The organism is Streptomyces sp. NPDC039736, assembly GCF_055596485.1.
Genome location: NZ_JBVIUQ010000001.1, coordinates 230,687 through 288,357, shown reverse-complemented (window position 1 = coordinate 288,357; position 57,671 = coordinate 230,687). Strand labels below are relative to the sequence as shown.

Sequence of the window (57,671 nt, the reverse complement as noted above, 5' to 3'; positions counted from 1 at the left end):
AACTCCAGGTCCAGCGCCCGGAGATCGACCGTGGCGAGGCCTGGGACGCGGCGGTCGCCCGCGGCCGCTTCATCGCGGACTCCAAGGTGCACGGCGCGGCCCCGGCCGCCTACCGCGCGCTGGACATCATCGCCGCCGCCAAGTCCGGCGACCTCTCGGCCGGCTTCGACGCCGAGGACCAGGCCCTCGCGGACCTGATCATGGGCGGCGAGCTCCGCTCCGGCATCTACGCCTTCAACCTGGTCCAGAAGCGCGCCAAGCGCCCGGCCGGCGCCCCGGACAAGAACCTGGCCCGCCCGGTCACCAAGGTCGGCGTCGTCGGCGCGGGCCTGATGGCCTCGCAGCTCGCGCTGCTCTTCCTGCGCCGCCTCGAAGTGCCGGTCGTGCTGACCGACATCGACCAGGAGCGCATCGACAAGGGCGTGGGCTACGTCCACACCGAGATCGAGAAGCTGCGCGGCAAGGGCCGCATCAACCAGGACAAGGCCAACCGCCTCAAGGCCCTGGTCACCGGCGTCCTGGACAAGGCCGACGGCTTCGCCGACGCCGACTTCGTCATCGAAGCGGTCTTCGAGGAGATGTCGGTCAAGCAGCAGGTGTTCGCCGAGGTGGAGGCGGTCGCCCCCGCCCACGCGATCCTGGCCACCAACACCTCCTCCCTCTCCATCTCGGAGATGGCCTCGAAGCTCCGGCACCCCGAGCGGGTCGTCGGCTTCCACTTCTTCAACCCGGTCGCGATCCTCCCCCTGCTGGAGATCGTCCGTGGCGAGCAGACGGACGACGCGTCGCTGGCCACCGCCTTCGGCGTGGCCCGCAAGCTGAAGAAGACCGCCGTCCTGGTCAAGGACGCCCCGGCCTTCGTGGTCAACCGCATCCTGACCCGCTTCATGGGCGAGATCCAGAACGTCATCGACGAGGGCACCCCGGTCGCCGTCGCCGAGAAGGGCGTCGAGCCCCTCGGCCTGCCGATGTCGCCGCTGGTCCTGCTGGAGCTGGTCGGCCCGGCCATCGGCCTGCACGTCTCGGAGACGCTCCACCGCGCCTTCCCGGACCGCTTCACGGTCTCCCCGAACCTGGCCGCCGTGGTCAAGGCCGGCAAGCGCGGCTTCTACGTCTACGACTCGGGCGCCCCGGTCCTGGACCCCGAGGTCGCCGCCCTCCTGAAGCAGGGCGACACCGTCCTCACCGAGGAGCAGGTCCGCGACCGCGTGATGCTCGCCGTCGCCGAGGAGATCGGCCTGATGCTCGCCGAGGGCGTCGTCGCCGAGCCGCAGGACATCGACCTGTGCCTGATCACGGGCGCCGGCTGGCCCTTCCACTTGGGCGGCATCACGCCGTACCTGGACCGCGAGGGCTACGCGGAGCGCGCGACCGGCAGGAAGTTCCTGGCGCCGGGCGTGGCGAGCGTGCCCGCGTAGTGCGCTGAAGTGCCGTGGGGCCGTGCGGAGCTGGTTTCCGCACGGCCCCTTCGTCATGACCGTTCGCCGTGACCGGCAGGCCCCGGAACGGGAGGCAGCCGCCCCTCTTCGCGCGGACGGGTCAGACGCGCGTCCAGGCCGCCAGGGACAGGCCCTTCTCGTCGGTGCGCCGACGGGCGATGTGCAGGCTGCCGTCCGGGGCGATCGCGGAGACGACCACCCGGCCCGCCGCGTCCACGGCCAGGGCGGGCGGGCCCACGCACTCCGGGCCCGTCGGGGTCCACCACAGGCCCTCGTCCTCCGCGAGGGTGCGGCAGGCGGCCACGGCCGGGCGGCCGTCGGCGGCGCGGTGGGCCAGGACCGTGCAGTCGTGGCCGTCGAGGGGCGTGCGCAGGACCGCGAGCGGTGCCGCGTGGGTGGTGGCGGGCTCGCTGCCGTGCAGGAGGGCCGCGGGACGGCCCGGGTGGTGGGCGGAGAAGGCCGTCGCCGGGGGCCGCCGGCTCGCCGTGCCGGACTCCGTGTCGGCGTCCGTCGCCGTACCGGGCTCCGTATCGGCGTCCGTCCCGGAGCGCGGGGGCGTGAGCGCGTAGTACGTGAGCTCGTCCTCCGTCGTCTCCAGGCCGGTCAGCGTGCCCGGCGACGCGGTGAAGGGCAGCGGGACCGGCGCGGAGAACGCGGCGCCCGGGGCGGGCTGGGTCCAGTGCAGGATGGTGTTCTTCGTGGTCACCGCCAGCAGGTCCACCCGGCCGGACGCGGTCGGGGTCGCGGTCAGCGGGATCTCGCAGCCGGCCCCCTTCAGGTCCCGCCAGCCCTCCCACTTGCCGTTCGCCGCCTGCCGCCGCATGAGGACGCCGCCGAAGCCGTTCCGTACGAACACGTGCACCGCGCCCGCCGCGCCGACCGCGACCGCGGGCAGGCCCATCCGGGCCACCCGGGCCGGGTCCTCGTACGGATGGCTGCCGAGCGAGTACCACGCGGCCAGCGGGCGGCCCGACTGGTACTGCGTCGCGTGCACGTACTCCACGGAGCCGTTCGCGAGCCGTCGCCGCCCCACCACGTGCACGAAGCCGTCCGGGCCCTGCGCCACGGCCAGACCCTCCGTGTCCGGTGCCGCGAAGACCTCCGGGCCCCGCCAGTCAGGACCGCCGGGCCGGGTCTCGGTCCAGCGCAGCAGCGCGCCGTCCGCCGCCACCGCGTACGCGGTGAGCCTGCCGTCCTTGCCGCTCAGCAGCCAGCTCCGCCCCGCCACCGGGCCGGACGCCGGTCTCCCGGCCCCCTCCGCGCTCTCCAGCCCCATCGTCGCCCGCCCTGCCTTCCCCGCCGTCCGTTCAATTATTCGAACCAAGGATAGGCGGCCGGTCCGGCACTTCCCGCCGTGGGACGCTGGGCCCATGACCTCCACCCCGCCCGCGTCCCCCGCCCCGCTGCCGCTGCTCGTCGTCGACGCGGCCAACGTCGTGGGGTCCGTCCCCGACGGGTGGTGGAAGGACCGGCACGGAGCCGCCGAACGTCTGCGGGACCGCCTGCCGGTGTACGCGGCGGAAGGCGTCGCCGGGCGGCCGGGGCCGGTCGAGGTCGTGCTCGTGGTCGAGGGCGCGGCCAGGAAGGTGGAGCCGGTGCCCGGGGTGCGGGTCGTGGCGGCCGCCGGCAGCGGGGACGACCGCATCGTCGAGGTCGTGGCCACGCGTGAGCCCGCCGGGCGGGACTGCGTCGTGGTCACCGCCGACCGCGAGCTGCGGCGCCGGGTCGAGGCGTACGGCGCGGAGTGCGTGGGGCCCCGTACCGTACGGGGCTGAGCGCACCCTGCTCGGGCGGGCGCCCGTGGTCAGCGGGCGCGGGCGTACAGGACCGCCCCGTCCACCGTCGCCACCCGTACGTACTCCTCGGCCAGGATCGACCGGAGCGTCGGCATCCGGTCCGGGCCGTACGGCTTGCCGCGGGAGTCGTCGACGATCAGGGGCGGGCGCCGCTCGGCGAGTTCGCGGCGCAGGACGGGCCAGCTCCCCTCGACGCCGTACCGCTCCCCCACCAGCGAGCCGTCGCGGCCGCCGCTGAAGTTCGTCAGCAGGCCCGCGGTCAGGTAGCGGCTCGCGGGGGCGCGGTCGGCCAGCCAGTACGTCTCAGGGTGCATGCCCCAGATCAGTACGGGGTCGGCGGCCGACGTACGGGAACGGACGGCGTCGGCGAGGCGCTGGGCGTGCGCGAGTTCGGGCCGGGGGGCGAGGAGGCCCCAGGCCAGGAAGGCCGCGCAGGCGCAAGCGAGCGCGGTCAGCGCGCCGGTGGTCCAGCGGCGGGGCAGGGTCCGCAGGGCCGCCGTGCCGAGCAGGGCGAGCGGCGGCATCAGTTGGAGGTAGTAGTGGCCGAAGAAGTGGAATCCGGTCATGACGGCGACGGCGGACGCCGCGAGCCACAGCCACAGGTCCGCGCCGGGTGCCCGCCACCGGCGTACCAGCGGGACCAGCAGGCCGAGACAGGCGGCGGCCAGGATGCCCGCGTTGCCGAGGCCCCGGCCGAGCGCGTGCAGCCCCGACCCGGTCAGGTCCGCATACGAACCGGAACCCGTGACCACCCAGAAGAGGAAGCGCGAGGGGCCGGTGAGGAGGGCCACGGCGGCGACGGGCACGACGAAACCGGCGAGGGCGCGGGTCAGGGCCCGTGCCCGCCGTGACGCGCCCCAGGCGAGCCAGAGCACCGGGAGGAGCACCGCGCCGCCGGTCTGCTTGGCCAGGAACGCCCCGGCGGTGGCCGCACCGGCCCAGACCCAGAGGCGGCGGTCGGCGCACCACACGGCGAGCGCGGTGAAGGGCAGCGTGAAGAGGCCGAAGGAGGCGGCCTGGGTGTCCTCGGGGTGCAGCCCGACGGAGATCAGCAGGAAGGCGGTGCCCGCCACCGCCCCCGCGCGGTCGCCCCATCTGCGGCGGGCCAGCGAAGCGAGGAGGGCGGCGGTCGCGAACAGGGCCAGGATCGCGAGGACCTTGAGCGGGAGGAGGGAACGGTCGCCGAAGAGGCCGAGGGCGGCTTGGTACAGCCAGGGGACGAGGGGGGGCTTGCGGTCGACGACGGTGTCGTACAGGACTCCTCCGGCGGCGAGCCGGCCCGCCTGCACCGCGAGGAAGCCCTCGTCGGGGTTCCAGAGGGGGTGGCGGAAGGAGGGGATGCGGGTGAGCGCCGCGAGGAGGAGGAGCGCCGGAAGGAGCCTCCACCAGTAGGTGTGCGGGGTCGGGGGTGCGGGCGCGGTCGCGGGCTCGGCGAGCATGGGCCCAAGTTATCCGCCCCCGGGAGCGGGACGCCCGGGAGGGTGCCGGGGCGTCCCGGCCGGGGGCGGGGAACGGCGCGTCGGGCGGGGGCCGGGGGGCTGCTCGCGCCGGGTTACCCGGGCAGCGTGCCCTTGCCCAGTTTGCTGTTCCGCTTCCCGTACAGGAAGTACACCGCGATCCCGATCAGCATCCACACCCCGAACCGCAGCCAGGTCTCCGCCGGCAGGTTCAGCATCAGCCACAGCGAGGCCAGGACCGACAGGGCGGGGATCAGCGGCACCAGCGGGGTCTTGAAGGACCGGGGCAGGTCGGGGCGCTTGCGGCGCAGGATGACGACGCCCAGCGCGACCACGACGAAGGCGAAGAGCGTGCCGATGTTGACCAGTTCGGCGAGCTCGTCGATGGAGGTGAAGCCCGCGACGACGGCGACCAGCACGCCGAGCAGGATGGTGGAGCGGTACGGGGTGCCGAACTTCGGGTGGACCTGCGAGAAGGCCCTCGGGAGCAGTCCGTCGCGGCTCATCGCGAAGAAGACCCGGGACTGGCCGAGGAGCAGGATCATGCAGACGGAGGTCAGTCCGACCGCGGCGCCGAAGCTGATCAGACCTGCCCAGAAGGGGTGGCCGACGGATTTGAAGGCGTCGGCGAGCGGTGCGTCCGTGGAGAGGTCGCTGTACTTCTGCATGCCGGTGACGACGACGGAGACCGCCACGTACAGCAGCGTGCAGATGATGAGGGAGCCGAGGATGCCGCGCGGGACGTCGCGCTGCGGGAGTTTGGTCTCCTCGGCGGCGGTGGCGACGATGTCGAAGCCGATGAAGGCGAAGAAGACGACGGCCGCGGCGGTGAAGACGCCCATGACGCCGAAGCTGGTCGGGGTGAAGCCGAAGATCAGTTGGACCAGCGGGGCGGTCAGGCCCTCGCCGCCCTCGGTGGCCTTGGACGGCGGGACGAAGGGCTGGTAGTTGGCGCCGGTGACGAAGAAGGCGCCGACGATGATGACCAGCAGGACGACGGTCACCTTGATGGCGACGACGATGCCGGTGACACGCGAGGAGAGCTTCATTCCGGCGACCAGGATCGCGGTGATGACCAGCACCAGGATGCAGGCCAGCAGGTCGAAGCCGAACTTTCCGTCGTGGGTGCCGGAGAGGAAGTCCGGGAGGTGGACGCCCGCCGTGTCGAGAAGCGAGCGCATGTAACCGGACCAGCCGACGGCCACCACCGCACAGCCCAGCGCCAGCTCCAGGACCAGGTCCCAGCCGATGATCCAGGCGGGCAGCTCCCCGAGGGAGGCGTAGGAGAAGGTGTACGCCGATCCCGCGACCGGCACGGTCGAGGCGAACTCGGCGTAGCAGAGGGCGGCCAGCCCGCAGACCACGCCCGCGACGACGAAGGCGAGGGCGACCGAGGGCCCGGCCGTCTCCTTCGCGATCTTGCCGGTGAGGACGAAGATGCCGGTGCCGATGATGACGCCGACGCCGAAGACGGTGAGGTCCAGGGCGGAGAGGGACTTCTTGAGGGCGTGCTCCGGCTCCTCGGTGTCCCGGATGGACTGCTCGACGGTCTTCGTGCGGAAGACGCCGTGCTGCCGCGCAGTCGGTGACGCCGATGATGTACCCGTTGAACTGTGGTCTTCCGTGCTCACCGCAGCACCTCCGCCGCTCGGGCCGTCCCACCTCTGAGTGGAGGGTCACCCGCAATCATCGTGATCATTCGCGTGGATTCGCGACTGCGCGAACAGGTTTTCACCCGATAGGGCGAATGTACGAAAAAGTCCGGGCCGGAGGCTTCCCTCCGGCCCGGACTCAGACGGCGCGAGCCCCGTCAACGGGCTGCCCGGTCGTGCGGCGTACGGCAGTCGTCGCGTACGACTCAGTCGCACACGGCTCAGTCGTCGCGTACGGCTCAGTCGCACACGGCTCAGTCGCGTACGGCCGCCTTCGCCGCCACCTCGCGCTCCAGCCGCCCGTCGATCTTCGCGACCAGGCCGGTGACCTGACGGGCGATGTCCGGCGCGGTCAGCCCGATCTCGGCCAGCACCTCCTTGCGGGAGGCGTGGTCCAGGAAGACCGGCGGAATGCCGAAGTCGCGCAGCGGCACGTCCACGTCCGCGTCCCGCAGCGCCTGGGCGACGGCGGAACCGACGCCGCCGGCGCGGGAGTTGTCCTCGACGGTGACGACGACCCGGTGCTGCTCGGCCAGCGGCGCCATCGCCGCGTCGACCGGCTTGACCCAGCGGGGGTCGACGACGGTGGAGGAGATGCCCTGCGCGTCGAGCAGCTCGGCGATCTCCAGGCACATCGGGGCGAGCGCGCCGATGGACACCAGAAGGACGTCCGGGCGGTCCACGTCGGTGGTGGGCCTGCGCAGCACGTCCATGCCGCCGGCCCTGCCGACCGCCTTGACCGCCGGGCCGACCGCGCCCTTGGAGAAGCGGACCACGGTGGGGGCGTCCTCGACCTGGACGGCCTCGCGCAGTTGGGCGCGGACCTGGTCGGCGTCGCGCGGGGCGGCGATCCGCAGGGTCGGGACGACCTGGAGGATCGACATGTCCCACATGCCGTTGTGCGAGGCGCCGTCGGTTCCGGTGACGCCCGCGCGGTCCAGTACGAAGGTCACACCGCACTTGTGGAGGGCCACGTCCATCAGGACCTGGTCGAAGGCACGGTTGAGGAAGGTCGCGTACACCGCGAAGACGGGGTGCAGGCCGCCGGTCGCCAGGCCCGCCGCCGACACCGCGCCGTGCTGTTCGGCGATGCCCACGTCGTAGACGCGGTGGGGGAAGGCCTTGGCGAACTTGTCCAGGCCGACCGGCTGGAGCATGGCCGCGGTGATCGCGACGATGTCCTCGCGCTCCTTGCCGAGCTTGACCATCTCCTCGCCGAAGACGGAGGTCCAGTCGACGCCGGAGGAGGCGATCGGCAGGCCCGTGTCCGGGTGGATCTTGCCGACGGCGTGGAAGCGGTCGGCCTCGTCGGCGAGGGCGGGCTGGTAGCCGCGGCCCTTCTCGGTGAGGCAGTGCACGATGACCGGGCCGCCGAAGCGCTTGGCGCGCTGGAGCGCGGACTCCAGGGCCTCGATGTCGTGGCCGTCGATCGGGCCGACGTACTTGAGGCCCAGGTCCTCGAACATGCCCTGCGGGGCGATGAAGTCCTTGAGGCCCTTCTTCGCGCCGTGCAGGGTCTCGTACAGCGGCCTGCCGACGACCGGGGTGCGCTCCAGGAACTCCTTGCCGCGGGCCAGGAAGCGCTCGTAGCCGTCGGTGGTGCGCAGGGTGGCCAGGTGGTTGGCGAGGCCGCCGATGGTGGGCGCGTAGGAGCGCTCGTTGTCGTTGACGACGATCACCAGCGGGCGGTCCTTGGCGACGGCGATGTTGTTCAGCGCCTCCCAGGCCATGCCGCCGGTCAGCGCCCCGTCGCCGATGACGGCGACGACCGCGTCGTCCTTGCCGAGCACCTCGTTGGCCTTGGCCAGGCCGTCGGCCCAGCCGAGGACGGTGGAGGCGTGGCTGTTCTCGATCACGTCGTGGTCGGACTCGGCGCGCGCCGGGTAGCCGGAGAGGCCGCCCTTCATCTTCAGCCGGGTGAAGTCCTGGCGGCCGGTGAGCAGCTTGTGCACGTAGCTCTGGTGGCCGGTGTCCCACAGGACCTTGTCCTTGGGCGACTCGAAGACGCGGTGCAGCGCGATGGTCAGCTCGACCACGCCCAGGTTCGGGCCCAGGTGGCCGCCGGTCTTGGAGACCTCGTCGACGAGGAAGGTACGAATCTCCTCGGCCAGCTGGTCGAGCTGCTCCGGGGACAGCCGGTCCAGGTCGCGCGGTCCCTTGATGCGGGTCAGCAAGGCCACCCGTGCCTCCTCTGCGGTTGAACTGGCTTGTGCTGTGGACGTTCGTGCCGATCTGCCGAGTCTAATGTTCCGCGCGCGGCGGCGATCGGCGGGTTGTGCGACCTGCCTCACCCGTACGGACCAACATACGCACAAACGTGCCCAGCACCTTGATTTCGGTGCCGGGCACGTAGGGGTTTGGCCGCTCTGCGGGGCGCGTCGGGCGGGCGGGGTGGTTCCCGGCACGCGGCAGGGCGCTAGGCGCGTCCCGCCGCCTTCTGGCTCCTGCGCGACACCGAGTCCAGCACGACCGCCGCCAGCAGCACCGCGCCGGTGATCATCGACTGGACCGCCTTGCTGGAGGAGCCCTCCATGTACAGGCCGGTCATGATCGACTGGATCACCAGGATGCCGAGCAGCGCCGACCAGGGGGTGCCCCGGCCGCCGAAGAGGCTGGTGCCGCCGATGACGGCCGCCGCGATGGCGAGCATCAGGGTGTCGCCGCCGCCCAGGTTGGAGTCGGCGACACCGGACTGGGAAGCGATGAAGAGACCGCCGAGTCCGCCCAGGAAGCCGGAGATGGTGAAGACCGAGATCCGGATCCAGACGACGTTGATGCCGGCCCGGCGCGCCGCCTCGACGCCGCCGCCGACCGCGAAGACCTGACGGCCGTAGGTGGTGCGGCGCAGCACGAAGCCGGCGAGGACGACCACGCCGACGAAGACGGTCAGCCCGAGCGGCAGGCCGTCCTCCTGGTTCAGGACGTACGCGGCGGCGAAGACCAGGACCGCGACCACACCGGTGCGCAGCGCCAGCTCGCTCATCGGGCGGTGCGGCAGGTCGGCGGCCTTGCGGCGGCGGTGCTCGTTCCACTGCGACCAGGCGTAGGCGGCGACCGCGACGGCGGCCAGGCCGTAGGCGGCGGCGATGTCGCTGAAGTAGTAGTTGTTGAGGTGGTAGATGACGCCGCCGGAGATGTTGTTCAGGCTCAGGGTGTTCCCGAGGACGAACAGTTGCAGGCCGCTCCAGCCGAGGAAGCCCGCGAGGGTGACGACGAACGCGGGCACGCCGATCCGGGCGAAGAAGAAGCCGTGCAGGGCGCCGATGGCGGCCGCGCCGAGCAGGCCGACGACGACGGCGAGGCCCTCGTTCATGTCCTGCTTGATGGCGAGGACCGAGCTGGCGGCGGCGGTGAGACCGGCCACCGAGCCGACCGAGAGGTCGATCTCGCCGAGCAGCAGCACGAAGACGATGCCGGTCGCGATGAGCCCCGGGCCGACGATGTACTGGGCGATGTTGCTGAGGTTCGAGGGGTCCAGGAAGCGGCCGGAGCTGATCTCGAAGATCGCCCAGATGACGATCAGGCCGGTGACGACCGGTATCGAGCCGAGCTCACCGCCCTTGATCTTGCGCTTGAACTCGGTCAGGTAACCGGCGAAGCCCTGCTCGCGCACGAGCAGCCGGGGGTCGACCGCCGGAACGGCGCCTGGTGCGACGTCCGGGTCGGCGTCCACCGGGGTGGACTTCTGGGGCGGGGTGTTCACGGTCTCACTCACTTCACGGCCTCCGCGCCTCGCGCCTCGCGACGGGTCACGGCGTTGTCCGTGGCTCCGGTGATGGCGGCGATGATCTCTTCGTTGGTGGTGTCCCTGACCTTGAAGACACCGTTGTTGCGCCCGAGGCGCAGGACCGCGACCTCGTCGGCGACGGCCTTGACGTCGGCCATGTTGTGGCTGATCAGCAGGACGGCGAGGCCCCGCTCGCGCAGCCGCTCCACCAGGTCCAGGACCTGGGCGGTCTGCTCGACGCCGAGGGCGGCGGTCGGCTCGTCGAGGATGACCAGCTTCGGGTCGCCGACCAGCGCGCGGGCGATGGCCACGACCTGGCGCTGGCCGCCGGAGAGCGAGGCGATCGGGATGCGGACGCTCGGGATGCGGATGGACAGGGTGTCCAGGAGTTCCTTGGCGCGCTTCTCCATGGCGACCTCGTCGAGCACCTTGGCCCGGCCGAGCTCGCGGCCGAGGAAGAGGTTGGCGACGACGTCGAGGTTGTCGCAGAGCGCGAGGTCCTGGTAGACGGTGGCGACGCCGAGGCCCTGGGCGTCGTGCGGGCGCGCGATGGAGACGGGTCGGCCGTCCCATTCGATGCTGCCCTCGTCGATGGGGTGCACCCCGGCGATCGTCTTGACCAGGGTGGACTTCCCGGCGCCGTTGTCGCCGACCAGGGCGACGACCTGACCGGCGTGCACCTCCAGGTCGACGTCGGTCAGGGCCTGCACGGCTCCGAACCGCTTGGAGACTCCGCGTAGCGCGAGGACGGGCGCAGCGGACATGTGAACCATCTCCTTCGTCCGCCGACGGGTGCGGCGGAGGGCCGCCGCAGCGTTCTCGCGTGCGACGGGACGGGGCGTGTGGATGGAGGGGCGGACGCGTGGTGGCCGCGCCGGGGTCCGGTCCGCGTCCGGCGGGCGGGACGACGACCGGGACCTCGTACGCGACCGCGTACGTCGGCCGGGACGATATGGACGGATGGATGCAGTACGGGCGGGAGCCGCACGGCGGTACGAGGGCGGGCACGCCATGGACGGAGAGCACGGGGGCACGGCGTCCCGGCCGCCCGACGGGCCCCGGCCCCGTACGGACGCGGACCGAGCGCTTGCCGACACCGGACCGGGACCGCCCCCCAAGGACGCAGCAACGACACCGAAGGGGGCCGAGGCGGTACGGACAGCCGCCGAAGCGACGCCGACCGGGCGCGGGGCCGCCCTGACGGACACCGCGACGACACCGACCGAAGCCGGGGCCGTGCGGACAGCCGCCATGGCGCTGCCGCCCGAAGCCGGGGCCGTACCGACGACCGCTGCGGCCGCGCCGGCGGGAGCCCGGGAGCCCCACGGACGCGGCCTCCTCGGAGGCCGTTTCCGGGCCGCCCCGGGACTCGCCGGGCCGAGCCCGCCGTGCGCGGGGTCCCGCTCCCCTGACGGGACCGCGACCCCACACCGCCCGGGGCGAGGGAGGCGGGCTCCCCCGGCCCGTCGCCGCGACGCGGCTAGCTGATGCCCGCGTCCGCGCACGCCTTGGCGAACTCCGCCTTGCAGATCTCGGCGGTCTTGTAGAGCTGGTCCTTGACGACCGTGTCCTTGATGTTGGCCTTGGTGATGACCGTGGCCTGGATCAGCTCCGCCGGGATGCCCTTGGCGCTGGGGCTGTCGATCGTGGTGGCCAGCGAGAGCTTCTCGCCCTTCAGCAGTTTCACCGCGACCTCGGCGGTCTTGTCCGCCTCCGGCTTGTACGGCTTGTAGATGGTGAAGGCCTGCGTACCGGCGAGGATCCGCTGGATGCCCGCGAGCTCCGCGTCCTGGCCGCCGACCGGGATGCCCTTGACGCCCGCCGACTGGAGCGCCGCGACGATGCCGCCCGCCATGCCGTCGTTGGCGGAGTAGACGGCGTCGAAGCCGTCCTTGCCCAGGGAGGTGATGGCGGTGCCCATCTTCTCGCCCGCGATCTTCGGGTCCCACTCGCCCGTCTGCTCGTAGACGACCTTCTTGACCTTGCTGTCGAGGACGGAGTGCGCGCCCTTCTTGAACAGCCCGGCGTTGGGGTCCGACTCCTTGCCGTTGATCATGACGACGCGGCCGTCCTTGGCCTTGTCGCCGAGCGCGTCGATGATGCCCTGGCCCTGGAGCTGGCCGATCTTCTCGTTGTCGAAGGAGACGTAGGCGGAGACCGGACCCTCGGCGAGGCGGTCGTACGCGACGACCTTGATGCCCTTCTTGTCGGCCTCCTCGACCCACGCCTTGGTGGCGGCGGAGTCGACGGCGTCGAGGACGATGACCTTGACGCCGGAGTCGACGAGGTCGTCGAACTGCTGCTTCTGGGTCGCGACGTTCTCGGACGCGTTCTTGTAGTTGATCTTGCAGTCGGAGCAGAGCTCGGTGACCTTGGCCTTGATCAGCGGGTAGTCGAAGGACTCGTAACGGGTCGTCTTGCTCTCCGGCAGCAGCAGGCCGATCGTCTTGTCGTCCTTCTTCTCTTCCTTGCCCGCGCCCGCTTCGCCGCACGCGGCGAGGGACAGGGTCAGCACGGCCGCAGCGGTGACGGCGGTAGCGGCACGACGCAGATGGGTCTTCACAGTCCAACCTCCCTGACGAGGCCGCGTCGTTGCGGCCGAGGTGTCTGGAAGTCAACTCGTGTGCCGCCACCACCGTCAAGGAGTAAACCCTTAACGAGATGACAACGGTGCCACTCGTTATCTAAGTGAAGGCAGGGGCCGAATGCTGGTCCCTGTCGTGCGAGTTGACCGGCTGAGCGGTGTCCAACAGGCTCGAATCGCCCATTTCGCTCAGCACGAGGGCCAGCGCGCCCAGCACTTCGGCCCGTCCGCCGAGCGCGCCGGGCAGCACGCTCAAGTGCCGTGCGGCACTGGGGATCGCGTACCGCGAGACCGAGTCGCGGATCGGCCCGAGCACCAGCTCGCCGGAGTCCGCGAGGTCGCCGCCGAGGACGACCCGGCTGGGGTTGAGGAGGTTGCAGAGGTTGGCCACCCCGCTGCCGATGTGCCGGCCGACGTCGGCGATCACCCGGCGGCAGCCCGGGTCGCCCTCGCGGGCGAGCCGCACGACGCGCTCCATGGTGAGGTCGGGTCCGTGCGAGGGCGTCAGCAGCGGCAGGACGTAGCGGGCCGCCGCGAAGGTCTCCAGGCAGCCGCGGTTGCCGCAGCGGCACACCGGGCCCGACTCGTCGAGCGTGATGTGCCCGATCTCGCCGGCGGTGCCGCCGGGCCCCCGGTAGACGCGGCCGTCTATCACCAGCCCCGCGCCGACGCCGCTGGCGACCTTGATGTACGCGAGATCGCGCACCCCGCGCCCCGCGCCCCACACCAGCTCGCCGAGCGCCCCGAGGTTGGCGTCGTTGTCGACGTACACCGGAACCCCGAGCCGGGCCGAGAGCTCCTCGCTCGGGTTGATCCCCTGCCAGCCCGGCAGGATCGCGGTGGAGCCCAGGCGCCCGGACTCCACGTCGATCGGTCCAGGGACGCCGAGGCCGACGCCGACGACTTTGTCCTGGCTGATCCCGGTGGCCCCGATGAGGCGCTTGACCAATTGTTCGGCCCGGTCGAAGCCCTGCGCGGCCGAGGCGTCCACGTCCAGCGGCTCGGACTCCTCGGCGAGCACCTGGTGGGCCAGGTTGCCGACGGCCACCCGCAGGTGGGTGTGGCCGAAGTCGACGCCGATCACCACGCCCGCGTCCCCGCTGAGCGAGACGCTGCGGGCCCGGCGGCCGCCCGCCGAGGTGGGCGTGACCTCGACCGTTCCGCCGTCCTTCAGTTCGCGCACGATGTTGGAGACCGTGGCGGCGGAGAGCCCGGTGCTTCTCGCGATCTCGGCCTGGGTCAGCGAGCCCGCCATGCGCACCGCGCGCACGACCCGCTCCAGATTGGCCCGGTGCAGAGACGTCTGCGACCCCGGAGTCTCCATTGACTCATCCACTCCCGATCCTGACGGCCGGCACGACGGCCGCCCGCTCCGGGGCCACGACTGCGGGGCCCCGCCGTTCTTCCAACATGTGAACCCTAAGCAGAGACTTTCCCGCCCGCTCCCGTCAAGGCCTGGACCGAAGAGGGGCCGGATCACGCCGAAGCGCCCGCCGGCGGGGGCCGGTGGGCGCTTCGTTCCGTACGGGACCGGGAGAAAGGCCGTGCGAAGGGGTCCTCCCTCGCGTGCTGTCCTACTTCACCGACCCCGCGGTCAGTCCGGACACCACGTGCCGCTCGATGAACGCGAACAGGATGATCACCGGGACGATCGCGACGACGGAGGCCGCGAAGAGGTAGTTCCACTGCACGGTGTAGGCGCCGATGAAGTTGTTGATGCCGACCGTCAGCGGCTGGCTGGCCGGATCGGTGGTCAGGGTCAGGCCCATCGCGAACTCGTTCCACGTCGTGATGAACGTGAAGATGAGCGCGGTCACCACCCCGGGCAGCGCCAGCGGCAGCGTGACCCTGATCATCGCGCCGAAGCGGCTGGTGCCGTCCACCATCGCCGCCTCCTCCAGCTCCGCCGGGATGGAGCCGATGTAGGCGGTCAGGATCCACACCGCGAAGGCCAGGTTGAAGGCCGCGTTGGTGATGATCAGCGTCCAGACCGAGTTGAGCATGCCCAACTGGTAGAACTCGCGGTAGAGGCCGATGAGCAGCGCGGTCGGCTGGAACATCTGGGTGACCAGCACGAGCAGCAGGAAGACCTTGCGTCCGCGGAACTTCATCCGTGCCGTGTAGTACGCGGCCGGCAGCGCCACCAGCAGCACCAGCACCGTGGCCCCGCCCGCGACCAGCAGGGTGACCTGGAGGTTCTGCCCCAGCTCGGACTGCTTCCAGACCTCGATGAAGTTGGACCACTCGAAGTCGCTGGGCAGGTAGGTGCGGTCGCGCAGCTCCGCCTTCGGCCGCAGCGCCGTGATGATCATTTCGAGGTACGGAGCGAGGAAGAGCGCGGCCAGGCCCCAGGCCACCACGGCGATGACCAGCGTGCGCGGCCGGAAGGGGCGCTTGGGGGGCGTGACCGACGGGCTCTGCGTCTTCGGCCGGGCGGCCGTAGCGGTGGCCATCAGTCCTCCTCGTTCCAGCGGCTGACCTTCAGGAAGATCAGGACGAGCACCACGACCAGGGCGAAGTTGACCACCGACATGGCCGCCGACTCGCCGATGTCGGTCTCCTTCAGCTTGTACATGAACACCATCGAGGTGGACGTGTCGTAGCCCGGTCCGCCCTGGGTCATGGCCCAGATGATCGGGAAGGAGTTGAAGACGTTGATCAGGTTGATGACGACGCCGATCAGGAACGCCGGACGCAGCATCGGCAGCGTGATGTGCCGGTACGTCTGCCAGGTCCCCGCGCCGTCGATGCGCGAGGCCTCGTAGACCTCGCCCGGGATGGTCTGGAGGCCCGCCAGCAGGGTGTACGTCGTGAAGGGCAGCGACACGAAGATCGCGACCGCCATCATCCACGGCCAGGCGGTGGAGGACTCCCCCAGCCAGTCCTTCGGCCCGTCGATGAGGCCGAGGTCCATCATCAGGGTGTTGAGCACGCCGGCGGTCTGGTTGAGCATCCACTTGAAGCCGATGGCCGTCATCAGCACGGACGCGGCCCAGGGGGCGATGAGCGCCCAGCGGGTGATCGTGCGGCCGGGGAACTTCTGGTTGAAGAGCTGGGCGAGGGCCAGCGAGATCAGCATCGTGCAGGCCACGACGACGACCGTCCAGATCACCGTCCAGAGCAGGACGGCGCCGAGGTCGGTCTCCTCGAAGAGCTTCTTGTACTTGTCCGTCCCCGCGCTGCCGCGCACCTTGCCGGAGATGGAGATGTTGAGGAACGAGGTGCGGATCAGCTCGACGACGGGCCAGACGACCACGAAGAGGATCAGCAGGATGACGGGCGCAATCCAGGGCAGCGGGCCGAGCCTGGCCAGTCCGCTGCGGCGGCTCACCGGCCTGGGGGCGCGCCCGCCCCGTCCCCCGCCGGTCTCGGCGGGGGACGGAGGGGCCTTGAGTGACACGGTTTCTCCTGGGAGAGGGAGAGGGGGCGATCGACGGGGCGAGCGGGCCGGATCAGCGCGTCACTTGACGTCCTTCGCCGCGTCCTCGGCCTTCTTCTGGAGGTCGTCCAGGACCGCCTTCGGGTCGTCGCCGGCGGCCTTGCCGCCGGTCTTCTTGATCTCGGCGGAGACCAGGTCCCAGGAGGTGTCGTTGACCGGGTAGAACGTGGCCGTCGGCAGGGCCGCGAAGAAGTCCTTCAGCTTGGCGTTCTTCGGGTCCGCCTGCATGGCCTCGGCGGCGTCCGTGGTGACGGGGATGAAGTTGTACATCGACGCGAACTTCACCAGGTTGTCCTTGGTGTAGGTGAAGTCGAGGAACTTCTTCACCGCGTCCTTGCCGGCCTTGCCGTCCTGGAAGGCCATGGTCCAGTCGCCGACGCCGAGGGTGGAGTCCAGCGGGCCGTTCTTGCCGGGGATCTTCGCCATCCCGTACTCGACCTTGGCCTCCTCGGCCATCTTGATGACGCTCGGGTGGCCGTTCATCATGCCGACCTTGCCCGCCGCGAAGTCGGCGAAGGCCGTCTTGCGGTCGGTGGAGGCGGGGTTGGGGTAGGTCAGGCCGGGCTTGACCAGGTTCTCCTGGAGCCACTTGAACGTCTCGACGTTCTGGGCGCTGTTGATCGTGTACTTGCCGGCCTCGTCCTTGTAGCCGCCGCCGTTGCCCATCTCCCACATCAGGGTCTCGCCCTGGGCCTCCTCGGGGCCGAGCGGGAGGCCGTAGGGGATCTCCGCGGCCTTCTTCTCCTTGAGCTTCTTCGCCGCGTCGGCGACGTCGGCCCAGGTGGCCGGGGTCTTGGTGATGCCGGCGGCCGCGAACGCCTTCTTGTTGTAGAAGAACGTACGGGTGGAGGCGACCCACGGGATGCCGTAGGCGGCGCCCTTGACCTTGCCCGCTTCGGCGAAGCCCTTCGAGAGGTTGGCCCGGGTCTTGGGCGACATGACGTCGTCGACCTTGTAGAGCAGGTCGTCGGCGACCTTGTCGGCGTAGCCGCCGGTCTGGAGGACGTCGGGCACGTTGCCCGACGCGATCATCGTCTTGACGGTCTTGTCGATGTCGTTCCAGTTGATGACCTGGACCTCGACCTTGTAGCCCGCGTTGGCGGCCTCGAAGTCCTTGGCGACCTTGTCCCAGAACGGCTTGGAGGCGTCCGCCGCGCTGGTGCCGTAGTCGGCGGCGACCACCTTGATGGTCTTGCCGCCCTCGGCGCCGTCCCCGCCGCCGTCGCCGTCGCCACCGCAGGCGGTCAGCCCCAGTGCCATCACGAGCGTTGCCGCACCGGTGGCGATAACCCGATTCCTCATGCTTTTCAACCCTTCGACCTCAGCGTCGACTTGCTGCATTCACCGGAGGTCGGCCCCCGGACCACCGGCCGGGCGAAGATCCCCCGCAGCGCCGTGGCACGGACACTACTCACGCCCCGCGAAGGCGCAATAGGTTTAGACCACTTTCGTGTTCAAGTCGAAACCTGGTTCAACAGGGTTCCTTCGAAAGTCACTTGGGGTACTTCCGGCGTCACCCGAGGTGCGCCCCGGGTTACTTGAGGTACGGCCGAACAGGGCTACGGACCGGGGCCGAACGGCCTAATCGGGTCGGCTACTTGAGGGCGCCCGCGGTGAGGCCCGCCTGCACCTGCCGCTGGAAGACCGCGTACACGACGAGCACCGGCACCATGGCGATGGTCAGGCCCGCGAAGAGCGCTCCCCAGTCGCCGCGGTAGCCCTGCGCGATCGCCAGCGAGGCGAGTCCCTGCGGAAGGACGTAGCTGGACTCGTTCTCGTTGTTGAGGAGCAGCGGCAGCAGGTACTGGTTCCACTGGCCGAGGAAGTTGAAGATGCCGATGCTGACCAGGCCCGGCTTGGCCATCGGCAGCATGATCTGGAAGAAGGTCCGGGTGTGGGACGCGCCGTCCACCATGGCCGCCTCCTGCACGCCGGTGGGCAGCGTGCGGAAGAAGGAGGTCAGAAAGAAGGTGGTGAAGGGCAGCGAGTAGGCGATGTACGCGATGATCAGACCGGCGCGCGTGTCCAGGAGCTGGAAGTTCTCCATGACCGCGAAGAGCGGCACCAGCGCCAGGATCACCGGGAACATCATGCCGCCCGCGAACAGCAGGAAGACGAACTTGTTGCCGGGGAAGGTGAACCGGGCGATGACGTAGGCGGCCATCGAGCCCAGCAGCATGGTGCCGGTCAGCGATCCGGCGAGGATGATCAGCGAGTTGAGGGCGTACTGCCCGATGTGCGCCTGCGTCCACGCGTTCGCGAAGTTCGCCCAGTGGAAGGACGAGGGCAGCCCCATCGGGTCGTTGAGGATGTCGGACGAGGTGCGGAAGGCCGTGATCGCGACCCAGACCAGCGGGCCCGCCGCCATCAGGGTCCACAGGACCAGGAAGGCGTGCGAGAAGACGTTGAGGGTGCCGCCGCCCTCCTTGGCCTTGATCTGATCGGCCGTGCCCCGACGGGACTCGGTGAGTGTGCTCGTGCTCATGACGTGGTCTCCCCCGCTCTCAGTATTCGATCCGGTCGCGGTTGCCGAGCCGCATGACGATCAGGGAGAACACCACGCTCAGCAGGAGCAGTACGACGCCGATGGCGGTCGCGTAGCCGAACTGTCCCTCGCGGAAGCGTTCGTAGAGGAAGACCGGGGTCACCTTCATGGCGTGCGAGGGCATCATCACCAGCACGATCGCGAAGGAGTCCAGGGCCTGGATGCCCATGTAGACCCAGCCGGTGCGCACGGTGTCCCAGATCAGCGGGAGCGTCACCTTGAAGAAGGTGGTGCCCCGGCCCGCCCCGTCCAGCAGGGCCGCCTCGTAGATGTCCTTGGGGATGCCGCCCATGGCCGCCGAGAAGAGCACGACGTAGAAGCCGACGAAGCTCCAGCAGATCACGGTGAGCACGGCGATCAGCGCGAGGCCGTACTCGCCGCCCAGCCAGGCGGGGCCCTTGACGCCCACCAGGTCCAGGCCGCCGTTGACCAGTCCGGCGTTGGTGTTGAAGACCCGGCCCCAGACCACCGCGATGATCGCCACGGAGAGCACCTGCGGGAAGAAGTACACGACCTTGTAGAGCGAGGAGCCCGCGACGCCGGAGATGGCCTGGCCCTTGCGGTGCCTGCCGCCCGCCGTGATCATGTACGCGAAGAAGACGCCCAGGACGAGCGTGACGACCGGGGCGATCACCAGCAGGGTCAGGCTGGTGGTCGTGGAGTCCCAGAACCGTTCGTCGTTCCACATTTTGACGAAGTTGTCGAAGCCGATGAAGTTGGCTATCGGCCCGCCCGACCAGTCCGTGAGCGAGTAGTAAATCGCCTGGAGGAACGGCGAGATGACGAATATCGCGTAGAAGGCCAGCGGAACCGCCAGGAATCCCGCGACGAATCGGTATTTGTCGAGTGTCCGGTACCTCCGGTCGTACCGGACACTCATCGGTGTGAATCGGGGCGGCAGGAGTATCGCCGCGAAGAACAACAGCCGGTTGGGAGGCTTGGCCGCCCGCTTCTCGATACTCATGCCGCTCCGATTTTCACCCGTTGCGCTCAACTGGCCGTGGCTCAGCCGACGGTGGTTCAGACCTTCTTGATCTTCGTGATGTCGGGGTCCTTGGCGACCCGGTCGGAGGCCTTCTGCATGATGTCCAGGGCCTCCTTGGTGCCGATGCGGCCCATCATGAAGTCGCCCATCACCTTGTCGTAGTCGGCGGTGAACAGCTCGCCGTACCACTCCTTCCAGAACGGGATGACGATGTTGTCGCCGGCCGCGGTGATGGCCTTCTGGGAGCTGTCGGTCCCCGGCGGCAGCTTCATGCCGTCGATGGCGCCCTTGAGCGCGGGAATGCCGCCCGTCTCCTTGAAGAGGTTGACGGACGCCTCCTTGCTGTACATCATCCGCATCCACTCCAGACCGCCCTGTACGTTCGCGGCCTTGGCCGGGACGATGAAGGGCTCGCCGGGCGGCGAGTACAGCGTGCCGAAGGGCATCTTGTCGCCGGAGGACAGCGCGGGGGTGGCGCCGACGGTCATGCCGAAGCCCGCCGGGGTGGTGTCCTTGGCCTCGTTCTCCACCCAGGAGCCGTTGGGCACGAAGACGCACTTGCCCTTGGTCCAGGCGGTCTGCATCTCGGTGTGGCCCTGCGGACCGTCGAAACCGGTGAGGACGTACTTCTTGGCGACGAGCTCCTCGAACGCCTCGAAGACCGACTTCACGGCGTCGCTCTTCCAGCAGTTCGGCTCCAGGTAGTCCATCGCCTCGACCGCCGCACGGCCGCCGGCCTGGGCGAACATCGCGTACATCGAGAAGAGCATGTAGCGCGGGTGGCCGCCGGGGTAGCTCCAGCCGTGGATGCCCTTGTCCTTGGCCTTCTTGCAGACGGCCAGCATCTCGTCCCAGGTCTTGGGGTACTGCGACTCCAGGGTCTCCTCCAGCATCCGCCGGGAGTACCAGTTGCCGTAGACCGTCATGGCGATGTTGAGCTGGTAGCAGCCCTTGGTGCCGAAGGCGCCCATGGACTGCATCGCCGGGTAGAGGCTGTCGCGGACGGTGACCGACGGGTTGTCCCAGGAGGGCGCGTCCAGCATCTCGGTGAAGTCGGCGACCTGCTGGTTGGTCACCAGCTTGCCGATGTTCATCTGGTCGGCGCCGGAGTTGTTGATGACGTCCGCCGCCGGGTTGCCCCGAACGATCTTCGGCTGGAGCTGGGTGGCGATCTTCTCCGTGGCCTTCTGGTCGACCTTCGCCCTGGGATAGTTCTTGGCGTACATGTCGGACACGAACCGGGCGTACTTGTCCTTGTAGCCGCCGTTGAAGATGTACACCGCGAGCGCGGCGTCCTCCTTCACGCCGAGCGGGTTCTTCTTGGACTTCTCGCCCTTCGCGGGCTGGTCCTTCGTGTCGCCTCCACCGCCGGCGGCACAGGAACTCAATGCGCCGGCTCCGGGCAGCGCGAGCAGGCTCGCGGCCGCGGTCCGCTTCAGCACGTCACGACGATTGACGTTGGTGGGTCCCATGCTCAAGTCCTCGCCTTCTCCAGGACTCAGGCGGTGTACCGGTACGCCCCCGTCCCCCGTAAGGAATTCGCCTACGGCGAAGGGCCCCGCCACCGCGGTCAGATGACTTGATCGACTCTTGGACGCAAATGTTGGACGCAACTCTTGGACGACTGCGCGCCCGGCTCACGGCTCCGCGTCCGGTTTCCCGGCCGTACGGCCTTCCGGGTCGTGCGGACGCCGATAGGTATAGTCCAGTTCCCGCCAACTGGGCAAGATCGCAAGCAAGGTTGACCGGGCTTCTTTCCCGAGTTGAGACCTCTTGGATATCCGCGCGCACATTTGTCCAACTGACGCCTCCCCAACATCCTTGACACCACTGGATACTTGCTTCACCACGGAGAGCGCCTGAACACCTGACAACGTTGTCTCAGTGAAGGATGCCGCAGGATGCAGCCCAGACCCGGACACACCCGAACCAGACGTCGCAGAGGCACCTCGGCGGTGCTCGCCTGCCTCGCCACGACCGCCCTGGCGGTGCCCCTGCTCGCCCCGGCCGCCACCGCCCGGCCGGGCCCGCCCGCCCCCGCGGGCGGCACGTTCAGCTCCTCCTTCGAGCCGGGCGAGCCCGCACCGGCCTGGCGGGACACCGTCGAGACCGACGCCGGGGGCCGCAAGAAGGCCTCGGGCGTCGACGGCGGCGAGTCCCCCGGCATCCCCGGCAACGTCACCGACCGGGTGACCGCTCTGCGGGCGAGCGCCGAGAACGCGGCGGGCGGCGAGGTCAAGGAGAACCTGATCGACATCACCCCCGGCAGCAAGTGGCTGGCCTTCGTGCCGGTCGGCTGGGTGGAGTTCGACCTGGAGGAACCGGTCAAGGTCGTGACGTACGCCCTGACCTCGGCCAACGACGCCGCCGAGCGCGACCCGAAGGACTGGACCCTGGAGGGCTCCGCCGACGGCAGGTCCTGGACCACCCTGGACACGCGCAAGAGCGAGACCTTCACCTCCCGCTTCCAGACGAAGACGTACGGCATCGCGAACGACACCGCGTTCCGGCACTACCGGCTGAACATCACCGCGAACGGCGGCGCACCGCTCCTTCAGCTCGCGGACGTCCAGTTCTCGAACGGCGACACCTCGACGCCCACCCCCGAGGACATGCGCAGCCAGGTGGACCGGGGGCCGTCCGGCTCCCCCACCGCCAAGTCGGGCGCGGGCTTCACCGGCAGGCGGGCGCTGCGCTACGCGGGCACGCACAAGCCGGCCGGCCGGGCGTACTCGTACAACAAGGTCTTCGACGTGAACACCCGGGTCGGCCGGGACACCGAGCTGTCCTACCGCGTCTTCCCCCAGCTCCCCTCGGGCGACAAGGGCGCGGACCTCGGCTACCCGGCGACGAACGTGGCGGTCGACCTCGCCTTCACCGACGGCACGTACCTGAGCGACCTGCGCGCCCTCGACCAGCACGGCGCGGTGCTCTCACCGCGGGGCCAGGGCGCGTCCAAGACGCTGTACGCCAACCAGTGGAACCACAAGGCGGCGCGGATCGGCACGGTCGCGGCAGGCAAGACGGTCGACCGGATCCTGGTGGCGTACGACAACCCGAAGGGCCCGGCGGAGTTCCGCGGCTGGATCGACGACGTGCGGATAGCCGCGAGAGCCCCCGAGAAGCGGCTCGACCGGCTCTCCGACTACGCCCTCACCACCCGCGGCACCCACTCCAGCGGCTCCTACTCGCGCGGCAACAACATCCCGGCGACCGCCGTCCCGCACGGCTTCAACTTCTGGACGCCGGTCACCAACGCGGGCTCCACGAGCTGGCTGTACGACTACGCGCGCGGCAACAACGCCGACAACCTCCCCACCCTCCAGGCCTTCAGCGCCAGTCACGAGCCGAGCCCCTGGATGGGCGACCGGCAGACCTTCCAGCTCATGCCCTCGGCGGTGTCCGGCACCCCGGACGCCACCCGTACCGCCCGCGCGCTGCCCTTCCGCCACGAGAACGAGACGGCGAAGCCGCACTACTACGGCGTGCGGTTCGAGAACGGTCTGCGCACCGAGATGACCCCGACCGACCACGCGGCCATGATGCGCTTCACCTTCCCCGGCGACGACGCGAGCGTCATCTTCGACAACGTCTCCAATGACGGCGGCCTCACCCTCGATCCGGCGACCCGTTCCTTCACGGGCTTCTCGGACGTGAAGAGCGGCCTGTCGACGGGGGCCACCCGGCTCTTCGTGTACGGCGTCTTCGACGCTCCCGTGACCGCGAGCGGCAAGCTGAGCGGCGGCGGAGGCGCGGACGTGACGGGCTATCTGCGCTTCCGGCCGGGCCAGGACAAGCAGGTCACCCTCCGCCTCGCCACCTCCCTGATCGGCGTCGACCAGGCGAAGGCGAACCTGGCCGACGAGATCCCGGCGGGCTCCCGCTTCGAGCGGGTCCGGGAGCGCGCGCAGGACGCCTGGGACCGGATCCTGGGCCGCGTCGAGGTCGAGGGCGCGAGCCACGACCAGCTCACCACCCTGTACTCCAGCCTGTACCGGCTCTACCTCTACCCCAACTCCGGCCACGAGAAGGTGAACGGGAGGACCCGGTACGCGAGCCCCTTCTCCCCGCAGACCGGCCCCGACACGCCCACCCGCACGGGCGCGAAGATCGTCGACGGCGAGGTCTTCGTCAACAACGGCTTCTGGGACACCTACCGCACGACCTGGCCCGCGTACTCCTTCCTCACGCCGAGGACCGCGGGCCGCCTGGTCGACGGATTCGTGCAGCAGTACAAGGACGGCGGCTGGATCTCCCGCTGGTCCTCGCCCGGTTACGCGGACCTGATGACCGGCACCTCGTCGGACGTCGCGTTCGCCGACGCCTACGTCAAGGGCGTCGACTTCGACGCCACCGCCGCGTACGAGGCGGCCCTGAAGAACGCCACCGTCCTGCCGCCCTTCTCCGGCGTCGGCCGCAAGGGCATGGACACCTCACCCTTCCTGGGCTACGCCTCGACCAGGACCCACGAGGGCCTGTCCTGGTCGCTGGAGGGCTACCTCAACGACTACGGCCTCGCGAAGATGGGCGAGGCGCTGTACGAGAAGACGGGGAAGGCCCGCTACCGGGACGAGTCCGCGTACTTCCTCAACCGGGCGCGGAACTACGTCAAGCTCTTCGACACCCGGGCCGGGTTCTTCCAGGGCCGCGACCTCGCGGGGGCCTGGCGCGTGCCCTCCGCCTCCTACGACCCGCGCGTCTGGGGGTACGACTACACCGAGACCAACGGCTGGGGGTACGCCTTCACCGCCCCGCAGGACAGCCGGGGCCTGGCCAACCTCTACGGCGGGCGCGGCGGGCTCGGCAAGAAGCTCGACGCGTACTTCTCCACCCCGGAGACCGCGTCGCCGGAGTTCGCGGGCTCGTACGGCAGCGTCATCCACGAGATGACGGAGGCGCGTGACGTGCGGATGGGCATGTACGGGCACTCCAACCAGGTCGCCCACCACGCGACGTACATGTACAACGCGGCCGCGCAGCCCTGGAAGACGCAGGCCAAGGTGCGCGAGGTGCTCTCCCGGCTCTACACCGGCAGCGAGATCGGCCAGGGCTACCACGGCGACGAGGACAACGGCGAGCAGTCCGCCTGGTACCTCTTCTCCGCGCTCGGCTTCTATCCGCTGGTCATGGGCAGCGGCGAGTACGCGGTCGGCTCCCCGCTCTTCACCCGGGCGACCGTGCGCCTGGAGAACGGGCGCACGCTGACCGTCCGCGCCCCGGAGAACAGCGCGAAGAACGTCTACGTCCAAGGGCTGAAGGTCAACGGGCGCGCCTGGAACTCCACCGCGCTCCCCCACGACCTCCTCGCCCGGGGCGGCACCCTGGACTTCGCGATGGGCGACCGCCCGTCCGCCTGGGGCTCGGGCCGGGGCGCGGCCCCGGTCTCCATCACCCGGGACGACAAGGTCCCGGCCCCGCACACGGACGCCCTGGCCGGTCCGGGCCCGCTCTTCGACGACTCCTCCCTCACGGAGGGTCCGTTGACGTCCGCCACGAGCCTGCCGGTGGCCGCGCCGACCCGGGCGCTCCAGTACACCCTGACCTCGTCGGACCGTACGAAGGCGCCGAGCGGGTGGGTCCTGGAGGGCTCGAAGGACGGCAGCACGTGGACGGCCCTGGACCGGCGTTCCGGCGAGTCGTTCGCCTGGGACCGCCAGACACGGGTCTTCACGGTGGCCCGGCCGGGAACGTACGCGCACCACCGGCTGGTGCCGGCCGGCGGTGGTCCGGCGGTGCTGGCGGAGCTGGAGCTGCTGTCCTGAGTCGGGGTCCTCGCCCCGGGGACGCCTGACGTGTGTTCGTTCGTGTGACGGCCGCCGGTTTCCGGCGGCCGTCGTCACGTCTGCGGCCCGGCCGGGGCGGCCGGCGTCCTGCTCGTCGGTCGTGCGGCCGGGTGCTGGGACGGCGCGGGCGCGGGGGTCCGGTGCGCGGCCTCCCGGGTGCCCGTCCAGGCCTCCCACAGCGCGGCGTAGCGGCCGCCCGCCGCACGGAGTGCGTCGTGCGTGCCGGTCTCGACGACGCGGCCCGCGTCCAGGACGACCACCCGGTCGGCGGTGGCCGCCTGGGTGAGCCGGTGCGCCACGATCAGGGCCGTGCGGCCCTCGACCGCGGCCGCGGCCGCCTTCTCCAGGGCCCGCGCGCCCGTGCTGCCCGCCTCCGCCGTGGCCTCGTCGAGGATCGCGACCGGCGGGTCGGCGAGCACCAGGCGGGCCAGGGCCAGGGACTGGGTCTGGGCGCTGGTGAGCCGGTGGCCGCCGTCACCGACGACCGTGGCGAGCCCGTCGGGCAGGGATTCGGCCCAGCTCAGGGCGTCGACGCGGGCGAGGGCCGCGCGCAGTTCGGCGTCGCTCGCGCCGGGGCGGGCCAGGCGCAGGTCCTCGGCCAGGGGGCCGGAGAAGACGTGGGTCTCCTGGGTGACCAGGGCGATCGCCCCGCGCACGGCGGCCGGGCCGAGTTCGGTGAGGTCGGCCCCGCCGAGGCGGACCGTTCCGGCGCTGGGCCGGTGGATGCCCGCGATCAGCTTGGCGAGGGTCGTCTTGCCCGCGCCGCTCGCCCCCACCAGGGCGACCTTCTCACCGGGGGCCAGGGTCAGGTCGATGCCGTGCAGGACGGGGTGGCCGTCGTCGTACGAGTGGGCCAGACCGGCGACGGTGACGGACGCGTCCCGCGCGGTGGCCGGGCGTCCGGGCTCCTCGGGCGGCGGGAGGTCGGCGACGCCGACCAGGCGGGAGAGGCCCGCGGTGGCCTTCTGGGCGTCGTCGAGGAGGACCAGGGCCGCGTTGATCGGGCCGAAGAGGCTGTGGAAGTACAGGGCGGCGGCGGTCGCGGTGCCGAGCGAGGCGGAGCCGTCGCGGACCAGCCAGTACCCGACGCCGAGCACGCCGGCCAGGCCGATGAACTCCCCCACGTGCAGGCGGCAGTAGAAGCTGAGCACCAGCTTCACGCCGCGCATGGTGATGCCGACGGCCGCCCGGGAGCGGGTGGTGACCCGCTCGGTGTGCGCCCGCTCCAGCCGCAGGGTGCGCACGGTGACGGCCCCGCCGATGGTGGCGAGCAGTTGCTGCTGGAGCCTGCCGGTGACGACGCGCTGCTCGGCGTACAGGGGGACGGCCCGGCGCAGGTACCAGCGCGCGGTGTACGCCTGGACGGGCACGGCGAGCAGAGCCGCGACCAGGAACCGCCAGTCGAGGACGGCCATCGCGCCGAGGGTGAGCACGATGGCGACGACGGAGCGCGCCAGCTCGGGCAGCGCGGACCGCACGGCCTCCGCGACCAGCGAGACGTCACCGGTCACGCGGACGGTGAGGTCGCCGGACCCGGCCCGCTCGACGCGTTCCAGCGGCAGCCCGAGCACCCGCTCGACGAATCGTTCCCGCAGCCGGGCGAGAACGGTCTCGCCGAGCTTCGCGATGCGCGCGACGCCGACCCCGGTGAGCACGCCCTGCACGACGGCGACCACCACGAGCAGCAGGACAACACCGGTGACCGCCTCGGCCTCGCGGTCGGCGGCGAGGTCGACGATCCGCCCGAGCAGCGGCTGCGTGAACAGCCCGACGGCGGTGGCGACGACGAGCGTCCCGAAGCCGCCCACGGCGAGGAGGCGGTAGGGGCGGGCGAGCTCGCGCACGGCGGCCCTGGTGCGGGCGGGCGTGGCGACGGGCAGCAGCCCGGTGTCCTTGGCGGGACCGGTCTCGGGGCTGGTCATGAGAGCACCGCCGTGCGGTAGGAGTCGTACCGGTCGAGGAGTTCGGCGTGTGCCGCGGTGTCCGTCACGCGTCCGCCTTCGAGGAAGAGGACCCGGTCGGTGACGGCGAGCAGGGCCGGGCTGGTGGCGACGACCACGGTCGTACGGCCGCGCCGGACCTCCCGCACCCCGGCGGCGATCCTGGCCTCGGTGACGGCGTCGACGGCGGTGGTGGGGTCGTGCAGGACGAGCACGGAGGGGTCGGCGGCGAGCGCCCGGGCCAGGGCGACGCGCTGGCGCTGGCCGCCGGAGAGGGACCGGCCGCGTTCGGTGACGGGGGTCTCGGCGCCCTGCGGGAGGGTCCGGGCGACCTCGTCGGCGCCGGAGGCGGCGAGAGCCGGGCCGAGGTCGCGGCCCGCGGGTGCGGCGGCGGCGATGTTCTCGGCGAGGGTGCCTTCGAAGAGGTCGGCGTCGTGGTCGGCGACGAGCACGGCGGTACGTATCCGGGCCGGTTCCAGCTCGGTGAACGCGACCCCGTCCAGTACGACGGCCCCGCTCTCGGGATCGCCGCGCCGCCCGAGGCAGCTCAGCAGGGCCGTGGCGTCGGCGGGGTCGGGCGCGACGACCCCGAGCAGCTCGCCGGGCCGGGCGTCGAGGTCGACCCCGTCGAGGCTCCCGAGACTGACCTGCTCCAGCCGGATGCGTCCGGCGGGGGCGGCGGGGTCCGGCACGCCGGGCGTTCCCGTACGGGACGAGTCCGCGGCAGAGCCCGCCGCCCCGGCCGTGCCGGAACCGGAGTCGCCCACCACGGGCTCCGCCCCCAGCACCTCCGCGATGCGGGCGGCCGAGGCCCGTCCCTGGGCGAACTTCGAGGCGATCCAGGACATGCCCGAGAGCGGGCCGAGCAGGAACAGCGCCAGGCCGACCGCCGAGACCAGTTCGCCGATGCTGATGTCGCCGCTCGCGGCGAGCCGCCCGCCGACGTACGCGACCAGCGCGATGAAGACGCCGGTGAGCACGAGGATGACCGCGCCCTGCCAGGCCTGCGCCCGCGCCGCCCGCAGCGTCGCGGTGAGCGCGTCACGGCTGGTGGCCCGGTAGCGGGCGAGCGCGGCGGACTCCGCGCCGATGCCCTTGAGGACACGCAGTCCCGCGACCAGGTCGGCGGCGGTGCCCGAGGCGTCCGCTGCGCTCTCCTGCTCGCCGTGGCTGCGCCGCTCCAGCGGCTTGCCGAGGAGGTTGCCGAGCCACAGCAGCAGCGGGGTGCCGAGCAGCACGACGAGCCCGAGCGGGAGCGAGATCCGGATGAGCACGACGGCGCTGACGAGGACGGCGGTGAAGTTCGCGACGCCGACGATCGACGCCATGGAGACCAGTCCGACCCGTCGGGCGTCCTCGGTGGCGATGCTGGTCAGGGCGCCCGGCAACCGTCCCTCGTCGGCGCCGCCGCGCGGGTCCAGGACCCGGGAGACGAGCTGGACACGCAGCGTGTGCGCGGCCTTCTCGGCGGCGCGCTCCCAGGCTCGGGCGCCGAAGCGGAAACTGTAGGACAGCACGACGTACAGCACGGCGAGCGCGGCCAGCCACCACAGCAGCAGGCCGCCGTCGCTCCGCCCGACGGCACGGTCGACGACGAGGCCGATGACGACGGGCACGAGCGCCTCGGCGGCCTGGTGCGAGGCGCCCAGCACACTGCCGATGGCCAGCTCGCGCCGCTGTCCGGCGAGGGAGCGCCGCAGCACGTCCCGTCCGGAGAGGGCCGTCCGCCCGGCGAGGACGGCCGCCCCCACTGTGTTCCTCCGCATGTGCCGCCTTACTCGAAAAGCCCAGGACGTGAAAAGCCCAGGTAAGGCTAGCCTAAGAAATTTTATGCCGTGCCAGTGCGGCGGCCGACCGAACATCGAAGCACATAAGGACCACATGAGGACATAAGCCGACCCGGCGTCAAATCCCGTTGGTCGGAATGTAGTTGGCGTGTGAAGATACCGTGGATCAAGAACGATCAAGCCGTGGCTCCCCCAGGGATTCGCCCGGCCACTCCCCTGACCATGGAGTTCTACGTGGCCAAGTCCACCACCCGCTCGCGCGGGCGTTTCCTCTCCCGCGTCGCCGTCGCCGCGATAACCGCAGCCCTCGTGGGCACGACGGTCGGCTCGGCCCAGGCGGCGCCGGCGCCGAAGCCCTCTCCTGCGGAGAAGGCCGCGGCCGCCGCCGCGCCCCAGCAGGCCCCGCGGCAGGCCGCGCCGAAGGGAACTCTGCGCGCCGCGGCCGTCGCGCAGCCCCAGCACGCGCTGTTCGGTATCACGACGGGCGACGACGCCTACATCTACGGCCCGAACGGCACCGGCGGCTACGGCGCCCGCGAATACGTGACCCCCGGCTACAGCTTCAAGTTCGCCGCCCAGTCCCACAACAGCGACGAGCCCGGCGGCTACTCCGCCGGCATCTGGACCTGGGACTACGCCGGTCAGCTGAGCTTCTCGGGCGACGCGGGCACAACCGAGCTCGGCGGCGGCTGGGGCGTCTACAACCAGGTCCTCTCCCCCGGTGACCTGGCCGGCGCCGCGGGCGCCGACCTGATCGCCCGCGACGGCGACGGCACCCTGTGGCTCTACCTGGGCTACGGCGACGGCAGGCTCACCGCCAAGACGAAGATCGGCGGCGGCTGGGGCCAGTACACCCAGATCGCCGGTCTCGGCGACGTCAGCGGTGACGGCAGGGCCGACATCGTCGCCCGCGACGGCTCCGGCACCCTCTGGCTGTACGAGGGCAACGGCGACCGCAACGACCCGTTCGCCTCCCGCGTCAGGATCGGCGGCGGCTGGAACATGTTCAACGCCCTCGTGGGCGCGGGCGACCTGGACGGCGACGGCCTCTCGGACCTGATCGCCCGGGGCACCGACGGCTCGCTGTGGCGCTACTCGGGCACCGGCAACCCCCTTTCCCCGTTCGCGGCGCGCGTCCAGATCGGCACCAGCGGCTGGAACGCGTACCGCCTGATGTTCTGACCGGCGCCTGACGCGTCCGCCTGACGCGTCTCGCCCGGCCGAGAGGGCCGCACCCCTGCCGGGGTGCGGCCCTCTCGCATCACATCGGCACCAATAAGCCCTGGTCCCAGGGCAGTTGGCATGTGAAGATGCCGTGAACCACTTCTGCCGAACGTGTGGCGCGTGTCAGTCCTTCCGCGCCACGGCACCTTCATGTCTCCGGAGAAACCGCATGGCAAGAGCCATTTCCCGCACGCGCGGGCGCATTCTGTCCCGCCTGACCGTCGCCGCGCTCGCGGCGGCCCTCGTCGGCACGACCGCCGGCGCGGCCCAGGCCGGGGAGCCTCCCCAGCCCTCCTTCAAGGAGCGGACCGCCGAGCTGAAGGCCGTCTCCCCCGCCCCGCAGCAGGCCGCACGCGGGGTCGCGCGAGCGGCCGAGCAGGGCGTGCGCCAGGAGCTCTACGCCTTCGCCGGGCCGCAGTTCTACTGGTACACGCCGAACGGCAAGGGCGGCTACCAGGCCCGTGACACCGCGAACAACACCTCCTGGGGCAGCCTCAAGTTCCTCACCCACACCGACCGCGACTCCGACGGTTACACGGACGGGATCTGGGAGTGGCACCAGGAGGGTTCCCTGTACTACCAGGACGACCTCGGCGGCCGTCGCGTGGGCGGCGGCTGGCAGATCTACAACCAGATCTTCTCCCCGGGGAACCTGGGCGGGGCCGCAGGGTACGACGTGCTCGCCCGCGACTCCGACGGCGTGCTGTGGCTCTACCTGGGTTACGGGGACGGCAACCTGACCGCGCGCAGCAAGGTGGGCGGCGGCTGGGGCCAGTACACCCAGATCACCGGCCGCGGCGACATCACCGGTGACGCCAAGGCCGACATCGTCGCCCGCGACCGCTCCGGCACGCTGTGGCTCTACCAGGGCACCGGGGACCGGAACGCTCCCTTCAAGGCGCGTACCCCGATCGGCGGCGGCTGGAACACGTACAACACGATCGTGGGCACGGGCGACCTCGACTTCGACGGCGTCACCGACCTGATCGCGCGGGACACCAAGGGCGCCCTCTGGCGCTACTCGGGCACCGGCAACCCGACCACCCCGTACAACCAGCGCGTACTGATCGGCACCAGCGGCTGGAACATCTACCGCATCCTCGCCTGACGGACACGCCGCGCACACGCGAGGGCCGCACCCCCTCCCGGGGGTGCGGCCCTCGCGTGTGCCCTGTGCCTACCGCGTCACTAGCTGCGGATCAGCGAGCGCAGCACGTACTGCAGGATGCCGCCGTTGCGGTAGTAGTCCGCCTCGCCGGGGGTGTCGATGCGCAGCTTGGCGTCGAACTCGACGTCGCCCGCCGTGACCTTGAGGGTCTCGGGGATGCCGCCGTCGTTCAGGCCGGTGACGCCGGTGATGGAGAAGGTCTCCTCGCCGGTCAGGCCCAGCGACTCGGCCGAGGCGCCCTCCGGGTACTGGAGCGGCAGGACGCCCATGCCGATGAGGTTCGAGCGGTGGATGCGCTCGTACGACTCGGCGATGACGGCCTTGACGCCGAGCAGCGCGGTGCCCTTGGCGGCCCAGTCGCGGGACGAGCCCGAGCCGTACTCCTTGCCCGCCAGGATGACCAGCGGGGTGCCGGCGGCCTGGTAGTTCTGCGAGGCGTCGTAGATGTACGCGACCGGCGCGTCCGGCTGGGTGAAGTCGCGGGTGAAGCCGCCCTCGGTGCCCGGCGCGATCTGGTTGCGCAGGCGGATGTTGGCGAAGGTGCCGCGGATCATGACCTCGTGGTTGCCGCGGCGCGAGCCGTAGGAGTTGAACTCCCGGCGCTCGACGCCGTGCTCCGTGAGGTACTGGCCGGCCGGGGTGTCGGCCTTGATCGCGCCGGCCGGGGAGATGTGGTCGGTGGTGACCGAGTCGCCCAGCTTGGCCAGCACGCGGGCGCCCGCGATGTCCTCGACCGGGGTCGTCTCCATCGTCATGCCCTCGAAGTACGGGGGCTTGCGCACGTAGGTGGACTCGTTGTCCCACTCGAAGGTGTTGCCGGTGGGGATCGAGAGCGCCTGCCACTGGGCGTCGCCCGCGAAGACGTCCTGGTAGGACTTGTTGAACATGTCCTCGCCGATGGAGTTGGCGACGACGTCGTTGACCTCGGCCTCGGTCGGCCAGATGTCGGCGAGGAAGACCGGCTTGCCTTCCTGGTCGGTGCCGAGCGCGTCCTTGGTGATGTCGACCTTCATCGAACCGGCGATGGCGTACGCGACAACCAGCGGCGGGGACGCCAGGTAGTTCATCTTGACGTCGGGGTTGATGCGGCCCTCGAAGTTGCGGTTGCCCGACAGGACCGAGGTGACGGCGAGGTCGTGGTCGTTGACGGCCTTGGAGACCTCCTCGGGCAGCGGGCCCGAGTTGCCGATGCAGGTGGTGCAGCCGTAGCCGACCAGGTTGAAGCCGACCTTGTCGAGGTACGGGGTGAGCCCGGCCTTGTCGAAGTAGTCGGTGACGACCTTGGAGCCCGGGGCGAGGGTGGTCTTGACCCACGGCTTGCGGGTCAGGCCCTTCTCCACGGCCTTCTTCGCGACGAGCGCGGCGGCGACCATCACGTACGGGTTGGAGGTGTTGGTGCAGGAGGTAATGGCCGCGACCGTCACCGCACCGTGGTCCAGCTCGTAGGTGGAGCCGTCGGGGGCGGTCACGGTGACCGGGTTGGACGGCACGGAGGAGGCGCTGGTGACGGTGCCGGGCTCGGGGGCGCCGGCGCCGTTGTCCTCGCTGCCGTAGGCCGGGGCGTCACTGGCCGGGAAGGACTCGTCGCTGGCCTCGTCGACCGGGGAGCCCTGCGGCTTCGCCGGCTGCGGGACGGACGCGTCGACGTAGTTCAGCACGTCGACGGCGAACTGCTCGGCGGCGTTGGCGAGGACGATGCGGTCCTGCGGGCGCTTCGGGCCGGCGATGGAGGGGACGACCGTGGAGAGGTCGAGTTCCAGCTTCTCGGAGAAGTCCGGCTCGGCGGCCGGGTCCAGCCACAGGCCCTGCTCCTTGGCGTACGCCTCGACCAGCGCGACCTGCTGCTCGGAACGGCCCGTCAGCTTCAGGTACTTCAGCGTCTCGCCGTCGATCGGGAAGATCGCGGCGGTGGAGCCGAACTCCGGCGACATGTTGCCGATGGTGGCGCGGTTGGCGAGCGAGGTGGCGGCGACGCCCTCGCCGTAGAACTCGACGAACTTGCCGACGACGCCGTGCTTGCGCAGCATCTCGGTGATCGTGAGCACCAGGTCGGTGGCGGTGGTGCCGGCCGGGAGCTCGCCGGTCAGCTTGAAGCCGACGACGCGCGGGATCAGCATGGAGACCGGCTGGCCCAGCATCGCGGCCTCGGCCTCGATGCCGCCGACGCCCCAGCCCAGCACGCCCAGGCCGTTGACCATGGTGGTGTGCGAGTCGGTGCCGACGAGGGTGTCGGGGTACGCCTGGCCGTTGCGCACCATGACGGTGCGGGCCAGGTGCTCGATGTTGACCTGGTGGACGATGCCGGTGCCCGGGGGGACGACCTTGAACTCGTCGAAGGCGGTCTGGCCCCAGCGCAGGAACTGGTAGCGCTCCTTGTTGCGGCCGTACTCCAGCTCCACGTTCTGCTGGAAGGCGTTGGCGGTGCCGAACTTGTCGGCGATGACGGAGTGGTCGATGACCAGCTCGGCCGGGGCCAGCGGGTTGATCTTCGCCGGGTCGCCGCCCAGCTCCTTCACGGCCTCACGCATGGTGGCGAGGTCCACGACGCAGGGCACGCCGGTGAAGTCCTGCATGATCACGCGGGCCGGCGTGAACTGGATCTCCTGGCTGGGCTGTGCCTGGGAGTCCCAGCTGCCGATCGCGCGGATGTGGTCGGCGGTGATGTTCGCGCCGTCCTCCGTGCGGAGCAGGTTCTCCAGCAGCACCTTCAGGCTGTAAGGGAGGCGCGCGGAGCCCTCGACCTTGTCCAGCTTGAAGATCTCGTACGACTCGTCACCCACGCGCAGCGTGCTGCGGGCGTCGAAGCTGTTCGCCGACACGACAGTCTCCTTCAGTCAAAAAAGTGCGCGTTCTACCGCAATACAGCAATCCTGCCGCCACGACTCCGGGCCGATCCGCTAAGGTAAGGCTTAGTTAGGTAACCCTTACCGAGAGGTGGCGACTGCGGCGCGCTGGGCAGATATCTCGATGTCGAGATAACTCTAGTACATGGCCGCCGTACGGTCATGCCCGGCTGCCCGTGACCGCTGTCATCCAATCGAGCCGTCCACTCGGCGACCCCAGCCGTTCGGATGATCGCACCAGGGGTGCCGGGTGGCTGTACCGGCCGGGGTGGATCTTGCGGAGACGTACGTTGAGCTGTCGTACGTGGACGCTGTGCGCAAGCGGCTGCGGCGTCCGCTGCCGGACGGCCGGTGTGACGGCCCGGTTCGAGGAGGCGGCTCCGGTGCGGCCGTTTCGCTGGTCACGGGGTGGGCGACACCTCTCGGGTTGGTACTGGGCGGCGACGACCAGGCAAGCACGTCGGCTTCGAGTCCTGGCTGAAACGGGACAGGCTTGCGCTCATGAACGCCGATCCCGGGGTCGTGGGGATCGCTTCGCAGTCGTTCTGGCTGCACTGGGCGACGGTGAAAGGGAGCGATCGGCCCCTGTTCCCACCGTCCGCCCAGGTCCGGCCGGTCGCAGGCGAAGGCTTCACGTCCTGCGTCCCACACCACACTGCCGCCAATGATCTCCCGGTGCACTGAGTACGGCCACCTGCTGCCCAAAATGCCAGCAGTCGGTGGCGGCATTGCTCGCACGCCTGCCGGCAGAGGAACCGGGGAAACCGAGGCCTCCCCGACGCCCGACCTGAGCACACCCTGCACCCCGCCGAGAAACGCAGAGGAACTCCGAACCGCGGACAGCGACAATGCGAACCGTGCTGATCATGGATGCCGCCGTGGAGACCTATGACGTCGAGGACTTCACCCTGTGGCCCGCCGCTGCCCCGAACCCGGACCACCTGCTGGTCCTCTCCGGCCAGATGTCACCGTTGGAAGTCGGGACAGCGATGGCGGTCCTGACCGGCTGCAACCACGACGGCCCCGACGGCGAGGCCCCGGACACCGAGCCCGGCATCCGGCGTATCCAGAACCTGCTGAATGTCGATCTCGCCATCGCGCCGGGCGGCATCCTCCTGCAGGACACTGCGGCCGGCGTCGCGATCGCTCCGGGGTGCTGCTTCGGCCTGGAAAGCTGGCGCGACTGGCTCGGCCTCCTGCACGGCGAAGAGGTCTGGCTCGGTCACGGCACCGCCGCGCACATCGAGCACCGAGGGGCGCTCGTCAGGGTGTGGCCCAACACGGACCCGCCAACGAAGACCCCCGTCGAGCTTCCTCTGGCCGACCTGCCGGACCTTCTGCACACCGTGCACGACAAGCTCCGCGGTTTCCTCGCCCTCGCCGGGCAATGGGCTTTCCGTTACGCGCCGGCACTGGCACCCGCCCTGATCGCCAAGCTCAACGAAGATCTGGACATCGGCCCCCCGCTGGAGCACCCCCGGATCAGAGACCTTCCGCAAGCAGCGGACTCGTCGCCTGGCGACTGCTGACCGGTGGGTCCACCGGCAGCTCAACCACCGCTTCAGCAGTGCGGCAGGGATGCGGGACTCCGTGACACTGGCTGGACACGTTCAACTTCGCCCACGGCCCGAGGAACGCCGATGCCTTCCTCTCCACACCCGCCGTGTTCGTCGACGGGCAAGGGCCGCTGCGCCAGCCCCTCTTGAAGGGCACTCGCGCTCCCACGTGTGCCGCTGGTTCCGTACTGCCGGTACGAGGGGCGGTCGGCGGCGCGGCAGGCCCCCTACGCTCAGCCGGTATGACAAACCTTCCTTCCACCCCGAAGTCGCGCTTTCTCGTCCTGAACGACTACGGCATGGGCGGTGCGTGGTGGTGGATCCACGCGCGATCAGCCCGAGAGATCCTTGAGACCTTCGCGGAAGTCGAGGTGATCGACAGTCCGGAGGCCATCGAGCGGGCCGGCCGGAACCTGGACGAAGTCGACATCGATGAGCCGACCATGCCTCCGGGCCTGGACGAGCTGCGGACCATGCGCGACACCCAGCGCGGCCGCCCCGGTTTCGGCGCGCTCGCCGACCGGAGCATCGTGCACCTGCGGCGTCGCTGGGACGGCGATGAACCAGCGACCTACTTCATGGAGGTCGGCTCCGACGGCCGCAGGTTGCGCCAGGTGGAACTCAGCGACGACGGAACCGCACTGCGGAGCAGTCCGGACGACTGGCCGTTCAACTCGCCGGTTGTGGACCTGTTCGATCCCGAGTGGGCGGACTTGGAAATCTCCCCGGCCGAGTTCGAGGCAGCATGGCTCGAAGCGCGTCATGTCGGCGGAGAGTGATGAAGGGGCGTCGCCACCGCGCGACGCAGACAGATGAAATCCACCGCGAACCCTCGCGGCACCCGTCTCACCGAACACGGTCCGCGCAGGTCAGCAGGAGCCCACCCGACTGACTTCATGGCAACAGGTCGGCCCGTGCCGTCTCAGTCGACCTGGTTCGCCTTCGCCGCCATGGCCTCCGGTGTGCTTGCTCCCTGCAGGAAAGAGGAACGCGCAGCTCGACGCGGGACCGGATGGAGGTGTCGACGGGAAGCCCCGGGACGGAGTGGCGGAGATCCTTCGAGCAGCTGCGCCGAGGTCCAGATCCCGCAGTCGCCTCCGCAGTTCTGCGGCGAGCGGCTCGTCCGTGTGCTCGGGGAGTTCGCCTTCTCCTTTCTCAGCCAGGTACTCAAGGTGCTGGTCGACCGCCGAGGTCGGCATCAGCTCGCCGGCGGTCGGCAGGGCCCGCCTGCTCGAACTTCGATGAGACCGCCGTCCACGGCCCTACGGCCGTAGGGTCATGCCCGGCTGCCCCGCCGGGCCGGTGCGTCGCCGTCACTCCGTCGACTCCAGGATGCGGGCCAGCGTCCGGCGTCCCATGGCGCTCATCGTCGGATTGCTGTCGACGTAGTACCAGACGACGCCCATCGCCTGCTCGAACGCCCACGCCTTGCCGCGTTCCCACTCCAGGTCGTCACAGGCCAGCGTCCGGCGGAGCACCTCCCGCGGGCCCGGTCGCAGCAGGTGCCAGGCGCCGACCAGGTCCAGGGCGGGGTCGGCCGGGCCGAAGCCGCCGGTGTCGAGGACGCCGCCGAGCCGGCCGCCCGTGACCAGGACGTTGCCGGGAATCAGGTCGCCGTGGCTCATGACGTCGGCGCCCGTGCGCGGCAATGTGCGGAAGCGGCTCCACAGGCGGCGCAGCCGGGGCACGTCGAGCGGAGCGCCGTCCGGCCGCCCGCTCAGCCGCTCGCTCTCCTCGAAGCACGTCGCCATCCACTCGTCGTGGTCGGTCAGCACCCCGCCGCGGCCTCCCCCGCTGAACCGCCGCCCCCGCGTCCCGGCCTTCCGCAGGGCCTCGATGAAGGCCGCGAGGTCTTCGGCGAAGGCGTCCGACCCGCCCGGGTCGGCGGTGAAGGCGTCCGTTCCGGACACCCAGGTCTGGACCGACCACGGCATGGGGAAGCCCGCTCCCGGCCTTCCCAGCGCGACGGGCTCCGGGACCGGGAACGGGGACACCTGTGCCAGTTCCGCGCCCGCGCGGGCCTCCCGCTCCAGGACCGTCAGCGCCTGGGCGGCGTCGGACGCGCGCAGTGGGAATCGCGCGGAGAGGTCGTCCCCGATCCGGAAGATGGCGTTGACCGTCCCGGTCGAGGACACGCGCCGGACCGCCCTGCCGCGCCACCGGGGGAACTGCTCCTCGATCAGGGCGGCGACGGTGTCGGCGTCCACCTCCACCTGGTCGTCGTGCATGGTCACGCTCGCAGGCCCTCCCTCGGTCCGGTCCGAAGCCCCGTGGGCGGCCCGGTCCGGCTGGGCCGGGCGCCGGGTCGGCCGGGACGACAGTCAGTATCGCGGTGTCGCGGTCGGGATCAACCGGGTTTCCCGACCGCCCCGTTCGGCGGCTTCCACGCGGGTCCGCCGGTACCCGCCGCAGGGAGTTCCGGGGCTGCGACTAACTTCGCTGGGACAGCCCGCGGGCCGCCCGGCGCGTACGGCGCTTCCGTGTTTCTGTGTGTCCGCGTTCCACCGACCGAGGAGAGTCTCCGAGTGCCCCGCACATCCATCACCGTCGTCCCTGTGTCCGACGAGAAGGCCGGCCCCTACGGAGTCACGGCGGGCCCGGACGGCGCCATGTGGTTCACCAAGGTCCGCGAGGGAGCGATCGGGCGGCTCGGCGCCGACGGCGAGCTCACCTCGTACCCGTTGGCGGACCGGGAGGGCGGCCCCGCCGTGATCGCGCCCGGCCCGGACGGCGCGCTGTGGTTCACCGAGTACCGGGGGAACCGGGTCGGCCGCATCGCCGTCGACGGCGCCGTCACCTCGTACGAGCGGCCGGACGCGGGCCCGTACGGCATCGCGCCGGGCCCCGACGGCGCGGTGTGGTTCACCGAGATGAACACCGACCGGATCTGCCGGATCACCCCCGACGGCAAGGTGACCGAGTTCCCGGTGCCCGTGGCGGGCGGTTTCCCGTCGGCGATCGCGGCGGACCCGGCCGGCGGGCGCCTGTGGTTCACGCTCAACCAGGGCAACGCGGTCGCTTCGATCGAGCTCTCCGGGGAGGTACGGGTGCACCCCCTGCCCACCGAAGCGGCCGGCCCGGTCGGGCTTGCGGCCGGTCCTGACGGCGCGATGTGGTTCGTCGAGATCATGGCCGGCCAGGTGGGGCGCGTCGACGCCGAGGGGAACGTCACGGAGTTCCCCCTCCCCGACCGCGCCGCGCGCCCGCACGCGGTGGTGGCGGGGGCGGACGGGGCGATGTGGTTCACCGAGTGGGGCGCGAACCGGATCGGGCGCGTCACGGTGGACGGTTCGCGGATCGAGTCGTACGGGATCCCCGCGGGCGCCTCCGAGCCGCACGGCATCGCACTCGGCCCCGACGGCACGCTCTGGACGGCCCTGGAGTCGGGGGCGCTGGGGCGCGTCGAGACGGCGGAGGAGCAGTAGCCGGGGGCACGGTCCCGGATACATGACGGAGGCTGTCAGGTATCCGGGGCAGGCTGCTGCGCACCGGCACAACACCGTGCCGGTGGTCCCGACTTGAGGAGCAGCACCGTGGCGAGCAAGGACTTCCCGACCGTCGAGGGTTCCGTCCACGTCCCCGGGGACGAGGGGTACGACGCGGAACTCGCCGGGTTCAACACCGCGTACACGCACCGGCCCGCCGTGGTCGTCGCGGCCCGCAGCGCCGAGGACGTGCGGGCCGCCGTGACGTACGCCCGAGAACACCGGTTGAGCGTCGCCGTGCAGGCCACCGGGCACGGGCTGTCGGTCGCGAACGAGGGCGGGGTCCTGGTCGTCACCCGTGGGCTGGACGGCGTGCGGATCGACGTCGGCGCGCGCACGGCGTGGATCGGGGCCGGCGTGACCTGGGGGCGGGTGATCGAGGAGGCGGCCCGGTTCGGGCTCGCGCCGCTCAGCGGATCGTTCCCGGGGGTCGGCGCGGTGGCGTACACGCTCGGCGGCGGCATCGGGGTGCTGGCGCGGGAGTTCGGGTACGCGGCCGACCACCTGAAGGCGGCCGAGATCGTCACGGCGGACGGCGAGGTGCGGACGGTGGACGCGGCCGGTGACCCGGAGCTGTTGTGGGCGCTGCGCGGGGCCGGGCACAACTTCGGCGTGGTGACCGCGATCGAGGTCGGCCTGGTACCGGTCGAGCGGGTCTACGGCGGGCAGCTCGTCTTCGACGGCGAGCACGCCGAGGAGCTGATGCGGACCTGGACCGCGTGGACGCGGACCGTGCCGGAGACGGTGTCCTCGGGGATCGGGTTCGTCGCGTATCCGGACCTGCCGATGCTGCCCGAGCTGCTGCGCGGGCGGTACGTCGCCACGGTCTCGGTGGCCTTCGACGGACCCGCCGAGGAGGGCGAGCGGCTGGTGGCGCCGCTGCGGGCGGTCGCGCCGCCGCTGAAGGACGGCCTGCGGGAGATGCCGTACACGGACAGCGCCGAGATCTACAGCGACCCGCCCTCCCCGCACGCGTACAGCGCGACGAACGTCCTGCTGGCGGGGATCGACGAGGACGCGCTGGCCGGGGTGGTCAAGGCGGGCGGGCCGGACGCGGACATCATGTGCGTGCTCAACGTGCGCCACCTCGGGGGTGCGCTGGCCCGCACGCCGCAGGACGGCGGCGGGAGCGCGCTCGGGCACCGGGACGCCCAGTACCTTGTGCAGCTCATCACACCGATGGCGGGGAACGCGTCGCTGGCGGTCGCCCGTTCCGTACAGCAGGACCTGCGGACGGCGCTCGCCGCGCGGACGCTGGGCTGCGCGCTGCCGTTCGAGTTCGGTGACGGCGAGCGGGCCACGGAGGCGCAGACCAGGCGGGGTTACACGCCCGGCGACTACGCCCGGCTGGCGCGGCTGAAGGGCCGGCTGGACCCCGCCAACCTCTTCCGGCACAACCGCAACATCGTTCCGGCGACCGGCTGAACGGGGGGCGGCGGAGCTGACGGGGTGACAGGCGCCTCACCCCTTCGGCCCAGCCCAGTGAGTTGTCATCTCATATCTGAGATAGCCTTCCGCCCATGGCAGACGACTACCTCGTACGCATCGGCAAGCTCATCCGTGACGCGCGTCAGCACCGTGGCTGGACACAGACGCAGCTCGCGGAGGCACTCGGCACCAGCCAGAGCGCGGTGAACCGGATCGAGCGCGGCAATCAAAACATCAGCCTTGAGATGATCGCCCGAATCGGTGAAGCCCTCGACAGCGAGATCGTGTCACTGGGGTACTCGGGTCCGATGCACCTTCGCGTGGTGGGGGGCCGTCGCCTCTCCGGCGCGATCGACGTCAAGACCAGCAAGAACGCGTGCGTGGCGCTGCTGTGCGCCTCGCTCCTGAACAAGGGCCGCACGGTCCTGCGCAAGGTGGCCCGGATCGAGGAGGTATTCCGCCTTCTGGAGGTACTGAGCTCCATCGGCGTGCGCACCCGCTGGATCAACGACGGCAAGGACCTGGAGATCGTCCCGCCCGCCGAGCTGGACATGGCGGCCATGGACGCGGACGCAGCCCGGCGCACCCGCTCGATCATCATGTTCCTGGGCCCGCTGCTGCACCGCATGGACCGCTTCAAGCTGCCGTACGCGGGCGGTTGCGACCTCGGTACGCGCACGATCGAGCCGCACATGATCGCGCTGCGCCGGTTCGGTCTGGACATCACGGCCACCGAGGGCGTCTACCACGCCGAGGTCGAGAAGCCGGCCGGTCCCGACCGCCCGATCGTGCTGACCGAGCGCGGCGACACCGTGACCGAGAACGCGCTGTTGGCCGCCGCCCGCCACGACGGCACGACGGTCATCCGCAACGCGTCCTCCAACTACATGGTCCAGGACCTGTGCTTCTTCCTGGAGGCGCTGGGCGTCCGGGTGGAGGGCGTCGGCACGACCACCCTGACCGTGCACGGCGTGCCGGACATCGACGTGGACGTGGACTACTCCCCCTCCGAGGACCCGGTCGAGGCGATGAGCCTGCTGGCCGCGGCCGTCGTCACGGAGTCCGAGCTGACGATCCGCCGGGTGCCGATCGAGTTCCTCGAAATCGAACTCGCGGTCCTGGAGGAGATGTGCCTCGACCACGACCGCTCCGCCGAGTACAGCGCGGACAACGGCCGCACCCGGCTGGTCGACCTCACCGTCCGCCCCTCCAAGCTCGAAGCGCCGATCGACAAGATCCACCCGATGCCCTTCCCGGGCCTCAACATCGACAACGTGCCGTTCTTCGCGGCGATCGCGGCGACGGCCCAGGGCCAGACCCTGATCCACGACTGGGTCTACGACAACCGGGCGATCTACCTGACGGACCTCAACCGCCTCGGCGGACGGCTCCAACTCCTGGACCCGCACCGCGTGCTGGTCGAGGGCCCGACCCGCTGGCGCGCCGCCGAGATGATGTGCCCGCCCGCACTGCGCCCCGCCGTCGTCGTCCTGCTGGCCATGATGGCGGCCGAGGGCACGTCCGTACTGCGCAACGTGTACGTGATCAACCGCGGTTACGAGGACCTGGCGGAGCGTTTGAACTCGGTGGGCGCGCAGATCGAGATCTTCCGGGACATCTGAGAGCGGGGCGTCTCCTGTGCGGGTGAGCGTTCAGGGCCGAAGGTGCTTGAGGGTGAACTCGGGCAGGGCGTAGGGGCCGGCCTGGGGGTGGGCCGGGTCGGCCGGGGAGTCCGTCGGGGCGATGTCCGCAGCGTGGAGTTCCGCGTTGTCGACGGGGGTGTAGGCCAGTTCCGCCGGGTCGGGGAGTTCCCAGAAACGACGGGTGTTGGCGGAGACGGCGTACGCGACGGCGAAGGTGGTGGAGGCCGGTGCGGTCAGGGCGGCCCGGATGTAGCCGACGGCGTCGCGCGGACTCAGCCACGTCGCCAGGTGCCGGGGTTCGGTGGGCAGACGCTCGAAGCTGCCGATGCGCAGGCAGACGACGGACAGGCCGAACTTGTCGGCGTACAGCCGGCCGAGCGCCTCGACGGCGGCTTTGCTCACCCCGTAGAGCCCGTCAGGGCGTACCGGTTCCTGGGGGCCGGTGAGGTGCGCGGCAGGGTAGAAGCCGGTCACCCGGTTGCTGCCGGCCAGCACCACCCGCTCGATGCCGGTGCGCCGCGCGGCCTCCAGGACGTGGTGGGTGCCGAGCACGTTGGCTTCGAGCAGCTCGGGGAGGGGCGCCTCGTCGGGTATCCCGCCCAGGTGGAGCACCCGGTCGGCTCCCGTGAGGGCGGACTCCACGGCGGCGGCGTCCCGCAGATCCACCTGGCGCACGTCCTCGTTCTCGGCCTCCTGGCGCAGCGGTGCCCGGTCGAGCAGGATCAACCGCTCCGCCTCGCCCCGCAGGGCCTCCCGTGCCACGGAACCGATGGTGCCCGCCGCCCCCGTCACCGCCACCGTGCCCAGACTCACTGCGCCTCCTCCGGCTTCGACAAGCACACATCTTCGCGCCTGTTGATCCCCTCATCAAGGAGGTGGGGAACCGGGAGCGGGTGCCTGCTGAACGGGAGACGGGGCCTTTCGGGCCCCGCGTCCGCCGTGCGGAGCCGCGACGGCGCAGTCACCGGCGAACGGCATGCGGTCCCCCTGTCCGAAGCCGTCCGTGCACGCCGCGATCCCGCCGGCGACCCTGGCCGGGGTCACGGCGGGACGGCAGCCGGCGGCCGGTTCCCGAAATAGCTGCCGCCGTGGCGAACGGGTGGAACTGTGCGGCGCCGGATACGGCGCACACGAGCCGGGCAAGCGTTCCGTCACATGTTCCCGAGCCGAGAACCGGTGCCGCGATGACCGAGTACGAACGGGCGCGCACGATGCCCGCACTTCCCGAGCACGTCTTCGACCAAGCCGCCGACATGGACCAACTGGACGCCTGGATGCCTCAGGACCTGCACGTGCGTGCCGAGGACCCGCCGTCCGTCACCGTGCACGAGGACCGCACCGGAAAGGACCTGGCCGCCCTGCTGCGTGCCCGGCCCGAGCAGATGCGGCTCGAATGGGGCACCCGGGAGCAGGGCTCCTACACCGGCTGGCTCCAGGTCGCCGGCCTCGACAGCGGAGCCAGCGAGGTGACCGTGCACCTGTCGTTCTTCGAGGACGCGCACGACCCGGGTGAACAGGCCGTGCACGCCGCCCTGGACAGCAGCCTGGAGCGGCTGGAGCAGCAGGTACGGCTGCGCGTCGACAACGCCGCCGGCTGACCGGCGGCCCGGTAGTGGCGCACCGGGCAGCACCGTGCGCCGTTCCCGGCCGTGTCGGCGGCCTCGTGCGCCCGCGGCGGGCCGGGAGCGGACCGCCGCGGGCGCACGGGCTAGCTGCTCTCCGCGGTTTCCGGGTCCTGGTCGTCGGCGCCCTCTGCCTGCGAAGGGGTCGTGCGGGGAACCTCGGGGGCGTCACTGCCCGGAGCCGGCTGCTCCTCGTCGGCCGTGGTGTCCTCGGTGCGCTCGCCCTCGGCCTGGGACGGTGTCTGCTCACTCATGTCGGGCTTCCTTGTCCGATGGGGGTGTCGGCGCCACGGGTGACGCGCCGTACCTCACCTTCCACCCGTCGCCTTCCGCCCGCGACTCCGACCGCTCCTCCGGCCCGCCTGAGCGCTCTCGGTGCCCCGGGGTCGTCTCCCGCGCCGCTGTACGCGTCGCGGGGCCGCTCCACGTCACTGGAGCAGCACGATCGCGTACGCGAGGAAGAATCCCGCCACCACCACCGCGAGGCCGATGATCAGGAAGAGCGGCCCCTTGGCCCAGCCCGTCGGCGGATTGTGCGTCTCGTCGGGCCCCGCTCCCGACATGCTGCTCTCGGCGGGCGGGGTCTCCCCCGGCGGTACCCCGCCGCCGGGTTCCAGGCCCGCAGTGTTCCCCGGGTCGGGATCCGGGTTGGGACGGTAGGACTTGGAGCGGCGGTCCGGGTGCTGGGAAGGAGTCATGTGATCCACGGTCCCACTCCCTCCGCATCCCCACCTCTTTTGCTCACCGCAGGGGTCCTGGCTCCGCGCCACGGGCCCCTCGCATGCCGTCGTCGCTCCGGCCGATCGCCGGCACCGTGCTTCGCCCGGTCCGGTGGCCGCCGTGCCCGCCTCGGCCGAGCACAGGACCCGCGCCCGGCCTCCCGGTCAGTCGTCTTCGCCGGTACGGGCGCGGGCGCCGGCGCGGGTGCGGGAGGAGGTCTGGGCACGGTGCGGGTGACGGCGTACGTACTCGCGTTCCAGCTCGTCCATCCGCTGCGTATGCGTGCTGAGCGCGTTGTCCGACGCGTACAGCAGGGTTTCGTGCCTCGTGCGGTGTATGGCCTCCAGTTCCTTGAGGAGCTGGTCGTCTTCCAGGTCCCGGGCCGACGGCCCGTTCTCGCGCACGCTCATCGCGGATTCGCCTCCTTCGTCCCCGTCCTCATCCTGCCCTGCCGGGCGGCCGTCCGCGCGAGCGGATCGGAGGTGACGACGGCGGGGGAAGCGGCTCGCGCGGCAGCCACAGGAAGCCTGTGCCCGTGCGGCCCCGCACCTCCGGCTCGTACGATCACTCACGGCACGCCGGACGCGCGGCATGCCGTGGGCCTCGGTACCGGCCGGAACGGGAGCGACTGTGCGCCTCTTGCTGACTTCGGACACGCATGTGCCCAAACGGGCCAGGGAGCTGCCCCCGGCCCTCCTCGCAGCGGTGGACGAGGCCGACGTCGTCTTTCACGCGGGCGACTGGGTGGACACGGCCACACTGGACGTGTTCCAGGCCCGTGCGCGGCGCCTGGTCGCCGTCCACGGCAACAACGACGGGCCCGGGTTGCGGGCCCGGCTGGGCGAAGTGGCGCGGGTGGAGTGCGGTGGGCTCCGCTTCGGCGTCGTGCACGAGACGGGGCCGGCGCGGGGCCGCGAGGAGCGGTGCCAGGAGCGCTTCGCCGACCTCGACGTCCTGGTGTTCGGCCACAGCCACATTCCGTGGGACACCACCGCACCCGGCGGGCTGCGCCTGCTGAACCCGGGCTCGCCGACCGACAGACGGCGGCAGCCCCACTGCACGTACATGACCGCCGAGGTGGAGGACGCCCGGCTCGTCGGCCTCCGGCTGCACCGGCTGCCGCCCCGTTCCTGACGGCCCTGGACACGGTGTCCGGCGGGAACAGCCTCACCGGTGCGCGCCAGCCCCGAACCACACCCGCGCCCCATCGGAGCGCCGGGCCCGCGGCCGTACTCGTGGACGGCCGTACTCGTGGACGAACGAAGACAAGGAGCGGGACATGCCGCAATCCCCCCGGCCGCAGGAACTGCGCGAGGAACTCGCCGCGCGGGTGGAGTGGAGATGTTCCGGCGGCGCGCTGCCCTGGCCGAGGCGGCCATCACGGAGCTCCGGGCCGACTGCGACCTCGACGCGGCGGACGCCGCTTCCACTCGCGCCGCCCTCACGGAGGAACACGGCCGCGCGGAGGAGGCACGGCGGCAACTGGCCCGCGCGACGGCTGCCCTGCACCGTCTGGACGAGGGCGCCTTCGGTCTCTGCGTCTCCTGCGGCGCCGCCATCGACCCCGAGCGGCTGCTCGCCGTGCCGCACACCCGGTGGTGCGTCGCCTGCCGCCGTGACGTCGAGGGCCGCCCCGCGCGGTGAGCGCGGCCCTTCTCCGCGCACGGAGAGCCGCGCCGAGAGGGGACGTCTCCCCCCACTACGCCGGAAGTCCTCCTGCGCGGCCTGGGCAGTCATGACGGGCGGCGGCGGCACGGACTGCCTCAGGTGGCGGTCGTCTCCGAGGTGATCAGCTCCACGAGCGCCGGCCGGCCGCCCCGACGCAGGGCGCGGCGTTGCTGGTCGGCGGGGGTGCCCTCCCTCAGCAGTCGATGCGCCAGCGCGGTCACCTCGCGGGTGTCCCCCGTCTCGTCCAGTGCCGGTTTCAGGTGGTCGAGCAGCATGCGCAGCACGTCGCCCGCCCGTCGCGGCTGTCCGGACGGGTCGATGAGCGTGCCGCTCAGCCCGTGCCGGGCGGCGTGCCAGTTGGCTGCCCGCGCCAGCTCCGGCGTGGAAACCGGCAGCGGGGCGCCCGCCTTCTCGTCCCGGATCGCCGAGGCGACCAGCGCCCGTACGATGCCCGCGAACATGACCGCGGAGTCGGCGCGCAGTTGCACGTCGGCGCAGCGCACCTCGACCGTGGGGTAGCGGTCGGAGAGCCGGGCCTGCCAGTACAGCTGGCCGGTGTCGGCGACGACGCCGGTGTCCAGCAGGGCACGGATCCGCTCTTCGCGGTCGGCGACCGAGGCGAAGCGGGGCGGCGGGCCGCTGACCGGCCAGCGGTCGAAGATCACTGTGCGCCAGCTCGCGAAGCCGGTGTCCCCGCCGTCCCACAGGGGCGAGTTCGCGGACATGGCCACCAGGACCGGCAGCCAGACGCCGATGCGGTTCAGGACGGCGACGCCCGTCTCCTGGTCCGGCACGGCCGCGTGCACGTGCATGCCGTTGATGAGCTGCTCGTCCACGAGCTGCGGCGCCTGGGAGTGCATCGACAGGTACCGGGCGCTGGGGGTCACCGGTACGGGCACGGCCGTACGGTACGGGGCCGCGCCGCACGCGGCGATCAGGCAGCCATTGCGTTCCGCCGCGGCGCCGAGCACATGCCGAAGCCGCAGCAGATGGCCGCCCACCTCCTCCAGGCCGGTGCAGACCGGGGTGGCGATCTCCACCTGTGCCTGCAACAGCTCCGGCTGGACCTCGGTGCCCTCGACGACCGGCCCGAGCCCGGCTGCTGCCCGCACCTGCTCACTGAGCGGCACCGGCAGGCACGTGTCCGGATCGAGCAGCAGGTACTCTTCCTCGACCCCAATGGTGATCATGGCGTATCAGGTACCCACATGGGGCGAAATGAATCGATATGACGGTTTCAGCGCGCGTCGGCGGCCCACACCGTTGGAGGCCCCCCGGCGGCCGATCCGCTCAGCCGTGCGGGTGACGCCGCCCCAGTCGGTCGCGGTGCGGCGGAACAGCCGCCGGCTGGCGGCCCCGCGGGAAGAGGTACACGCGATTCGTCGCTGCGGTTCCTGCGGGAGAGGGAGCGCAGCAGCCCCCGGTCGTGCTCGGATGGCCATACTTGTGTGCCGCATCGTGGGCTCCGCGATCCACGGCTCGGTTCCCGTGAAGAACGTCCCGAGGTCGGACGTCCCGGGGTCGGACGTCCCGCGCACTGCGATGCCCGTACGGAACAGCTCCGGGTGCCACACGAGGGATGCCGACGTCAGGCGCCACAGCCGACACCTGGGAACCCGGGCAGCCCCGGCCCACACCCCTCGCCACCGACGAGGCGGGGCTGCCGTGCGGAAACCGGCGGCCCGGTCGTCCTGCCGTAGAAGCAGTTCACGGCTCGTGTTCGACCAGGCATACGCACAGTCCAGCGCGACCGTGTGGCACACGCCAATGCGGCGGAAGTCCGACGAGGTGAGGGGTGATCCGCCGGGGGGTCACCGCAGTGCGACGAGGAGGACGGCGCTGAAGGACAGGGTGAGGGCCGTGAGGAGCAGGGCCACGCAACGGCACAGCAGTTGCCGGCGCAGTGCCCGGTAGCGGGCGATGTACTCCGCCCGCAGTTCCGCTTGGTGTGCGTTGACGGCCGCCAGCGCTTGCCTGGTCGTGGCGAGACGGTCCTGGGCGTACTGCCGGGCCACCTCCTCCTGCTGGGCGGTGGTCAGCCAGGTCAGGCGCCCGGCGAAGTCCTTGCCCTGCGACTGGGCTCGTCGGATTTCCGCCTGGCACAGGAGGTACCCCTCCAGCCGGCTGATGCCCGCGGCTGTCTCGCGGTCGCTCCGGTTGCGTTCGGGCATCCTCACTCTTCTTTTCCGCCGATGTTGTCATCCGGTTCCAGGACGTCGCGCTGGCCGGTGAGACGGGCCTCGTCGAGGGCGGTGATCTCGGGGTGGTGCAGGTCGAAGGCGGGGGATTCGGAGCGGATCCTGGGCAGCGTGGTGAAGTTGTGGCGCGGGGGCGGGCAGGAGGTGGCCCATTCCAGGGAGCGGCCGTATCCCCAGGGGTCGTCGACTTCGATGCGCTTGCCGTACTTGGCCGTCTTCCACACGTTGTAGAGGAACGGCAGGGTGGACAGGCCGAGCAGGAAGGAGCCGATGGTGGAGAGCGTGTTGAGGGCGGTGAAACCGTCGGCCGCGAGGTAGTCGGCGTAGCGGCGCGGCATCCCTTCGGCACCGAGCCAGTGCTGGACCAGGAAGGTCAGGTGGAAGCCGATGAAGAGCGTCCAGAAGTGAATTTTGCCGAGCCGTTCGTCGAGCATGGTGCCGGTCATCTTGGGCCACCAGAAGTGGAAGCCGGCGAACATCGCAAAGACGATCGTGCCGAACAGCACGTAGTGGAAATGCGCCACCACGAAGTAGGAGTCGGTGACGTGGAAGTCCAGCGGCGGTGAGCCGAGGATGACGCCGGTCAGCCCGCCGAACAGGAAGGTCACCAGGAACCCGACCGCCCACAGCATGGGGGTCTCGAAGCTGATGGAACCCTTCCACATGGTGCCGATCCAGTTGAAGAACTTCACTCCGGTCGGCACCGCGATCAGGTACGTCATGAAGGAGAAGAACGGCAGCAGAACTCCTCCGGTGGCGAACATGTGATGGGCCCACACCGTCACCGAAAGCCCGGTGATCGCGATGGTGGCGCCCACCAGTCCCACGTATCCGAAGATGGGTTTACGGGAGAACACCGGCAGGATCTCGGTGACCACGCCGAAGAACGGCAGCGCCAGGATGTAGACCTCAGGGTGCCCGAAGAACCAGAAGAGGTGCTGCCAGAGCAGGCTTCCGCCGTTCTCCGGAGCGAAGACGTGCGAGCCGAAACGGCGGTCGGACTCAAGGACGAGCAGGGCGGCGGCCAGCACCGGGAAAGCCAGCAGGACGAGCACCGAGGTGAGCAGCACGTTCCAGGTGAAGATCGGCATCCGGAACATCGTCATCCCGGGGGCGCGCATGCAGATGATGGTGGTGATGAAGTTGACGGCGCCCAGGATGGTGCCGAATCCCGACAGGGCCAGCCCCATGATCCACATGTCGGCGCCGATGCTGGGCGAGCGCTCCTCCCTGCTGAGCGGGGTGTAGGCGGTCCAGCCGAAGTCGGCGGTTCCGTTACTGGTGAGCATCCCGCCCACGACGATCAGGCCGCCGAACAGGAACAGCCAGTACGAGAACATGTTCAGCCGCGGAAAAGCCACATCGGGCGAACCGATCTGCAGCGGCATGATCGCGTTGGCGAACCCGGCGAACGTGGGGGTGGCGAACAGCAGCAGCATCACCGTGCCGTGCATGGTGAACGACTGGTTGTACTGCTCGTTGGAGAGGAATTGGATTCCCGGCCGGGCGAGTTCGGCCCGCATCAGGAGGGCCAGCACCCCGCCGAAGAGAAAGAACGTGAAGGAGGTGATCAGGTACAGGTGGCCGATCTTCTTGTGATCGGTCGTGGTGAGCCAGCTGATCACCACCGCGCCCGGACCGCGGCCCTTCACCGGAACGGGGGCGGCATTCTCGGTCTCAGTCTGCGAGGTCATGCGTATTCCCAGCACGAGTACGAACGAGGCCGCAGCAGGGTACCCCTGCCTTGCGAAGACAAACGCCGCTCTGAAGGAACGTCACCGGCTTGGCCCCATGCGTGTTTTCGTGACGAATTGCGTCGGCGCGGCACCCCGGGCCGCCGGTCGGCCCTTCCTGCGTCCCGCGGACCGCTCCATTGCGTGGTATTCGGGTGACTGGCGTCGGATTTCGCACGGGCGGGCGAAAGCGAGCAGGCGAAATACGGGTTGCTGGCGCCTTGTGGACATGGGTTCCGGCTGCAGGGGTACTTCGTCCGCCCGTCGACTCCGAGGAGATGTGTCGTGACGTTCAATCCGCTCGAACAGCGGGGAATCCCGCTGGAAAAACAGCTGCGCAACTGGCGTGAGCTGGATGTGAAGCCGATCGACCCCGACCACTGTGACCCCTACACCCGCTGCCGCATCATCACGATGAACGGCATCGAGGTCGAGGCGATCATGTTCAGCCATCAGCTCGCCCGGCACACCAAGGACCCGGAGGTGAAACGCCTCCTGGCCCGCACCCGGTACATCGAGGCGCAGCAGCAGAAGGTGGTGAACTGGTTATTACCGGGGGTGTCCTCGGTGCTGGAGACGACGATCGCCTACGAGCAGGTGGCGGTGGACCTGACGGCGTGGGTGGCTCGGATGGAGCCGGACCCGTACCTGAAGCAGGCGTACCAGTTCGGCGTGCTGGAGGACTTCGACCACCTGTACCGGTACGCGAATCTGTACGAGATGATCGAGCACCGCAAGGCGGAGTCGATCGTCGACGGGCTGACCGAGGTGATGCCGGGCCGCCCCACCCGGTTCCACCACCGCAACCCGGTGGACAACGTGCGCGACCCGTACGCCATGGACGACACGAGTCCGCTCTCCAAGCTGCACGCGCTGACGATCCTGTCGGCGGAGCAGCAGACGATGAACTTCTACATGAACACCGGCCCCACCTACATGGAGCCGATCGCCCGCCGGCTCTACCAGGAGATCGGGCTCATCGAGGAGGAGCACGTCACGCACTACGAGTCCCTGGTGGACCCGGGCGAGACGTGGTGGGAGCAGCTGGTCAACCACGAGTACAACGAGTGCTACCTCTACCACTCCTTCATGGAGCAGGAGAGCGACCCCAGGGTGAAGGCGGTCTGGGAACTGCACCTGAACATGGAGCTGGAGCACCTGCACATCGCCTGCGACCTGATGCGCCGGCACGACGGCCGCGACCCGGAGTCGGTGCTGGCCCCCGAGCTGCCGAACGTGCTCACCTTCGAGCCGAACAAGGCGTACCTGCGTGAGCTGCTGGACACGCAGATGGACCTCACCACGCTCGGCGCGGGGTACGTGCGCGAGGCGCACGAGAGGTTCGAGCAGATGCAGGAGCAGATCCACGGCGGCGAGGCGCCTCCCAGCGACCGGGTCATGGAGGAACACGACGCCATGTTCGGCCGGGAGTACCGGGTGCAGACCGAGGGCGAGCACCCCGACCCCGCGCAGCGCGAGAAGGGGGCCACCGAGGCATGAGCGACCTCCGGACCCCCCAAGCCGGTGACGACCGTGCTCCCGACACCGATGTCGTGTCCCTGCTGATGCGTCAGCACGGTGACATCCGCAACCTCTTCGACGAGGTCGAAGCCACCAAGGGCGACGAGCGCCGTGACGCGTTCCGCCGGCTGGTGCGCCTGCTGGCGGTGCACGAGACGGCCGAGGAGGAGGTCGTCCACCCCTTCGCCCGCCGCGGTCTCCCCGGCGGCAGGCAGGTCGTGGCGGACCGGCTCGCCGAGGAGAAGGCCGCCAAGGAGTCCCTCGCCGCGCTCGACGGCCTCGACACGGACGACCCCACGTTCATGCCCCGGTTGCTGAAGCTGCGCGCGGACGTCCAGGCACACGCCCGGGCCGAGGAACGCTACGAGTTCGCGCACATCCGCCGCAGCACCGACATCACCGAACTCGCGCGTATGGCCAAAGCGGTCAAGGCCGCCGAAGCCATGGCCCCCACCCGTCCGCACCCCGGCGTCGAGTCGGCGGCGGCCAACATGGCACTGGGCCCCGTCGCGGCGCTGATGGACCGCACCAAGGACGCCGTCCGCAAAGCCATGGGCAAGGACGGATGACCTCGTCACGCGGCGGCCCGGCACGCGCATGCCGGGCCGCCGCGTGGCTGTGTGGCGCACCCCGGTCCCGGAGCCCGCTTTCCCGAGGCGGTGCCGCGCTTCTCCGGAATCCGCATCGTGCGGAATCCTCCTCCCGACGGGCGGTTCCCACGGGTGGTTCCGGAAAACAGACCGCGGCATGCGCATCACGGCATCGCGCCGGAATTTCCCGCCTCAGGGCTGGGGACAACCGTGTCGACGCGCGAATCTCTTCCTCGGCAGCGTCCTCAAAAAGTGGTCATGTCGACACTCGCGGATCAGGTGGTTATGGTTGCGTAAAGGGAACATAAATGGGCACGCGGTATTCCTGCTCCGCAAAAGCGGGGCGGTGACCTGTATTCGTCGAGGGGAAGTGCTGTCCCATGGCTGCTGCACACACTCCGGTGACCTCCGCCAAAAGCCCGGTGCAGACGGCCGCACTGCTGGTGGGTGTCCTCTTCCTGCTGGTAGGCGTCCTTGGATTCATTCCCGGTGTCACGAGCGACTACGACACGATGAAGTTCGCCGAGCACCACTCCGAAGCGAAACTGCTCGGTGTCTTCCAGGTGTCGATCCTGCACAACATCGTGCACCTGCTGTTCGGGATCGCTGGAGTCGCCATGTCCCGCGCCGCCTCCACCGCCCGCACCTATCTCCTGGCCGGTGGAGCCGTCTACCTCGTGCTCTGGCTCTACGGGCTGTTCATCGACCACGACAGCGCCGCGAACTTCGTACCGGTCAACACCGCCGACAACTGGCTCCACTTCGTGCTGGGCATCGGCATGATCGCCCTGGGCGCTCTGCTGACCCGCACCACCCGCACCACCCACACCCGCCGCACAGGCTGAACAGGGCCTGCCGTCGCACGGCCCGGTCCGCCGACCGGCGGCCGGCAGGAAGGGCACACCGCCGACGCAAGGCTCCAGGCAGGCGAGGACCGCCGCCTGGAGCCTTGCGCGTGTGGGGCTCGACGCCTTCGTCGGCGCGCGTGCCGGACCTGACAGATCGACGGACCTGATGTGTGGACGGAATCGCTGGACGGCCGCGTGCCCGGTGCCGCTGTGCCGCCCGCCTGATCTGTTCCCTGCGTCTTCCGGTGGCGCCGGTCCCCGCGCCCGGCGCACCGCGCGGGCCTCAGCGGTGCCGCTGCCCGTGCCCCCGCGCGGTCACGCCCGCAGCCACCAGGCCCGCCGCGAGCGCCACCGCTCCGGCCCTGCGCACGGCGGTGCGCCTGCGGCCGTGCCAGCCGCCGTCCGTCGTGGCCCGGCCGTCCGAGGGGCGGGGCACGTTGCCGTCGGTGGGGGCGGCCGAGCGGGTACGGGAAAGGTGCGCGCGGTCCATCTGGTGGGCCAGCGCCCGCTCCACGAGGGCCGGGGTGAGCTTCGACTGGATGCCGAGCACACGTCCGGCCGGCCCGACGTACGCCTCCCTGCGCGGTCGCACCGTCAGCCGCACCACCGTCCTGGCTGCGCGCTGCGCGGTGTAGACGGGTGCCATCGGGGTGACCGCCCGGCCGGTGTAGTTCGCCGCGTGCTGGAAGAACGGGGTGTCCATGGTCGCCGGCAGCACGGTGCAGACGTGGATGCCGTCCTGCCCCGCCAGGCGCAGTTCCTGGCGCAGGCTGCCGCCCAGCGCACGCACCGCCGCCTTGGACACGACGTAGGCGGCGTTGTACGGGACCACGGCGGCGCCGACGACCGAGGAGACGTTGACGACGGTGCCGCTGCGCTGTCCGCGCATCACGCGCAGAGCGGCACGGGCGCCGTTCACACATCCCAGCACGTTGACGTCCACCACCTGGCGGAAGATCTCCGGGGGCACCTCCTCCAGGGCGCCGAAGGCGGCCACCGCCGCACTGTTCAGCCAGACGTCGATCCGGCCGAACTCGGCCACGGCTCCGTCCGCGAGCTTCTCCACCGCGTCCACGTCCGTCATGTCGGTGGGGGCCACGAGGACGCCGACGCCGTACTCCCTGCGGCACTCCTCGGCGAGTTCCTCCAGCACGTGAGCGCGGCGGGCGGCGAGCACCAGGGCGCATCCACGGGCGGCGAACGCCTGCGCGCAGGCGCGGCCGACGCCGCTCGACGCACCGGTGATCACGACGACTTTGTCCAGATCGGCAGCCATGGGACCGAGTTCCTTCCATCGACGGGGCGGTGACTCGTCGGTCCGCCCTCCCGGCAGGCCGACGGGTGTGAGTACCCCCGTCGGCTCTGCGGCACACCTGCACCGGCCGGCGCGGGACGAAAACGGAAAGGGGGTGTGAAAAGGCCGCAGGCGGTCACTCGGCACCTGCGCGACGATCGGAAGCAGGCACCCGTCCGTCGTCGGGCGTGCGCCTGGTCGTCGGAGTCGTCGGACGGGCACACGCCCCCTGTCACCCGGATGTCAGGGGACCGGCCCCGTCTTTCAGGAGGAACCATGGCTGTACGGCACCAGCTCGTCCGCCGCCCGCTCCACGCGCCGTGGAAGGTGGCGGCGGACGAGTCCCGGCACTGCGAGCGGGTGGCGGGCACGCACTCCGCCTCCGCCGACGAGAGGGGCCGGCCCGGGGCGGGCGCCACGCCGCACTCCACCGTCGAGCCGGGGCCCGAGGAGTCCGGGGGCCATGCCGGCGTACGACGTCACGATCCGCCCCGCGTCCTCGCCGGAGGCGTGGAGCGGCCGCTGGGCGGTGCCCGCGCCGCTCTCGGCGTCCGGCCCCGGGGCAAGCACACGAACGGAGTACTCGCCGATGCCTGACGCCGTGGTGATCGGCAGTGGGCCCAACGGGCTCGTCGCCGCCAATCTGCTGGCCGACGCCGGGTGGCAGGTGACCGTGCTGGAGGCGCAGGACGAGCCGGGCGGGGCGGTGCGCAGTGACCGCGCCGTGCATCCGGAGTACGTCAGCGACACCTTCAGCGCCTTCTACCCGCTGGCGGCGGCCTCCCCGGTCATCGCCGGGCTCGGCCTGGAGAAGTACGGGCTGCGGTGGAGCAACGCCCCGCACGTCCTCGCGCACCCCCTGCCGGACGGCCGCTGCGCGGTGCTCGACCGCGACCGGGAGGTGACCGCCGCCAACCTGGAGGGGTTCGCCCCCGGTGACGGGCAGACGTGGCGGGAGCTGTGCGCGGGCTGGGACCGGCTGGGCGGGCCGGTGCTGGACGCCCTGTTCACGCCCTTCCCGCCGGTACGGTCCGCTGTCGCGCTCGCCGCTCGCGTGCGGGGCGCCGGAGGTCTGCGGCTCGTACGGGAGCTCCTGCTTCCGGTGCGCCGGCTGGGCGAGGAGAAGTTCGCCGGGGAGGGCGGCAGGCTGCTGCTGGCGGGGAACGCGCTGCACGCGGACCTGGCTCCGGAGGCGGCGGGCAGCGGCGGGTTCGGCTGGCTGATGTCGATGCTGGGCCAGAGCCAGGGCTTTCCGGTGCCGGTCGGGGGCGCGGGAGTGCTCACCGAGGCCCTCGTGGCGCGGCTGCGCGACCGCGGGGGCAGCGTGCACTGCGGGCGGCGGGTCACCGAGGTGGTGGTGCGCGGAGGCCGGGCCCTGGGAGTGCGCACCGCCGACGGGGAATCCGTGCGCGCCAAGGACGCCGTCCTGGCCGACGTCACCGCGCCGCAGTTGTACGGCGAGCTGCTCGCCCCCGAGCACCTGCCGTCCCGGGTCCACGAGGACCTGCGGCGCTTCGCGTGGGACTTCGCGACGTTCAAGGTGGACTGGGCGCTGAACGGAACCGTTCCGTGGACCGCGCCCGAGGCCGCCGGGGCGGGGACCGTGCACCTTGCCGACGGAGTCGACGCGCTCACCCGGTTCGCCGCGCAACTGGCCACCGGGCAGGCCCCCGACCGGCCCTTCCTCCTCTTCGGGCAGATGACCACCGCCGACCCCACCCGCTCCCCCGCCGGGACGGAGTCCGCGTGGGCGTACACCCACGTCCCGCACGAGATCCGCGGCGACGCGGGCGACGGGGGCCTGACCGGCCGCTGGGACAAGGGCGAGCAGGAGATGATGGCCGACCGGATGGAGGAACAGGTCGAGCGGTACGCCCCCGGCTTCCGCAGCCGCATCCGCGCCCGCCGCATCCTCGCGCCGCCCACCCTCCAGGCGGCCGACGCCAACCTGTACGGCGGGGCCATCAACGGCGGTACCGCGGCTCTGCACCAGCAGCTCGTCTTTCGTCCCGTCCCCGGCACCGGCCGCCCCGAGACCCCGGTCCGCGGCCTCTACCTCGCCTCCGCGTCCGCCCACCCCGGCGGCGGCGTCCACGGCGCTCCGGGAGCCAACGCGGCCCGTGCCGCCGTGCGCGCCCGGGGCGTGCTGAACACCGCGGCCGTCACGGCGCAACGCGTGTTGGCCCGGCGGCGATGACGCGGCGCCTCCCCCGCCTCCTGCACGGCGACGAGCCGGCAGGGGGCCGGGCGGCGGAGCGCCGGGCCGGTGAGGACGAGACCGGTGAGGACGAGATCCGGGACGGCTAGCTCCCGCCCGGCACGCCTCCGGCGGAATCGCGCAGGGCCAGGTGCATACGGTCCAGGCGTCCGCGGGTCCGCCGGAGTTCCCGGAGTTCGATCGCGAAGAGGGCGAGGGCGAGAGCCGCCACGGCCAGCGTGACCAGCGGGCCGTAGTACAGGTACGCCAGCACGCAGAACCCGACGCAGACAAGGGCGTAAGCGGGCAGGACGCGGTAGCGGCGGTGCAGACGGGCACTCCTGCGGACCGTCAGAGCGCGCATCGCCTCGCGGTCCTGCGCGGCGTCGGGGACCCGGCCCCGTTGCAACTGGCCCACCAGTACGTCCAGTTGGGCGGGCGACACTCCGGCGGACCGGCTGTCCGCACGGGACGCGCGCTGCGTGCCCGCCACCGCGAAGCTCCCGGAGAGCGCCCCCATGATCCCGACCCGGAGCCAGTCGGGCCGCAGATCGACCGCGGTGAGCACGAACAGGGTGACCGCCCAGATGAGGGCCAACGGCACCCAGGGGTGCTTCTTCAGCCAGTCGAGACCGCGGTGCGCGGAGGAGGTGGAGGTGTCCGGCATCCTAGGACCTGCCCGTGTTCCGGAGCCCGGCGGTGCCCGTGGCGGACGCCCCCGGCACGGCGACGTATCCCCGCGGACGGCCGCCCCGTCGCTTCGTGACTCTGCGCATCCCGGTTCCCCCTGGGTTCCTCA

The 57,671-nt window shown here is 70.9% G+C and carries 45 protein-coding genes and 1 pseudogene (1 of these 46 cut by a window edge); 18 read left to right on the top strand and 28 right to left on the bottom strand.

All coding sequences use genetic code 11. The features are described from left to right. Window positions 1-1,418, top strand: the 3' portion of a protein-coding gene (locus ACZ56L_RS01200; protein ID WP_471060218.1) for a 3-hydroxyacyl-CoA dehydrogenase NAD-binding domain-containing protein. Its footprint begins 715 nt before the window's first position; 1,418 of the gene's 2,133 nt are visible here — the last part of the coding sequence; the start codon falls outside the window, past its left edge; its stop codon occupies window positions 1,416-1,418. Window positions 1,419-1,539: 121 nt separating this feature from the next. Here the strand turns inward: ACZ56L_RS01200 and ACZ56L_RS01195 are convergent, their stop codons facing one another. Continuing rightward, window positions 1,540-2,715, bottom strand: a complete 1,176-nt coding sequence (locus tag ACZ56L_RS01195) for a DUF8189 domain-containing protein (RefSeq protein ID WP_471060215.1) — start codon at window positions 2,713-2,715, stop codon at window positions 1,540-1,542. Window positions 2,716-2,809: 94 nt separating this feature from the next. Between ACZ56L_RS01195 and ACZ56L_RS01190 the strand changes: the two genes are divergently transcribed. Further along, window positions 2,810-3,214, top strand: coding sequence for a PIN domain-containing protein (locus ACZ56L_RS01190; RefSeq protein WP_471060212.1), 405 nt, complete (start codon window positions 2,810-2,812; stop codon window positions 3,212-3,214). 29 nt (window positions 3,215-3,243) lie between these two features. Here the strand turns inward: ACZ56L_RS01190 and ACZ56L_RS01185 are convergent, their stop codons facing one another. From ACZ56L_RS01185 to ngcE, 13 genes are all read right to left on the bottom strand, one after another. After that, the gene (locus ACZ56L_RS01185; RefSeq protein ID WP_471060209.1) at window positions 3,244-4,674 is read right to left on the bottom strand and encodes a glycosyltransferase family 39 protein; all 1,431 of its coding nucleotides are present in this window, start codon (window positions 4,672-4,674) and stop codon (window positions 3,244-3,246) included. A gap of 113 nt (window positions 4,675-4,787) precedes the next feature. Continuing rightward, the gene (locus tag ACZ56L_RS01180) at window positions 4,788-6,227 is read right to left on the bottom strand and encodes an amino acid permease (RefSeq protein ID WP_345219028.1); all 1,440 of its coding nucleotides are present in this window, start codon (window positions 6,225-6,227) and stop codon (window positions 4,788-4,790) included. Window positions 6,228-6,598: 371 nt separating this feature from the next. Next, complete coding sequence (gene dxs, locus ACZ56L_RS01175; RefSeq protein WP_345217638.1) at window positions 6,599-8,524, bottom strand: 1-deoxy-D-xylulose-5-phosphate synthase; 1,926 nt, start codon at window positions 8,522-8,524, stop codon at window positions 6,599-6,601. A 236-nt stretch (window positions 8,525-8,760) separates the two neighbouring features. Then, a complete protein-coding gene (locus ACZ56L_RS01170; protein WP_468683312.1) occupies window positions 8,761-10,059 on the bottom strand; it encodes a sugar ABC transporter permease in 1,299 nt (432 codons plus the stop codon). Further along, window positions 10,056-10,835, bottom strand: coding sequence for an ATP-binding cassette domain-containing protein (locus ACZ56L_RS01165; protein WP_345217636.1), 780 nt, complete (start codon window positions 10,833-10,835; stop codon window positions 10,056-10,058). Before ACZ56L_RS01165 ends, ACZ56L_RS01170 begins: the two co-directional genes overlap by 4 nt. A 716-nt stretch (window positions 10,836-11,551) precedes the next feature. Continuing rightward, window positions 11,552-12,634, bottom strand: a complete 1,083-nt coding sequence (locus ACZ56L_RS01160; protein WP_345217635.1) for a sugar ABC transporter substrate-binding protein — start codon at window positions 12,632-12,634, stop codon at window positions 11,552-11,554. A gap of 121 nt (window positions 12,635-12,755) precedes the next feature. After that, window positions 12,756-13,979: an ROK family transcriptional regulator gene (locus ACZ56L_RS01155; RefSeq protein ID WP_345217633.1), complete on the bottom strand. Its 1,224-nt coding sequence runs from the start codon at window positions 13,977-13,979 to the stop codon at window positions 12,756-12,758. Window positions 13,980-14,229: 250 nt separating this feature from the next. Then, entirely contained in the window at window positions 14,230-15,108 is an 879-nt protein-coding gene (locus ACZ56L_RS01150; RefSeq protein ID WP_345217631.1) for a carbohydrate ABC transporter permease, read from the bottom strand. Beyond that, complete coding sequence (locus ACZ56L_RS01145) at window positions 15,108-16,055, bottom strand: carbohydrate ABC transporter permease (protein ID WP_345217629.1); 948 nt, start codon at window positions 16,053-16,055, stop codon at window positions 15,108-15,110. Before ACZ56L_RS01145 ends, ACZ56L_RS01150 begins: the two co-directional genes overlap by 1 nt. A 60-nt stretch (window positions 16,056-16,115) precedes the next feature. Then, window positions 16,116-17,396, bottom strand: coding sequence for an extracellular solute-binding protein (locus tag ACZ56L_RS01140; RefSeq protein WP_345217626.1), 1,281 nt, complete (start codon window positions 17,394-17,396; stop codon window positions 16,116-16,118). A 292-nt stretch (window positions 17,397-17,688) separates the two neighbouring features. Further along, the gene (locus ACZ56L_RS01135; protein WP_468683318.1) at window positions 17,689-18,579 is read right to left on the bottom strand and encodes a carbohydrate ABC transporter permease; all 891 of its coding nucleotides are present in this window, start codon (window positions 18,577-18,579) and stop codon (window positions 17,689-17,691) included. Window positions 18,580-18,598: 19 nt separating this feature from the next. Next, complete coding sequence (locus ACZ56L_RS01130) at window positions 18,599-19,519, bottom strand: carbohydrate ABC transporter permease (protein WP_345219026.1); 921 nt, start codon at window positions 19,517-19,519, stop codon at window positions 18,599-18,601. Window positions 19,520-19,659: 140 nt separating this feature from the next. Next, window positions 19,660-21,096 (bottom strand): N-acetylglucosamine/diacetylchitobiose ABC transporter substrate-binding protein, encoded by a 1,437-nt coding sequence (gene ngcE, locus ACZ56L_RS01125; protein WP_471060199.1) that lies wholly within the window; start codon window positions 21,094-21,096, stop codon window positions 19,660-19,662. A gap of 429 nt (window positions 21,097-21,525) precedes the next feature. Between ngcE and ACZ56L_RS01120 the strand changes: the two genes are divergently transcribed. Then, window positions 21,526-25,386 (top strand): GH92 family glycosyl hydrolase, encoded by a 3,861-nt coding sequence (locus tag ACZ56L_RS01120; protein ID WP_471060196.1) that lies wholly within the window; start codon window positions 21,526-21,528, stop codon window positions 25,384-25,386. Between the two features lie 74 nt (window positions 25,387-25,460). Here the strand turns inward: ACZ56L_RS01120 and ACZ56L_RS01115 are convergent, their stop codons facing one another. Both ACZ56L_RS01115 and ACZ56L_RS01110 read right to left on the bottom strand, forming a co-directional pair. After that, window positions 25,461-27,329 (bottom strand): ABC transporter ATP-binding protein, encoded by a 1,869-nt coding sequence (locus ACZ56L_RS01115; RefSeq protein ID WP_468683325.1) that lies wholly within the window; start codon window positions 27,327-27,329, stop codon window positions 25,461-25,463. Then, window positions 27,326-29,113, bottom strand: a complete 1,788-nt coding sequence (locus ACZ56L_RS01110; RefSeq protein ID WP_471060190.1) for an ABC transporter ATP-binding protein — start codon at window positions 29,111-29,113, stop codon at window positions 27,326-27,328. The genes ACZ56L_RS01115 and ACZ56L_RS01110 overlap by 4 nt, the downstream gene beginning before the upstream one ends. A 243-nt stretch (window positions 29,114-29,356) precedes the next feature. Between ACZ56L_RS01110 and ACZ56L_RS01105 the strand changes: the two genes are divergently transcribed. Together ACZ56L_RS01105 and ACZ56L_RS01100 are read left to right on the top strand one after the other, a co-directional pair. Next, window positions 29,357-30,316 carry an FG-GAP repeat domain-containing protein gene (locus tag ACZ56L_RS01105; RefSeq protein ID WP_468683330.1) on the top strand — a complete coding sequence of 320 codons (960 nt, stop codon included), beginning with the start codon at window positions 29,357-29,359 and terminating at the stop codon, window positions 30,314-30,316. A gap of 211 nt (window positions 30,317-30,527) precedes the next feature. Next, window positions 30,528-31,466, top strand: coding sequence for an FG-GAP repeat domain-containing protein (locus tag ACZ56L_RS01100; protein ID WP_345217614.1), 939 nt, complete (start codon window positions 30,528-30,530; stop codon window positions 31,464-31,466). A gap of 80 nt (window positions 31,467-31,546) precedes the next feature. Here ACZ56L_RS01100 and ACZ56L_RS01095 read toward each other — a convergent pair whose 3' ends face one another. Then, window positions 31,547-34,345, bottom strand: a complete 2,799-nt coding sequence (locus ACZ56L_RS01095; RefSeq protein ID WP_471060185.1) for an aconitate hydratase — start codon at window positions 34,343-34,345, stop codon at window positions 31,547-31,549. Between the two features lie 881 nt (window positions 34,346-35,226). Between ACZ56L_RS01095 and ACZ56L_RS01090 the strand changes: the two genes are divergently transcribed. Continuing rightward, on the top strand, window positions 35,227-35,898 hold the full coding sequence (locus tag ACZ56L_RS01090) for a hypothetical protein (protein WP_471060182.1): 672 nt from the start codon (window positions 35,227-35,229) through the stop codon (window positions 35,896-35,898). A 269-nt stretch (window positions 35,899-36,167) separates the two neighbouring features. Then, a complete protein-coding gene (locus tag ACZ56L_RS01085; RefSeq protein ID WP_471060179.1) occupies window positions 36,168-36,704 on the top strand; it encodes a hypothetical protein in 537 nt (178 codons plus the stop codon). Between the two features lie 534 nt (window positions 36,705-37,238). Here the strand turns inward: ACZ56L_RS01085 and ACZ56L_RS01080 are convergent. Then, the gene (locus tag ACZ56L_RS01080; protein ID WP_471061624.1) at window positions 37,239-38,153 is read right to left on the bottom strand and encodes an aminoglycoside phosphotransferase family protein; all 915 of its coding nucleotides are present in this window, start codon (window positions 38,151-38,153) and stop codon (window positions 37,239-37,241) included. 297 nt (window positions 38,154-38,450) lie between these two features. On the opposite strand from ACZ56L_RS01080, the gene ACZ56L_RS01075 reads away from it, so the two are divergent. From ACZ56L_RS01075 to ACZ56L_RS01065, 3 genes are all read left to right on the top strand, one after another. Next, complete coding sequence (locus ACZ56L_RS01075) at window positions 38,451-39,350, top strand: Vgb family protein (protein WP_471060176.1); 900 nt, start codon at window positions 38,451-38,453, stop codon at window positions 39,348-39,350. A gap of 108 nt (window positions 39,351-39,458) precedes the next feature. After that, window positions 39,459-40,835 (top strand): FAD-binding oxidoreductase, encoded by a 1,377-nt coding sequence (locus ACZ56L_RS01070; protein WP_471060174.1) that lies wholly within the window; start codon window positions 39,459-39,461, stop codon window positions 40,833-40,835. A 95-nt stretch (window positions 40,836-40,930) separates the two neighbouring features. Next, window positions 40,931-42,460, top strand: coding sequence for a helix-turn-helix domain-containing protein (locus tag ACZ56L_RS01065; protein ID WP_345217609.1), 1,530 nt, complete (start codon window positions 40,931-40,933; stop codon window positions 42,458-42,460). A 30-nt stretch (window positions 42,461-42,490) separates the two neighbouring features. Here the strand turns inward: ACZ56L_RS01065 and ACZ56L_RS01060 are convergent, their stop codons facing one another. After that, the gene (locus tag ACZ56L_RS01060) at window positions 42,491-43,294 is read right to left on the bottom strand and encodes an NAD-dependent epimerase/dehydratase family protein (RefSeq protein WP_345217607.1); all 804 of its coding nucleotides are present in this window, start codon (window positions 43,292-43,294) and stop codon (window positions 42,491-42,493) included. Between the two features lie 371 nt (window positions 43,295-43,665). On the opposite strand from ACZ56L_RS01060, the gene ACZ56L_RS01055 reads away from it, so the two are divergent. Continuing rightward, the gene (locus tag ACZ56L_RS01055) at window positions 43,666-44,079 is read left to right on the top strand and encodes an SRPBCC family protein (RefSeq protein ID WP_401758352.1); all 414 of its coding nucleotides are present in this window, start codon (window positions 43,666-43,668) and stop codon (window positions 44,077-44,079) included. A gap of 110 nt (window positions 44,080-44,189) precedes the next feature. Here the strand turns inward: ACZ56L_RS01055 and ACZ56L_RS01050 are convergent, their stop codons facing one another. From ACZ56L_RS01050 to ACZ56L_RS01040, 3 genes are all read right to left on the bottom strand, one after another. Further along, the gene (locus ACZ56L_RS01050; protein WP_401758349.1) at window positions 44,190-44,357 is read right to left on the bottom strand and encodes a hypothetical protein; all 168 of its coding nucleotides are present in this window, start codon (window positions 44,355-44,357) and stop codon (window positions 44,190-44,192) included. A 174-nt stretch (window positions 44,358-44,531) separates the two neighbouring features. Further along, window positions 44,532-44,801, bottom strand: coding sequence for a DUF6480 family protein (locus ACZ56L_RS01045; RefSeq protein WP_345217601.1), 270 nt, complete (start codon window positions 44,799-44,801; stop codon window positions 44,532-44,534). 186 nt (window positions 44,802-44,987) lie between these two features. Then, window positions 44,988-45,233 carry a DUF6158 family protein gene (locus tag ACZ56L_RS01040; protein ID WP_345217600.1) on the bottom strand — a complete coding sequence of 82 codons (246 nt, stop codon included), beginning with the start codon at window positions 45,231-45,233 and terminating at the stop codon, window positions 44,988-44,990. A gap of 220 nt (window positions 45,234-45,453) precedes the next feature. Between ACZ56L_RS01040 and ACZ56L_RS01035 the strand changes: the two genes are divergently transcribed. Beyond that, entirely contained in the window at window positions 45,454-45,957 is a 504-nt protein-coding gene (locus ACZ56L_RS01035; RefSeq protein ID WP_345217598.1) for a metallophosphoesterase family protein, read from the top strand. Between the two features lie 207 nt (window positions 45,958-46,164). Then, entirely contained in the window at window positions 46,165-46,467 is a 303-nt protein-coding gene (locus ACZ56L_RS01030; protein ID WP_471060166.1) for a TraR/DksA family transcriptional regulator, read from the top strand. A 119-nt stretch (window positions 46,468-46,586) separates the two neighbouring features. Here the strand turns inward: ACZ56L_RS01030 and ACZ56L_RS01025 are convergent, their stop codons facing one another. The 4 genes and pseudogenes from ACZ56L_RS01025 to ctaD form a co-directional block, all read right to left on the bottom strand. Continuing rightward, window positions 46,587-47,681 (bottom strand): carboxylate-amine ligase, encoded by a 1,095-nt coding sequence (locus tag ACZ56L_RS01025; RefSeq protein WP_471060163.1) that lies wholly within the window; start codon window positions 47,679-47,681, stop codon window positions 46,587-46,589. 167 nt (window positions 47,682-47,848) lie between these two features. Beyond that, window positions 47,849-48,083, bottom strand: a pseudogene (locus tag ACZ56L_RS01020) (S9 family peptidase); the annotation flags it as partial. A 219-nt stretch (window positions 48,084-48,302) separates the two neighbouring features. After that, the gene (locus ACZ56L_RS01015; protein WP_471060159.1) at window positions 48,303-48,662 is read right to left on the bottom strand and encodes a hypothetical protein; all 360 of its coding nucleotides are present in this window, start codon (window positions 48,660-48,662) and stop codon (window positions 48,303-48,305) included. Window positions 48,663-48,664: 2 nt separating this feature from the next. Then, window positions 48,665-50,383 carry an aa3-type cytochrome oxidase subunit I gene (gene ctaD, locus ACZ56L_RS01010; RefSeq protein ID WP_471060156.1) on the bottom strand — a complete coding sequence of 573 codons (1,719 nt, stop codon included), beginning with the start codon at window positions 50,381-50,383 and terminating at the stop codon, window positions 48,665-48,667. A gap of 324 nt (window positions 50,384-50,707) precedes the next feature. On the opposite strand from ctaD, the gene ACZ56L_RS01005 reads away from it, so the two are divergent. The 3 genes from ACZ56L_RS01005 (at window position 50,708) to ACZ56L_RS00995 (ending at window position 53,378) form a co-directional block, all read left to right on the top strand. Further along, window positions 50,708-51,922 carry a hypothetical protein gene (locus ACZ56L_RS01005; RefSeq protein ID WP_471060153.1) on the top strand — a complete coding sequence of 405 codons (1,215 nt, stop codon included), beginning with the start codon at window positions 50,708-50,710 and terminating at the stop codon, window positions 51,920-51,922. Then, complete coding sequence (locus ACZ56L_RS01000; RefSeq protein WP_471060150.1) at window positions 51,919-52,512, top strand: hemerythrin domain-containing protein; 594 nt, start codon at window positions 51,919-51,921, stop codon at window positions 52,510-52,512. Before ACZ56L_RS01005 ends, ACZ56L_RS01000 begins: the two co-directional genes overlap by 4 nt. Window positions 52,513-52,913: 401 nt before the next feature. After that, window positions 52,914-53,378 (top strand): DUF4383 domain-containing protein, encoded by a 465-nt coding sequence (locus ACZ56L_RS00995; protein ID WP_401758327.1) that lies wholly within the window; start codon window positions 52,914-52,916, stop codon window positions 53,376-53,378. Between the two features lie 286 nt (window positions 53,379-53,664). Here ACZ56L_RS00995 and ACZ56L_RS00990 read toward each other — a convergent pair whose 3' ends face one another. Continuing rightward, window positions 53,665-54,657, bottom strand: a complete 993-nt coding sequence (locus ACZ56L_RS00990) for an SDR family NAD(P)-dependent oxidoreductase (protein ID WP_471060146.1) — start codon at window positions 54,655-54,657, stop codon at window positions 53,665-53,667. Window positions 54,658-54,951: 294 nt separating this feature from the next. Here ACZ56L_RS00990 and ACZ56L_RS00985 point away from each other — a divergent pair, with 294 nt between their 5' ends. Further along, a complete protein-coding gene (locus ACZ56L_RS00985) occupies window positions 54,952-55,272 on the top strand; it encodes a hypothetical protein (protein ID WP_471060143.1) in 321 nt (106 codons plus the stop codon). Beyond that, window positions 55,265-56,872 (top strand): phytoene desaturase family protein, encoded by a 1,608-nt coding sequence (locus tag ACZ56L_RS00980; protein ID WP_471060140.1) that lies wholly within the window; start codon window positions 55,265-55,267, stop codon window positions 56,870-56,872. The genes ACZ56L_RS00985 and ACZ56L_RS00980 overlap by 8 nt, the downstream gene beginning before the upstream one ends. 106 nt (window positions 56,873-56,978) lie before the next feature. On the opposite strand, the gene ACZ56L_RS00975 is transcribed toward ACZ56L_RS00980, so the two are convergent. Then, window positions 56,979-57,539 (bottom strand): hypothetical protein, encoded by a 561-nt coding sequence (locus ACZ56L_RS00975; protein ID WP_401758315.1) that lies wholly within the window; start codon window positions 57,537-57,539, stop codon window positions 56,979-56,981. Window positions 57,540-57,671 lie beyond the last annotated feature (132 nt).

Excerpts from the sequence above, each read along its gene's own strand:
- ACZ56L_RS01195 (WP_471060215.1), bottom strand. The coding sequence starts at position 2,715 with ATGGGGCTGGAGAGCGCGGAGGGGGCCGGGAGACCGGCGTCCGGCCCG.
- ACZ56L_RS01190 (WP_471060212.1), top strand. The coding sequence starts at position 2,810 with ATGACCTCCACCCCGCCCGCGTCCCCCGCCCCGCTGCCGCTGCTCGTC.
- ACZ56L_RS01185 (WP_471060209.1), bottom strand. The coding sequence starts at position 4,674 with ATGCTCGCCGAGCCCGCGACCGCGCCCGCACCCCCGACCCCGCACACC.
- ACZ56L_RS01165 (WP_345217636.1), bottom strand. The coding sequence starts at position 10,835 with ATGTCCGCTGCGCCCGTCCTCGCGCTACGCGGAGTCTCCAAGCGGTTC.
- ACZ56L_RS01155 (WP_345217633.1), bottom strand. The coding sequence starts at position 13,979 with ATGGAGACTCCGGGGTCGCAGACGTCTCTGCACCGGGCCAATCTGGAG.
- ACZ56L_RS01150 (WP_345217631.1), bottom strand. The coding sequence starts at position 15,108 with ATGGCCACCGCTACGGCCGCCCGGCCGAAGACGCAGAGCCCGTCGGTC.
- ACZ56L_RS01140 (WP_345217626.1), bottom strand. The coding sequence starts at position 17,396 with ATGAGGAATCGGGTTATCGCCACCGGTGCGGCAACGCTCGTGATGGCA.
- ACZ56L_RS01135 (WP_468683318.1), bottom strand. The coding sequence starts at position 18,579 with ATGAGCACGAGCACACTCACCGAGTCCCGTCGGGGCACGGCCGATCAG.
- ACZ56L_RS01130 (WP_345219026.1), bottom strand. The coding sequence starts at position 19,519 with ATGAGTGTCCGGTACGACCGGAGGTACCGGACACTCGACAAATACCGA.
- ngcE (WP_471060199.1), bottom strand. The coding sequence starts at position 21,096 with ATGGGACCCACCAACGTCAATCGTCGTGACGTGCTGAAGCGGACCGCG.
- ACZ56L_RS01120 (WP_471060196.1), top strand. The coding sequence starts at position 21,526 with ATGCAGCCCAGACCCGGACACACCCGAACCAGACGTCGCAGAGGCACC.
- ACZ56L_RS01115 (WP_468683325.1), bottom strand. The coding sequence starts at position 27,329 with ATGACCAGCCCCGAGACCGGTCCCGCCAAGGACACCGGGCTGCTGCCC.
- ACZ56L_RS01110 (WP_471060190.1), bottom strand. The coding sequence starts at position 29,113 with ATGCGGAGGAACACAGTGGGGGCGGCCGTCCTCGCCGGGCGGACGGCC.
- ACZ56L_RS01105 (WP_468683330.1), top strand. The coding sequence starts at position 29,357 with ATGGAGTTCTACGTGGCCAAGTCCACCACCCGCTCGCGCGGGCGTTTC.
- ACZ56L_RS01100 (WP_345217614.1), top strand. The coding sequence starts at position 30,528 with ATGGCAAGAGCCATTTCCCGCACGCGCGGGCGCATTCTGTCCCGCCTG.
- ACZ56L_RS01085 (WP_471060179.1), top strand. The coding sequence starts at position 36,168 with ATGACAAACCTTCCTTCCACCCCGAAGTCGCGCTTTCTCGTCCTGAAC.
- ACZ56L_RS01080 (WP_471061624.1), bottom strand. The coding sequence starts at position 38,153 with ATGCACGACGACCAGGTGGAGGTGGACGCCGACACCGTCGCCGCCCTG.
- ACZ56L_RS01065 (WP_345217609.1), top strand. The coding sequence starts at position 40,931 with ATGGCAGACGACTACCTCGTACGCATCGGCAAGCTCATCCGTGACGCG.
- ACZ56L_RS01055 (WP_401758352.1), top strand. The coding sequence starts at position 43,666 with ATGACCGAGTACGAACGGGCGCGCACGATGCCCGCACTTCCCGAGCAC.
- ACZ56L_RS01050 (WP_401758349.1), bottom strand. The coding sequence starts at position 44,357 with ATGAGTGAGCAGACACCGTCCCAGGCCGAGGGCGAGCGCACCGAGGAC.
- ACZ56L_RS01045 (WP_345217601.1), bottom strand. The coding sequence starts at position 44,801 with ATGACTCCTTCCCAGCACCCGGACCGCCGCTCCAAGTCCTACCGTCCC.
- ACZ56L_RS01040 (WP_345217600.1), bottom strand. The coding sequence starts at position 45,233 with ATGAGCGTGCGCGAGAACGGGCCGTCGGCCCGGGACCTGGAAGACGAC.
- ACZ56L_RS01030 (WP_471060166.1), top strand. The coding sequence starts at position 46,165 with ATGTTCCGGCGGCGCGCTGCCCTGGCCGAGGCGGCCATCACGGAGCTC.
- ACZ56L_RS01025 (WP_471060163.1), bottom strand. The coding sequence starts at position 47,681 with ATGATCACCATTGGGGTCGAGGAAGAGTACCTGCTGCTCGATCCGGAC.
- ACZ56L_RS01015 (WP_471060159.1), bottom strand. The coding sequence starts at position 48,662 with ATGCCCGAACGCAACCGGAGCGACCGCGAGACAGCCGCGGGCATCAGC.
- ctaD (WP_471060156.1), bottom strand. The coding sequence starts at position 50,383 with ATGACCTCGCAGACTGAGACCGAGAATGCCGCCCCCGTTCCGGTGAAG.
- ACZ56L_RS01000 (WP_471060150.1), top strand. The coding sequence starts at position 51,919 with ATGAGCGACCTCCGGACCCCCCAAGCCGGTGACGACCGTGCTCCCGAC.
- ACZ56L_RS00995 (WP_401758327.1), top strand. The coding sequence starts at position 52,914 with ATGGCTGCTGCACACACTCCGGTGACCTCCGCCAAAAGCCCGGTGCAG.
- ACZ56L_RS00990 (WP_471060146.1), bottom strand. The coding sequence starts at position 54,657 with ATGGCTGCCGATCTGGACAAAGTCGTCGTGATCACCGGTGCGTCGAGC.
- ACZ56L_RS00985 (WP_471060143.1), top strand. The coding sequence starts at position 54,952 with ATGGCTGTACGGCACCAGCTCGTCCGCCGCCCGCTCCACGCGCCGTGG.
- ACZ56L_RS00980 (WP_471060140.1), top strand. The coding sequence starts at position 55,265 with ATGCCTGACGCCGTGGTGATCGGCAGTGGGCCCAACGGGCTCGTCGCC.
- ACZ56L_RS00975 (WP_401758315.1), bottom strand. The coding sequence starts at position 57,539 with ATGCCGGACACCTCCACCTCCTCCGCGCACCGCGGTCTCGACTGGCTG.